Consider the following 57,671-nt stretch of genomic DNA (forward strand, 5'->3'; position numbering starts at 1 on the left):
AAAGTGTATAGTATAAAATTTAATGATAAAACAAATATTTATAATTGATACAATCAATTAAATTAGCCATTATGATATACTTTTGATAATGAGAAAATTCTATGAAGGGATGATTAAATGAGGTATTTTAAAAAATACATAAAAAAATATATAGTGTTATTTTTTACAGCAGTATTTTTTTTGACGCTGGAAGCTTTTTGTGATTTAGCTCAACCAACTATAATGGCAAAAATAATCGATATAGGAGTTTCAAATAAGAATTTAGATTACATATTATCAACAGGAGCTTTAATGATAGGTATAACCTTTTTAGGTGCAATATTTTCAATAATAAGAAGTATAATCTCAGCAAGAGTTTCTCAATGTTTTTCTTATGATTTGAGACAAGATGTGTTTGAAAAGATAAATACATACTCATTAAAACAAATAGATAAATTTGGTAGAGCTTCACTAATAACAAGAATTACTAATGATATTAATCAAATACAACAATTCGTACATGGAATGATGAGAGTTTTTATAAAATCACCAATCATGTGTATAGGAAGTTTAATTATAGCTATAAAATTAAATTTAAAGATGTCAATAATTATCTTAGTTGCAGTTTTAATCATATTTATTATAATATTACTCAATATGAAGATTGGCTATAGATTATTTAAGAATGTACAAGAAAGTACAGATAAGATAAATTCAAAATTAAGGCAGTTTTTAAGTGGCATAAAAGTAGTTAAGCTATTTTGCAGATATGATTATGAGAGCAAACGTTTTGAAGAGTTAAATGAGGAGCTTTTCCAAAACAGTAGAAAAGCTACAACAATGATGTCATTTTTTAGACCTACAATTACAATAATTATTAATGTTTCCATAATAATAATCTTATTAATTGGAAGATATTTAGTTTATTCAGGGGAAATTAAAATTGGAATTATAGTTGCTTATGTAAATTATATGACTAGGATATTAACATCACTTATAATGATTTCACATGTTTTTAATGTTTTTGTTAGAGCAAAAGCTTCATATGAAAGAGTAAGTGAAGTTTTGCTTGATGAGAATGAAGAAATAATTAAGAAAAATGTAAATTTAGATATTGAAGAAAAGAAGTTTAAACTTACAAGTGGTGATATAGTTTTTGAAAATGTGTATTTTTCATATAATAAAAATACAGATGAACAAATATTAAAAAATGTATCTTTTAAAATAGAAGAAGGTCAAAACATTGGTGTAATTGGTCAGACTGGTTCAGGAAAGACTTCTTTAATAAATTTAATTCAAAAATTATATATAGTTGATAAAGGAGATATTAAGATTGGAGGAAATAGTATATACAGTATTTCTGAAGAAAGTTTAAGAGAAGGAATAGGTGTAGTATTTCAAAATAGTAGTGTGTTTGGGAAAAGTATACTAGAAAATATAATTATGGGAAATAAGGATATAAGTAGAGAAGATGTTATAAATTCGTGCGAGATAGCAAATGCAAATCAATTTATAACAAAACTTGAAAATTCTTATGATGAAGTTTTATTTCAAAGGGGTAAAAACCTATCAGGAGGACAAAGACAAAGAATTACGATAGCTAGAGCTATAGCTAAAAAGCCACAAATATTAATCCTTGATGATTGTTTTAGTGCAATGGATATTAATACAGAGACAACTATTAGAAAGAATATAAAAGATTATATAAAAGATTTAAGAGACAAAGAAAATAAGAAATGTACTATCATAACTATTTCACAAAAGATTAGCTCTATAATTGACTGTGATAAAATTTTAGTCTTAGATGAGGGAGAGGTGGTTGGATTTGCTACACATGAAGATTTACTGGTTAGTTCTCCAATTTATAAAAAAATTTTTGAGTTGCAGAACTTAGCAAATGAAGATGTAAATTAAGGAGGAAGTATATTGAATTTAAGTACTGGAAATCAAAAGGTCAGTAGATTAAAGAAAAAAGAGAAGCCTAAAGATTTTAAAAAAACATTTAAAAGAGTTTTTATATACTTTAAAAAAGACAAAAAGATTACTAGATTCATTTTTTTGCTAGTAATAATAGACTCTATTATATCAACTATAATACCATATACTCTTGGAAAAGTAGTTGACATAATAAATATTGATACGTATTCGAAGTCCATTTTCTTAAAAGGCATAATTATATTACTCTCATTTTATATAATTGAATTTTCAGTTAAACTGTCTAAGGGGATATGTACAGCTAGACTATCTCAAAGTATAGTTAAAGAGATGAGAAGTAATTTGTTTTTGAAATTTAAAAATCTACCAATAACCTTCTTTGATAAAAGTTCTACTGGAGATATTATGAGCAGGGTAACAAATGATGTTGATAATATTAGCACAGGAATCTCAAATTCATTAGTACAATTAATTACAGGAATTTTAAATATATTGATGACTTTCATTATGATGTTTATATTAAGTCCAATTTTAACATTTTGTAGTATTATATTAATACCAATAGTAATGTTTCTAAGTAACTTTATAGCAAAGAGGACTAGAGTTCTTTTTAAACAACAACAAGTGGAGTTAGGGAAGTTAAATTCTCATATTGAAGAAATGGTATCTAATATAAATGTAGTAAAATCTTTTAACTATGAAAGAAAGTCTATAAATGATTTTAAGGAAGTTAATGATAGACTATTGAATATTTCACTCAAATCGCAAATCTATACATCTCTTTTAATGCCTATTATGAATGTAATTAGCAATATAGGGTTTGCAACTATATGTATTATAGGTGGAGTCTTGGCGTCTAAAGATATTATAACTATAGGAGTTATAGCTAGTTTTTTAAGCTATGTAAGACAATTTACAAGACCATTGAATGAATTGGCAAATCTATTTAATACATTACTTTCAGCAATAGCAGGATGTGAAAGAGTTTTTGAGATTATAGATGAGAAAGAGGAAAAAGAAGTAAAGGATGTATTTAAAGACAAGTTTAATGATAACAAGAATGATAATCTAAATTCTTCTTTTTCAAATGGAGAGATAGAGTTTAAAGATGTAAGTTTTTCTTATAATTCAAAAAAGAAGGTTTTAGATAATATAAACTTAAGGATAAAGGCAGGCACATCAAATGCCATTATAGGAGAGACTGGTAGTGGGAAAACAACAATTATAAATCTAATTACAAATTTTTATCAAGTAGATAAAGGAAGCATATTTTTAGATGGTGAAGATATATATTCTATTGATAGAAATTATTTAAGAACTTGTTTTGGAGTAGTTCCACAAGAAAGTTATATATTTAATGATACAGTTATGGAAAATATAAGATATGGGAATCTAATGGCTACTGATGAAGATGTTATATATGCTAGTAAAATAGCAAATTCACATAAATTTATAACGAAAATGCATAGAGGATATAATACTGTATTATCAGATAGGGGTGAGGATTTAAGCGAAGGTCAAAAACAGTTAATAAGTATTGCTAGAGCAATATTAAAAAATGCACCTATACTTATTTTGGATGAAGCTACAAGCAATATAGATATAGCAACAGAGGCCAAGATTCAAGATGCAATAAATAATTTAACTTTTGGAAAGACCAGTATAATCATAGCACATAGATTAAGTACTATATCAAATTGTGACAATATAATAGTTTTAGAAAATGGCAGAATTTTAGAATCTGGAAATCATAAAGAATTAATAAAACTAAAAGGACATTATTATAGAAACATACTGTTAACACAAGGAAAGTAAGTGTTTAGAAAAAACTTTAAAAAAATTGTTTAAAGGTATATGCCTCGGGTATATATAAACTAACTTGATAAATAAAAAATTTAATTTGATATATAAAATTTAGGAGGAAAGTAATTATGAAAAAATTTGTTTGTACAGTATGTGGATATATACATGAAGGGGATGCTGCACCAGCACAATGTCCAGTATGTAAAGTTGGAGCTGATAAATTTGAAGAAATGAAAGGCGAAAAAAATTGGGCTGATGAGCATAGAATAGGTGTAGCTCAAGGTGTAGACGAAGAAATAATCGAAGGATTAAGAGCTAACTTTGTTGGTGAATGTACAGAAGTAGGAATGTATTTAGCAATGAGTAGACAGGCTGATAGAGAAGGTTATCCAGAAGTAGGAGAAGCTTATAAGAGAATAGCTTTTGAAGAAGCTGAGCATGCTGCTAAATTTGCAGAACTTCTTGGAGAAGTTGTAGTTGCAGATACAAAAGAAAACTTAAGAGTTAGAGTTGACGCTGAGTATGGAGCAACTGATGGAAAACTAAAATTAGCTAAAAAAGCTAAAGAATTAGGATTAGATGCTATACATGATACAGTACATGAAATGTGTAAAGATGAAGCTAGACATGGTAAAGCATTCTTAGGATTATTAAATAGATATTTTGGAAAATAAATTTAATATAAGTTAAGTAGATTTTTAGGAGTATATCATTTATGATTTTTAAAATTATAAGGATATACTCCTTTTTAATAGTTGTATTTTATTTTATAGTTATAATCTTGTAAATATTTAAATGAGTATAAATATAGTTTTAATGAAATCAATTTTTTAGTCTTATTATCTCTAATTTATATAACTATGAAATTAATTTGATATAAATATATTCGAAAAAACTAACTGGCTGGGGGTCATGCCTACTGCATATCTTGTGTAATATTGTTACAGGAGTGTTGATTTTTACTACTTAGTCACTTTTACTTTGCAGAAAGTTTCTTGTAATAAACGGATTATTTTATAAGTCAGATTTTAGAGATAGTAAATTGACATACTTAAAAGAATACATTAAACTAAATGTAAAAAATATCGACAGGTGGTGGACAATCTGATTAAGTATATACATAAAAGTAATATAGCTATTGTTATACTACATGAAATTTATGGAGCTAATAATTTTATAAAAGATGTTTGTCAAAAGTATTATAAAGATGGATATGATGTGTTTTGTCCAGAGCTTTTGGGAGATAGGAAAGTTTTTTCTTATTCAGAATCTCAAGAGGCGTATGGTTTTTTTATAGACAATGTTGGATTTGATATTTATAAACAAGTAGAAAAACTTATAAATGACTTAAAATCAGAATACAAATATGTACTTGTTATAGGATATAGTGTTGGTGCGACTATTGCATGGAGATGTAGTGAAGACTCTCTTTGCGATGGTATAGTTTGTTGTTATGGTTCTCGAATTAGAGATTATATGGAGGTAACTCCGAAATGTCCTACCTTGTTAGTGTTTGCAAAACATGATTCATTTGATGTTGATTCTATTTTTTGCCAACTTTCTAGAAAACAAAATGTTCAAATCGAGATTTTAGATGCAAATCATGGTTTTATTGATACATACTCAAAAAATTATTCTGATGTTCAAGCACAAGTGTTTAGTACTAAAGAAAAAAGTTTCTTAGATAAATATTTAGTATAGCATATTATAAAATATATAAAAGATTTAATTAATCTTAAAAGTTTTATGGCACTATTGATATTTGAAAATATTAGTAGTGCCATTAGATTTTAGTGTTATTATATTTTTGAGATATAGTTAATTGACATTATAGTGTTAATTATGTCTTTATGATTTTTAATGAGTTTATAATACTATTTATTTAAATAAACAATAAGAAAATTCTTTGTACTTGAATAAGAATATTATATGAGAATATTGCAATTTGATATATTTACCATTACAATAAAAGTAGTTACAACTGAAATTCTAAATAAGTTAAAGTAAGTTGGCAAATTGGAGGTTTTTAAATATGAAAGCATTTAAAAAGCACTTCTTAGTACTTTCTTTGATATTTTTGCTTATTGTATCGTGTCTTAATAGTGTTCAATGTTTTGCCGATGAGTCTGAAAATTCAAAAAAAATACGAGTTGGATATTGTGATAACTATGGAATTATATCTTCATCCGAAGAACATTCTTATACAGGATATGGTTATGATTATTTAAAAGAAATTTCAAAGTATACAGGATGGAAATATGAATTTGTAAAAGGGTCTTGGGAAGAATGTTTAGATAGATTAGAAAACGGTGAGATAGATTTACTTGGACCTTTACAGAGTAATGATGAAAGAGGTAAAATATTTAATTTTCCTAAAATAAGTTCAGGATATGAATATAGTGCATTATATACAAATGAAAGTAACTACAATATGTTTTATGAAGATATAAGTTCATTTAACAATATGAGAGTGGCTGTGCTCAAAGGTAATTTTCATAATATTGCATTTGAGAAGTATAGAAAAGAAAATAAATTTTCAGTAAAATATATATATTGTAATTCTATCGATGAGTTAATTGAGTCTGTTAATAAAAATAAAGCAGATGCTTTTGTTTGTGGAAGTATTGTAAATGCAAAAGGAATGAAGATAGTTAGTAAGTTTTCAATGGAACCTTTTTATTTAGCTACTACAAAAGAGAAAACTGATTTAGTAAAAGAATTAGATTATGCTTTAAAAGAATTAAAAATGAATGATATGTACTATGATATGGAATTATATAAAAAATATTTTAAAAGAGATGTTACTAATTCTATAGCATTTACTCGTCAAGAAATTAATTTTATTAAAGCCAATCCAAAGCTTACTATGGTATACGATTCTGAGTGGTCTCCTGTTGAATATTATGATGTAGAAAGTAATTCATTTAAAGGTATAAGTTCTGACTTAATGTCAATTATATCAAAAAAATGTGGAATAGAATTTGACTATATTGAAACAAAAAATTATAATGAGAGTCTTAATTACATAAAAAATGGAAAGGCAGATATGCTTTGTGGCTCAATTAATGAAGATGATAAAGAAAAACGATTTGGTATGAAACTGACAAATCCATACATAAATATACCTATAGTTATGGTTGGAAAACTAGGAACTAATCTCAATAATGATTTAAATATTGCTTTAACAAGTAGTTATAAGTCTATTGATTCTTACATAGAAAAAAGCTTTGAAAATGCCAAAGCAACATCTTATAAGTCTATAGAAGATTGTTTAGATGCCATAGATGAAGGAAAAGCAAGCCTAATGGTACTTAGTTCTTATCAGTTTGATGAACTCTTAAAGGAAGGAAAATGTAATAATCTATCGATTATATCTGTTTTAGATACTAATTATGGAATGTGTATAGGAGTATCAAATAAAATTAGCCCAATATTGATATCAATTTTAAATAAATCAATAGGCAAAATTACTGATGAACAGTTAAATGACAGTATATATTCTAACACCATTAATAAGCCTTATAAGGTACCATTTGGTATCATTTTTAAAGAGTATTCATTACAAATTATTATGTGTATTTGTATTATGTTTTTAATTGCCATCAAATATATAATTTACAATAAGAAAAAGAAAGAGGATTCTCTAAAGAAAATTGCATATACAGATTCATTAACAGGAGCAGCGAGTATAGAGAAGTTTAAAATAAATGCAGAGAAATTATTTGCTAAAAACAATCCAGAATCATATGTGTTATTTTATATGGATGTTGATAAATTCAAGTACATAAATGATATGTTTGGATATGATGTGGGAAATAATACTTTAATACATATATCAAATACTATTGCAAGTGAATTGCATGAGGATGAAATTTTTGCAAGAGTTTCTGCTGACCATTTTGTTCTTCTTATTAGATATAAGACAGATGAAGATATTAAAGCAAGGCTAAATAGTATTTATAACAAAGTTCAGATATTTAGTAATCATAAGATAAATTACTATAAGTTGATTTTAGATTGTGGTATATACAAAATAAATAAAGATGATAGAGATATAAACACTATTATGGATAGAGCAAATACTGCAAGAAAGACTATAAAAGGTGGTCATAAAAATTCATTTGCTTTTTATAATGATGAAATGCATAAGAAAATACTAAAAGAAAAAGAAATTGAAAATACAATGATAGATGCTCTTAACAATGGAGAATTTATTGTATATTTTCAGCCTAAATATAGTCTTTTAGATTACCAGATTATAGGGGCTGAAGCACTTGTCCGTTGGGATAATCCAAAGAAAGGACTAATCCCACCAATAGAATTTATTCCTGTATTTGAGAGAAATGGCTTTATTGTAAATATTGATTTCTATGTATTTGAGGAAGTATGTAAAAAGATTAGAGAATGGATGGATGAAGGTCAAAAAGTTGTACCTATATCTGTTAACTTGTCTCGAATGCATTTTGTAAATAGTAATTTTGTTGAGAAGTTTAGACTAATTGTAGATAAATACAGAATACCAACAAATTTTATAGAATTAGAGCTAACAGAAACAGCAGTATTAGATAATATAGACGGTTTAATTGACACAATGAATCATCTAAAAGAAAATGGGTTTGTGATTTCTATGGATGATTTTGGAACAGGATATTCTTCGCTTAATCTTCTAAAGGAACTACCTGTTGACATATTAAAATTAGATAGGGCATTTTTTACAGAAAAAGATGAGAGTAACAATGAAAAAATTGTTATATCTAATGTCATTAGAATGGCAAAGGAATTAAAAATGAAGGTAATCTCAGAAGGAGTAGAAACCATTTCACAATTAGATTTTTTAAAGCAAATTGGATGTGATATGGTACAGGGATACTTATTTTCTAAACCAATGCCTGTAAAAGATTTTGAGAAAATAGTTTTTAAAAAAGAAGAAAAAAATGTATAAATAATGTGAAAACATCTACACAATAAAGATGCTTTAAGATAGTTAAATATACTATCTTAAAGCATCTTTATTTTTGTATGAGTTTTTATTGGAATTATTAATAGATTAAATCAATTGAGAAAAAAACTCAAAAGAACACAATAATCACTTGCAAAGTTCATACTATTATGATAGACTTAAATCAAAATTAAGAATTGTAAAAAGAAGGAAAACATAGGTAATTATTTTAACTGACTAAAATTTAAGATAAAATATTGTAATTTATATATGAGATAACGATTGCTCATAAATTTAAATTAGTTTAAGAGGAGGAATATTATATGATGCCATTGATACTATCAAATACAGGAGAAGAAGTAGTTATAAAGAAGATTTCAGGAAGTGACAAGACAAGAACTTTTTTAAATAGTATAGGTTTTGTAGTAGGTACAAATGTTAAAATAATTTCTAAGATAGATGGGAATTTAATAATAGATGTAAAAGATACTAGAGTTGCATTAGACAAAAAGATGGCAAGTAGAATAATAATATAGGGAGGTAATGATATGAACAGATTAAAGGATATTAAGTGTGGAGAGACTGTGAAAGTCAAGAAGTTAGAGGGGGAAGGAGCCACACGAAGACGTATAATGGATATGGGAATTACGAGAGGTGTTGATGTATTCGTAAGAAAAGTAGCTCCTCTTGGTGACCCAATTGAAATAACTGTAAGAGATTATGAACTATCAATTCGTAAGTCAGATGCAGAAAAAATCATTGTGGAATAATAAAATTAATTAATTAGAATGGATTTAGTGCAATTATACAATGAGAATGATTTTCTATATCATGAATAGTTATGTACTTAAATAATAATGGAGGGAATGGAAATGTCAATAAAAATAGGTCTCATAGGAAATCCTAACTGTGGTAAGACAACAATGTTCAATGGGCTTACAGGTTCATCTCAATATGTTGGGAACTGGCCAGGAGTAACAGTTGAAAAAAAAGGTGGAAAGTTAAAAGGAAATAAAGATGTGGAGATAGTAGATTTACCAGGTATTTATTCTTTATCACCATATACATTGGAAGAAGTAGTTACACGTAATTTTATGTTAGATGATAAACCAGATGCAGTAATAAATATAGTGGATGCATCAAATATAGAGAGAAATTTATATCTTACAACTCAAGTTTTAGAATTGGGTATACCTACTGTCATAGCTCTTAATATGATGGATATTGTTAATAAAAATGGTGATAAGATAAATATTAAAAAGTTATCTGAGGTTATAGGTTGCCCAGTGGTAGAAGTGACAGCAGTTAAAGGTCAAGGGATTATGGAAGCCGCTGAAAAGGCAATTCAACTTGCAAGCAGTAATAATAAATTAGATTTCAAACTGCCTTTTGTTGATGAAAGTAAGGAAGCAATAGAAAAAATTGAAAAGATAATAGAAGAAAAAACTCCATATATAGATATGGAAACACGTTGGTTAGCTATAAAGTTATTTGAAAGAGATGAAAATGTTATACAAAAACTTGATATTTCTAAAACAATATTGAATAACATAGAAGAAATAACTAGAGATTGTGAAAATGAATTGGATGATGATAGTGAAAGTATAGTAACAGCAAATCGTTATGAATTTATTAGTTCAATAATTTCAAGTATAATAAAGAAGAATAGAAAAGGTAAGGAAACTGTATCAGACAAGATAGATAAGATTGTAACAAACCGAATATTAGCATTACCTATTTTTGCACTTATAATGTGGGGAGTTTATTATATAGCAGTAAGTTCATTGGGCGCTATAGCAACTGACTGGACTAATGATGTACTGTTTGGAGAAATTATTCAAGGAAATGTAAGTAATTTTATGGCTTCTTTAAATGTAGCTGATTGGTTACAAGGACTTGTAGTTGATGGTCTAATTGGTGGAGTTGGAGCTGTATTAGGATTTGTCCCACAAATTATGCTTCTATTCTTATTATTATCAATATTAGAAGATTGTGGATATATGTCACGTGTAGCTTTTATAATGGATAGAATTTTCCGTAAGTTTGGTCTTTCAGGAAAATCATTTATACCAATGCTTATAAGTTCAGGTTGTGGAGTTCCAGGAGTTATGTCAACTCGTACTATAGAGAATGATAGAGATAGAAAAATGACTATTATGTTAACTACATTCATTCCATGTGGAGCTAAAATACCAATAATAGCATTATTTGCAGGAGCATTATTTGGAGGTGCTTCATGGGTAGCGCCATCAATGTATTTCTTAGGTATAGTAATGATAATCATTTGTGGAATTATATTAAAGAGAACTAGCTTATTTGCAGGAGAGCCATCTCCATTTGTTATGGAATTACCTCAATATCATGTTCCAAGTGCAAAAGGTGTTTTAATACATATGTGGGATAGAGGAAAAGCCTTCATAATCAAAGCAGGTACGATTATATTTGTAGCTTGTGGAGCAATCTGGTTCTTACAATCATTTAACTGGTCATTACAAATGGTAGATGCTGGAGATAGTATATTAGCTAGTTTAGGAAATATAGTTGCACCAATATTTGCACCTCTTGGATTTGGAAACTGGCAATCATCAGTAGCAACAGTTACAGGTCTAGTAGCCAAGGAAAATGTAGTTGGGACATTTGGAGTTTTATTTGGTATATCAGATGCGACAGAGCAAGACCCAGCACTTCTTGGTTCAGTTGCAAGTATGTTTACAGTAGCTAGTGCATTTGCATTTATGGCATTCAACATGCTTTGTGCACCTTGCTTTGCAGCTATTGGAGCTATAAAAAGAGAAATGGGTTCATGGAAATGGACATGGATTACATTAGGATTCCAAACTTTAACAGCATATATAGTTGCTCTTCTTATCAATCAAGTTGGAAGTTTAATTTTAGGAACTGGAGGAAGTATTGCTGGGGCAATAATATCTATAGTTATAGCAGTAGCTGTAGTATTGATAGTTTTAACTTATTCAAATAGAAATATGAAAAAAGAAAAAATTGGTAAATTAAGTTATATGAAAAATTAATTCATATAAATAAGGAGTGGTGAATATGGCTACATTTATTATAGCAGCTATTGTAGTAGTATTGATGGCGTTAGCCATAATGCATATGGTTAAAAATTCAAAAAAGAATGGTAGCAGTTGCGGATGTGGTTGTTCTGGTTGCTCAAGTAGTAAGAGCTGTAATACTAATAAGAGATAGATAAAATAAGAATCTGATAAAAAGTTAAATTACTTTATTATCAGGTTCTTATTTTTTATACAAATAATAAATTTCATGTTTGAAGTAGGTTAGACTATGTTGTAATTTTAATGTATAATTATAGACAAATATATGATTAGGAGGGATTATTGCTAAATAAAGCAATATAAATGTATATTATGTTTAAATTTGATGTGACAAATGAGCTTATGTGTATAGCAAGGGGAAGTGGCAAATTTTTTGCAAAAAAAGGTGCTATGGTAGCCTTTAAAGGAAATTTTAATTTTGAAAAATTATTACTTGGTCCTAATAATGGTGGTGGTTTAGGAAGAGCACTGTTAGGGCATGTTCAAAGGTCATTAACAGGAGAACAAATGCCAATAATGGTTGTTGAAGGTGAAGGTGAAATTTACCTGGCTCAAAATGCTTATCATGTAGATGTAATATCGATTGACCCAGGTGATTCAATTTATGTTGAGAGCGAAAATTTATTGGCATTTTCTGAACAATTGCATTATAGTGTAAAATTAATTGGTTCAGGGGTACTATCTCAAAAAGGGCTTTTTACTACACATTTAGTAAATAAAACAAGCCAAAATCAAGATGTCGCCATAATAACAGATGGAAATCCTCTAATACTTGAAGGGCCTTGTTGTGTAGACCCAGATGCATTAGTAGCCTGGACTGGAAGGGAGCCATATCCAAAAGTAGCAAAATTATCATGGAAGACTTTTATTGGTCAGACTTCTGGGGAATCTTATCATATGGAATTTGTTGAACCTGGACAAATAGTCATTATACAACCATCTGAAAGATTGTCTGGCTTAAAAACAGATTCTACGCCTTCTGATAGAATGAATTCAGGTGGGTTGAGAATTGGTATAGATTAAATTTTATAATGTAGTTTAATCACTCTTTAGGATTTTAAAAAATAAAAAATGTAGCAGGGATAGATATATTAAAAGGAGTCTTATATGATTGAGAAAATTCATAAAAAATTCAAAGGATATTATATTTTTTTAATAATTTTAATTTTATGGAAAATTGTATGTGTTCTGGGAATATGGAGTAGCTATATCTTGCCTCCTCCTGAAAGGGTTCTAGATACTTTCATAAAAATGATATACGATGGTTCTATTTTCTTAAATGCCTATGCTAGTATAAAAAGAATATTGATAGGTTTTTTTATAAGTTCACTGATAGCAATACCACTTGGAGTTATATTTGGAGTAAATAAAAAAATGTATGAATATTTCAAACCACTCTTTGAATTTATGCGAAGTACACCTCCACTAGCTTTAGTTCCAATGCTGATTTTATGGTTTGGGATAGGTGAAGAATCCAAAATTATAATTATTATTTTGGCATCTTTTTTCCCTATATTTTTAAATACACTGAAAGGCATAAAGAATTGCGATAATAAATTAATAGAAGTAGGTAAATCTTTTAACTTATCTAAAAAGAGAATTTTTTATAAAATAATAATTCCTAATTCTATGCTAGATATTGTTGTTGGACTTAGTTTAGGTCTTGGATATAGTTTTAGAGCTATAATTGGAGCAGAACTTATTGCAGCTTCTTCAGGTCTAGGATATTTAATTTCTGATGGAAAAGACATGTCACGAACTGATGTTGTATTGGTAGGAATTTTTGTTATTGGATTTTTAGGTATACTTTCAGATTATCTATTTTCAAAAGCAATAACAAAGTTTAGTAAAGGGAAGCAGGTTGATTTAAATGGTTAGAAATGGATTTTTGTTAGAGAATATACATAAAAAATATTTAGTTGATAATAAGGAACACTTGGTTCTTGATGATGTATCTTTAAATATATCTAGCGAAGAAATCACTGTTATACTAGGGGAGAGTGGATGTGGTAAGACAACATTACTTAGAATTTTAGCAGGTCTTGAAAACGCTACTAGTGGAAATGTATATTTTTACAATAATGATAAACAATGTATTCCAAAAGTAGGTGTAGTATTTCAAGAAAGCAGACTAATGCCATGGTTGAATGTGAGTGAAAATATACTTTTACATACTGAAAAAAAGAATAAAAATAAGGTTGATTTGGATAAGTATTTAAAAATGATGAAACTTGAAAAGTTTAAAAATTCATATCCAAATGAATTATCTGGGGGGATGGCTCACAGAGTAAGTATAGCAAGAGCACTTTCCTTCAATCCAGATATTTTACTGATGGATGAGCCATTTGCGGCACTAGATTACTTTACAAGAAGAAAAATGCAAAAAGAAGTTGTAAATATCCATAAAAATACTAAAAAAGGTGTAGTATTTGTGACTCACAATATAGAAGAAGCTATGGAAATAGCAAAGAAAATAATTGTTTTTAGTAAAAATAAAGGGATTAAACAGTTTAGTGTCGAAGATGAATATAATAGAGATTTAACAAAAAGCTATTATATAAGCTTAAAAAAAGAAATATTAAGGGAATTGGGGGAGTTTTAATTGATTAAGAGAAACAAAAAGATTTTAGCAGTAATGACATCTTTAGTAATGGTGTTGGTTGGTACTGTAGGTTGCTCAACAAAAAATGACGAGAAAGATGCACCTGCAAAAAAAGAGGCTAGTTTACCTAAGGAAATAAATCTGACTTATGTGAAATCACCACTTAATGTTCCTAGTATACTTGAAAAAAAGGATGATTTATTTGGAAAGGAATTTGGAAAAGACAATATAAAAGTTAATTTTCATGAATTGACAACAGGACCAGAGCAAACTCAAGCACTAGCTGCAGGAGAGATAGACTTTTTACATGCATTAGGAGGAACATCTGCAATAATAGCTGCTTCAAATGGTGTTGGTCTTAAAGTTACAAATATTTACAGTAGATCACCAAAAGGATATATGCTTATAACTAATAATGAAAATATTAAATCTATAAAAGATTTAAAAGGCAAAAAGATAGTAGGACCAAAGGGTACTATACTTCATCAATTGTTAATTGCAGCACTTGCTAAGGAAGGTTACACTATAGATGATGTTGAATATGTAAATATGGATATTCCTAGTGCTGCTTCTGCATTAGAAAGCAAAAGTGCTGATGTAGCAATGCTTGCAGGTCCAACAGCATTAAAAACAATAAACTCAGGTGCTAAGATGATTGTAAATGGAGAAGGCTTAGTTAGTGGAATAATAGTTACTGCAGTAAGTGATGATTTTGCTGAAAAATATCCTGAGTTAGTAAAAAGATTTATGAAAGTTCATGAAGAGACTTTAAAATATATGGATGAAAACAAGGATAAAGTAATGGATGTTGTATCTAAAGAAGTGGGACTATCTTTAGATGAAACTAAAGAAATGTATTCTTGGTATGATTTTAGTTCTAAAATAACAGATAAAGATATAAAAGAGTTAGAAGACACACAAGAATTCTTAATGTCTAATGGAATGCAAGAGAAGAAAATAGATATTAAAGACATGTTGTACAATCAAAACTAGAATGTTAAATTAGAAAATACACCCTTTTTATTATGGAAACAGTATAGTAAAAGGGTGTATTTTTTATTACTATATAAAAATACAACTAAAAGCAACTTACTATTTTATCTACACTTATGTAGTCTAGTAACTTTCTCATTTTTTTACGATGAAGTAAAAACTTAGAATATGTGTCTTCTGATTGTTTTGTATCTCCGTAAACCTTCCAATATTTAATCATAGAAACTTCATAATTACTATATCCCATAAATCCAATCACATCTTTGAGAGGATATCCTAAAAAAATTCCTATTTCATCAGGAAAAGTATCACCCTTAAGCTTATCTACTAAATGTTCTAAATAAGCATTAACATTTGTATTTTGTTTGTATCCCAGAAATTTTAAAAAATTTACTGTTTTTTTACATTTTAGCCTTTCTGATAAAGCTTTTTTGTTTACAAATAAGATTTTTAATCCCTTTTTCTTTTTATCAATAACTATAAAATCTATCTTTTTACATTTATATAGATATTTGTAAATATCACTAATTTTTTCCTCTCTATTTACATCAGTAAATGAGATATTTATTATTTCAGCAGGTTTAGAACCTAAAAAGACAGGACCTAAAACTTCTAAAAGCCATTTTATATAAGATGATTCAATTTTATTTTTACAACAAAATTGTGAATTACAACAAGACATAAAAGATAACCTCCTTCAAATGAAAATTAATATCAATTAATTAGATTATACTATGAATGATAATCAATATCAATAATAAAAATATATTTTTTTTATTTAGTTACTTATTTATTATAATTTCCCAAAAAATAAATTATATCTTGTTTAATTTTAGTAAATAAAAAATAAAAATATAGAAATACTAAGTTAAGAAAGAAATATATTTAAATTTTTTGTAATACAAAACATCTAGGAGGGTAATAAAAATGAAATTAAAAAGAACCTTATTTGTAGGACTAGCGTTAGTATTAGCTATAGGAATGACTGCATGTACTAAAAAAACAGAAGAACCAAGTGAGAATGCAGGGAAAAATCCCAATGAATCAGTAAATAATAATGAAGGTTATATGAATTATTATTCAACAAGCTATAATGATTATATAGCAGGTTTAAATAGATATTCTATTTATGATACTCCAGAGAGTATAAATAATCAGTTTAAGGATAAAGAATATCCAGGAAATGAAAAATATTTAGCTGATGTGAAGGCTGCATATAAAGATAGTAGAGATAAAATACAATCATTTGTAACATCTCTTAAAAAAGATGGTAAAACAGAAGATACAGAATTAAAGAAAATGAATGATGAATTAATAACTGAAGGTGAAAGATTAATAAAAGATATAGATGAGAGAATAAAAAAATTAGATAATGTATCTGATGAAGATATGAAAAAAGGTCAAAATGACTTTATGAAGATAGTTCATGGAACAGAAGATGTTGGAAATGATATAGGTAGTGGTTTTAGAAAAATGATAAAAGATATGAATGATAGACTAGGAATAACAGGAAATAATAAAAAATAATAGAGTAAATATCTAGTTAGAAAATAAAAAAGTTTTACAATATATAGAAGCCCTAAAAGTATTATCTTTTTTGGGCTTCATATTTTTTATATTAATGATAAATTAATAATTGTATAATATCATATAACTATTGAAAATACAAAGATTTAGACACTATAAAGTCAATAAAAGATATCTATTTATTTTTAACTAAGAAAAACAAAAAATAAAAAATTTAAATAAATTTATTGACAAATATTATTAATGAATATATCATATATAACATAGCAACAAATGATAATCGAATTAAATTTTAAATTAAATAACGTCTTATCAAGAGTGGTGGAGGGACTGGCCCTTTGAAACCCGGCAACCAGTATATTTTATATACATTGGTGCTAAATCCTGCAACTAATATAGTTGATAGATGAGTATAAATAGCTTTCTAAGCCTGAGTTTATACTCAGGCTTTTATTTTGTTATATATAAATTAAAATACATAAGCGAGGATAAACATAAAAACTTAGCATAATAATAGGGAGGAAATTTTATGATTAGCATAAAAAATGTTAATAAGTATTATGGAAAGATTCAAGTACTTAAAGATGTAAGTATTGAAATAGAATCTGGAGAAATTTTTGGAATAATAGGTCATAGTGGAGCAGGAAAATCAACACTACTTAGATGTATAAATGGCTTAGAAGAATATCAAGAAGGTAATGTGCTTGTTTCTGATAAGGAAGTAAAGTCACTGAATGAAAAGCAAATGAGAGATTTAAGAAAAGAACTAGGCATGATTTTCCAACACTTTTCATTACTTGAGAGAAGAACTGTATTTGATAACGTAGCATTACCATTAGAATGTTTTGGATATACAAAATCAGAAATACAGAAAAGAGTTTTAGAGCTATTAGAAGTGGTTGGTATATCTGAAAAGAAAAATGATAAACCTAGGAACTTAAGTGGTGGTCAGAAACAAAGAGTTGCAATTGCCAGAGCTTTAGCACTAAATCCACAAGTACTTCTTTGTGATGAAGCAACTTCAGCATTAGACCCAAATACTACAAAATCAATTCTTTCATTACTTGAAGATATAAATAAAAAATTAGGAATAACAATAATTGTTGTAACTCATCAAATGGAAGTTATAAAACAGATTTGTGGAAGAGTAGCAATAATGGAAAATGGAGAAGTACTAGAGGTAGGAGATACAGAAGAGATTTTCTTAAGAAATACTAAGGGACTTAGAAAATTAATAGGTGAAGAAAGTATAATTTTACCAAAAGGAACAAATATAAAGATACTATTCCCTAAAGATATTTCTAATGACGCTATTATAACGACTATGGCAAGAGAACTAAATATAGATGTATCTATAATATTTGGCAAATTAGAACAATTTAAAGAAGATATTTTAGGTTCACTTATCATAAATGTTTCAGATAAAAGTGGGGAACAAGTAAAACAATATCTAACTAGTAAAGGCATAAGATGGGAGGAAATGATAAATGAATAGTTTAATCGACTTTTTAACAACACTATTTCCAAATGCATTGTTACAAACTTTGTATATGGTTATAGTACCAACTATAGTAGCAACAATATTAGGATTTATACTAGCAATCATATTAGTAGTTACAAAACCAGATGGATTAAAACCAAATAGCACAATAAATAGTGTTTTAGGGTTTATAGTAAATATATTTAGAAGTTTCCCATTTATGATACTTATAGTTGCAATGATTCCAATAACTAGATTAATCGTTGGAACAAGTATAGGGGAAACTGCTGCAATAGTACCAATAACTATTGGTGCAGCACCATTTATCGCTAGAATTATAGAAAGTTCGTTAAATGAAGTTGACAAAGGATTGATAGAAGCTGCAAGATCTTTTGGGGCTACAAAGAGACAAATAGTATTTAAAGTTATGATAAAAGAAGCTATGCCTTCAATAGTATCTGGAATTACATTATCAATAATATCTATACTTGGTTATACAGCTATGGCGGGTGCAGTAGGAGCTGGAGGATTAGGTAATGTAGCACTTATTTATGGATATCAAAGATTCGATACAGCAGTAATGGTGTATACAGTAATAGCACTTGTAATATTAGTTCAGATAATACAAGGTATAGGAAATCTAGCTTACAAGAAACTAAAATAATTTAATCATAAAAACTTTAAAGAGGGGGAGTAAAAAATGAAATTAAAAAAATTATTATCAGTAGCATTGGTGTCAGCAATAGCAATATCAGCAGTTGGTTGTTCAAACAAAGAGGATAAGAAAATACTAGTAGGGGCTTCATCAAATCCACACGCAAAGATACTGGAAGTAGCAAAACCTTTATTAAAAGAAAAAGGGTATGATTTAGAAGTAAAAATATTTGATGACTATGTACTTCCAAACACAGCTTTAGATGAAGGTTCTTTAGATGCAAATTTCTTTCAACATATTCCATTTTTAGAGGAAACAGTTAAGGAGAAAGAATATAAACTTACGTATACAGCTAAAGTTCATATAGAGCCAATGGGATTCTATTCAGAAAAAGTTAAGTCATTAGATGAAATAAAAGATGGAGCAGTTATAGCTGTACCAAATGATGCAACTAATGGAGCTAGAGCGCTTAAATTATTAGCAAAAAATAAAATAATAGAAGTAAAAGACGGAGAACTTATAACTAAAAAAGATATAACTAAGAATCCTAAAAATATACAAATAAAAGAAATGAATGCAGAGCAATTACCAACAGTATTAAAGGATGTTGATGGAGCAGTTATAAATTCTAATTATGCTTTAACAGCTAACTTAAATCCTACTAAGGATGCTATAGTAATAGAGTCAAGTGATTCTCCATATGTGAATATAATAGCTTGTAGAGAAGATAATAAAGACAGTGATAAGATGAAAGCTTTATCAGAAGCTATGAACAGTAAAGAAGTTAAAAAATTTATACAAGATGAATATAAAGGAAGTATAGTTCCAGCTTTTTAAATTGAATATACAAAATCTATAAAATGAGTAAAATTAAAAATATTTACTCATTTTTTTTTATAACTAGAAAGTGACAAATTTTTTGGAAGAATTGTGGTAACATATTTATAGGTAAAACTATATAAAAATGAAGAAGTGGTGGGGAATATGGAATCTAAGGGAACTTTAAGCAAGAATAAGGTCTATATACTAGCTAATGGGGTATTTTTGATTATTGCACTTTTAAATATAAATTTGTATACAGTTTCTATAAATATGTATAGGATAATTTTACTTTGGATATTTGGATACTCTATAGTTTATATAACTAGTTTTAAAAAAGACGAATTTATAAATATATTAAAGTCAGGGTGTCTCGTATTAGTTTTTGTAAGTATTTTAGGCGTAGCAGATTTAAAACTTCAAACATTCCAAATTGTATTACTAAATTTAAGTATAATTAATATGTCTACTTTTATATATTTAACCATTTCTAAAGTAAAAAATTTGAGAATAAGCCCTGTATTAATCTTTTATAGTGCTTTTGTCATAGTAGACTATTTTATAAGAAATATTTTTAGTGATTTTAACTGGAATATGATTATTATATTAGTTAATATTGTCGTGTCGTTGTTTAATTTGATATATTTATTGAATAAACTTGATAGCACAGTTGAACACTATAAGTTAATAAAAGATTTATCATATTTTGCTTTTTTTACAACTATTATAGGATTTATAGCAATTTATTTTAGTGTAGTAGATACAGAGAGATTAATAGGAGTAGTGTATTTATTATTATGTAACCACACTTATTATGTATATGTATACAGTCTCAATAATAGAATAGTATATCCATATTACGAGCTTGATTATATAAATAAAAAATTAAGTAGAAAGTCAGAGCAATTAAGTAAGATAAATTTAGCTATAGAAAAAGATATGACTATACAAAGAACACTAAAGAATTATATAGACCAAAGGAAAGAGTTATTGAGACAAGCTCTTGATACAATACCAAACGTATGGATAGTAACGGATTATGATTTTAATATAAGTTATACAAATAATAAGTTTAAAGATGAATTTTCAAAAGATATGAGTAATTTTTATAAAATATTAACTTTTGTCAAAGAAGATAAAAATGTAGCTGAGAAATTAAAAAAATTTGACAATGATATAAGTATAATCGACAAGCAGGTAGAATTAAATGATAAAATCTATTTGTTGAGTTTAAGTAATAATAAAGATGAAAGTAATTACTTAATAAGCTTAAATGATATTACAAATGAAATCAAAATGGATGAGGAAATAAGACATATAAATAAAGATTACAAAAACATTATATTAAATATTCCATCCCCTATACTTGTGAGGAGTGCTGAAGGTGGTATAAAGAAGAATAAGATAATTAGTATAAATAAGAAATATGAAAAGAGTTTTAGATGTAATTCCAGTGATTTAGTTGGTATGACATTAGAACAGTATTTTGAAACTTTCAATATAGATTTCTTTGATAATAGAGAATTTAAAAGATTAAATCTTACACAAGAAAAGAAAGCTGAAATAGTAAGTTACAATGATACAGCAAACTGTATAGTTAATTTTGTAATGTCTGATATAGATGGTGAAGACCGTGTTGAAGAAGTTAGAGTTGGAGACTACTGGTCAGATAATAAGCTATTTAAATTGCTTACATTTAGAGATATAACTAAAGAGATAAATATACTTAGAATAGCAAATGAACAAAAGATAATATACGAAAAATTACTTGATGCTATACCAGAGGCTATTTTTCTTGAAGATTTAAGTACATCAAGAGTTCTATATACAAATAGAGCTTTTAGAGAATTATTTGGAATTTCTAGTGATGTATTAGGAGCCACAACGCAAAAATATAGAAATATATTAGTAAAAAAATACATAAATAATTTAAATATAGGAGAGAGAGAAAAGAGCATTCACATAGTAAACGAAAATAATCATATTAGAGAAGTAAAGATGATATCAAGAACATTGTATTTTGGACAAAAGAGAAGTAGAGTTAGAATTATTAAAGATTTGAGTGTACAAAGAGAGTCTGAAAGACTTAAGAAAGCACTAATAAAACAGAGACAATATGACCAAATGAAGATGGAGTTTTATGCTAATATATCTCATGAACTTAAGACTCCTTTAAATAATATATACAGCTCAGTTCAACTTGTCGAAAATCTTTATAAAAAAGGAAAAATAATAGATTTTCAGAATATACTAAAAGAACATATACAAATAACTAAACAAAATATGTTTAGATTATTGAGATTAATAGATAACATAATAAATATTTCTCAAGTTAAGTCAGAGATATATAAGATTAAAGCAGTTAATTTTGATATTATCGATATAACAGAAAGAATAGTTACATCTATTAGCAGTTATGCTAGGTCTAAGGGAATAGATTTGATTTTTGATACAAATGAGGAAACTATGAGGGTAGGGCTTGACCCAGAATCTATAGAAAGGATAATATTGAATATATTATCAAATTCTATAAAGTTTACTTTAGAAGGTGGAGAAATTCTTGTAGGTATCTATAAAAAAGGTGAGACAGTAGAAATACTTATAAAAGATACTGGAATAGGTATAGAAAAAGATAAATTGAGTGACATATTCAATCGATTTAAACAAATTGAAAATAGTGGTATATCAAATGAATTTGGAAGTGGGATAGGATTGTGTCTTACAAAATCATTGATTGAAATTCAAAATGGGGAAATTTACATAGACAGCAAAGTAGGAGAAGGGACTGAAGTGAAGATTATATTCCCAATTAAAGAAGTGGTTGAAGAAGTCTATGATAATTCAAATTATAATGACAATATTGAAAAATTCGAAATAGAATTTTTTGATATATACAAATAATAAATATTGAAATCTATTATTTGTATACAATCATAAAATAAGTTGATTTTATTTATGTTTTTAGCTAGACTTAGTTTATTGCAAATAAATTTTATGAGGTGAAGTTTTGGAAAAGGATTTTTTTAGAAAAAATGGTATTGATTTAGCCAAATCAATATTGGGCAAATATCTTATAAGAAAGTATGAAGATAAAACAATCGTTACTAAAATCATAGAGACAGAAGCCTATATGGGTATAAATGACAAAGGAGCACATGTATATGGTGATAAAAAAACCGACAGAACGAAGCCATTATATTTAGATGGTGGGCATATATATGTTTATTTAATTTATGGGATGTACAACTGTTTAAATTTATCAGCAAATGTAGAAAACACACCAGAGTGTGTATTAATAAGAGGTGTAGAACCTATAACTTCTTTAGATGAGATATCTATAAATAGATACAATAAATCTTATAATAATTTGAGTAAATATCAAATAAAGAATATTACTAATGGGCCAGGAAAGCTTTGTAAGGCTCTAAAAATAGATAGAAGTCTAAACAGCAAGAGTATAATGGGTGAAGAATTATATATAAGTGATTTTTATTATGATGATGAAGGAGTAAAGGTATTTAGTAAGGATGATATAGATATAAAAACTAGTAAGCGTATAAATATAGATTATGCAGAAGAGGCGAAAGATTTTTTATGGCGTTTTTATATAGAATAAGTCTTTATGTAAGTGAGATATATATTTATTAAGTGAGATATATATTTATAGGAAAAATTTTCTATAGATATATATCTCACTTTTTTTACATAATTTTTAATTTAATAAAAATAAATTTATGAATTACAAACATATTTTAATAAATTTATAATTATTTTACTAATATAAATAAAGATATATTTTGGCGAAATTAGCGATTAAAATTAATTTTTTCTCTGTATTTTATCAAAAATGATAAAATTTGTATAGATAATTAACTTATTTTATAAGTAATTAATTAATTATTAAAGAATGAAGAAATTTTGACAAAAAAAGAAATTCTATTTAGAATAGAGATATATTTAAAAGAATCCTATAAAGATGATGTTATATTTCTTATAGTAAGCAATTCTTATTAAATAAAAAATTAGATAATGTATTTTAAGAGGACATAAAGCACTTCAATAACACTTGACAATCTAAAAATTGACAAGTCTGTATCTAAAAAATATGTATAATATTAAATTGTAAAATAGAAGATGTTGCAGAGTAAAAAAAGACATTGAATAGATGTCATTAAATTGTAAGATTATGTTATAATTATAAAAAAGGATGTAATAATGTGTAGAAATAATAATATAATAATTTGAATTTTTAATAATTAAATTTAAATAAGACATGCAACATATAAAATATAATTTAGATATATTGATTAGATAGGATATATTAATAAGATTAATACATTAGTATGAATTATTTTGATAATATATTGAATCATATTAATAACTTAAGTTTTATTATATAAAAAATAAATACTTATAAAGAATAGATATTTAGTTGGCAAAGTTATATAAAAATATGTGAAAAATAAATCTTAAAAATATAGACAAAACAAAAATAATAAATTATAGTAATACTAATAAAATTTTTAAAGAGTGAAATAAAATAGGTATAATAGCCTATATTTATATTTTTGTATTTATATTATGAAAAAATTAAAATTATTTAGGGGTGATGGTTTTGAATAAGGACATAGGAGCAAAAATAAAACAACTTAGAACTCAAAAACAAATGACACTGAAAGATATGAGTGAAAAAACAAACTTATCAATTGGTTTCTTGTCACAGCTTGAAAGAGGATTGACAAGCGTAGCAACAGATTCCTTAGGAAAAATAGCAAGTGTATTAGATGTAGAATTAACATACTTTTTTATGAAGCCAAAAGAGCATAAAAGAGCTGTATTGAGAAGTTATGAGAAAGAAGTGTTTGATGTAGAAAATTCAACATTTATACATTATCATTTATCATCTAATTTAAAAGAAAAAACAATGTTGCCAAGACTAATTGAAATTCTTCCAAGTAAGAGTAATGAAGATATTTGTTGTTATGTACACAAAGGTGAGGAGTTTGTGTACGTGCTAGAGGGTACTCTTACAGTATTTTTGGGTGATGAACAAATAGAAATGTATCCAGGAGACACAATACACTATAATAGTGAAAAGAACAATCATAATTGGGTTAATTACACTAATAAATTAGTAAAGATTTTGGTTGTAAGTATCCCAAATCCATTTGAGAAATCTGATACAATTAAAGAAGTTTAAATTTTAACTATTAATATTAGCTAATAAGGAGGTACTATAGTGAAAAAAATTGGATTCATAGGTGCAGGAAATATGGCAAGCGCTATGATAGGAGGGATAGTAAATTCAAAATTAGTTGAACCTGATATGGTTATAGCATCAGCATATAGTCAAGAAACTCTTGATAGAATATATAAAAGTTTTGGAATAAAAACTACAAAAGATTCAAAGGAAGTAACTAGAAACTCTGATATAGTGATTGTAGCTGTTAAACCAGATATATATGATGATATTTTAGAAGAGATAAAAGATTTTATAGATGATAGTAAAATTATAGTTACAATAGCAGCAGGAAAATCTATAGAAGATATAGAGTCAATAATAGGAAATGATAAGAAAATAGTTAGAACAATGCCAAATACTCCAGCTCTTGTAAATGAAGCTATGTCTTCTCTTTCTATAAATAGAAATATAAACAATGAAGACTTAGAAGCAGTTACAGAAGTATTTAATTCTTTTGGAAATACTGAAGTAGTGCCAGAATATCTTATAGAAGCAGTAATTGGAGCGAGTGGTTCAGCACCAGCATATGTATTTTTATTTATAGAAGCTATGGCAGATGCAGCAGTAATTGCAGGTATGCCAAGACAACAAGCATATAAATTTGCATCACAAGCAGTTATGGGTTCTGCGAAAATGGTACTTGAAACAGGAAAACATCCTGGTAAGTTAAAAGATATGGTATGTTCACCTGGAGGAACTACTATAGAGGCAGTTAAGGTACTTGAAGAAGAAGGTTTTAGAGCCTCTGTTATAAAAGCTATATGTGCATGCATAGATAAATCTAAAAAGATGAGTGAGTAATAAAAATTTATTGCAAGAAAAAGAATTGCCTTTCATAGAAAATTTCTATTTTAGGCAATTCTTTTTCTTTATTTATTTAATTTTTAAAATAAGCCTGAAAGCCAATTTTTTATTTTTTCAAAAAAACCAACTGAATCATCGTTATTTGATTGATTTTCTGAATTATTTGTGTCCTCGTTATTTGATTGAGAGTTATCTTTATTTTCATTGTTAGTTGTATTATCATTTTCTGAGTTATTTGAATTACTATCATTATTTGAATTAGTATTATCTTGTGGATTTATTTGAACACCTTCTGTAGAGTTTATTACAGCATTAGAGCCAAGAGACTCATCATTAGTGTTATTTAAGATTCCTAAATCTTTTTTATCTCCACCTGAGAATAAACCAGAGAACCAGTCTCCTATTCCACTAAACCATCCACCAATGGTGTCTAATATACCAGAGCCTTTAACACTTTCACCTAATTTCTTTAATTGCTCATTTACATTATCTGATACATTGTCCAATGTATTTTTCATGTTATTGTAATCATAATCTTGGTCAGCTATTTTTTTCATTACACCCTTAATTTGTTCTTTTTGCTCTGGTGTAATAGTAATATTGTAATTATTTACAACATTGTTTATTGTATTTGCTATTTGATTAGTATCTTTTGTTCCATTTTTTACAATTTCTGTTTTTATATCATTCATTACACCAGTTGCTTTTTCCTGGCCTATATCATCTCCTAAATCACCTGTAACTACCAATTCTTCAGAAGCAATCTCTTTCTTTGTCTCATCAAGTTTCTTTCCTGAAGCATCTTCAAATGCCTTCATAATTCCTGTTAATGCACCAGTACCACTTACAGGATATGGAGCAGCAGCGATAACATTTGCATCTTCAAGTCCAGCTGTTGTAAGTGTTGAAGCAATCATTGAGCTAGTTACCCAAGTTAAATTTGCTGTTTTAACATTAATTCCATTTCCTTTTTTAGTAGGTTCAACATATGAACAAGATATAGTAACTTTTCCAAGCTGACCTTCTGTTGCAACACCTTGTAAATATTGTCTTTCTTCTGCATTTGTTACATCTAAAACTAAGACTTGGTCTTTTTTTACTCCAAAGTAATTAAGCATTTGTTGCTTTTGAGATTCTGATAAGTTAGCTCCAAGTGTAACTACATTTGTGCCATCTGCATAAGAAAGGTTCATACTTCCAAGTACAAGCATTGTAGATACAATAATAGAGCTAATTTGTTTTTTAAACTTCATAATATTCCTCCTAGATTTAACATACATTACATTTTCAAATATACTTTTTATTAATATATTGAATAAAAATATGTGCTACATTTCTATTATACTAAATATAAACTATTTTTTAAATCAATGCGATTACAAGATTGTAATAAAAAAGGGAATATAAGGAAGATAATAAAAAAATAATTTTTGTAAGAGATTGAAAAAACAATTAATGTAGTATACTATAATATAGAAATGATTATGATAATGTTATAGAATCGGAAGGAGAAAAATAAATGTCAAAAGAATTAGTAAAAGACAGAGTAATAAAATATTTAATAGAAGACTTATTAGTACCTCAGGATATGATTGATACAAATGTTGAATTAGCGGAATTTGAAGAAGGCGCAGAAGGAGTTTTAGATATTATTGTAAATGTTAAAGATGAGGAAGACTATTATGCACCTGTAATGATAGTACAATGTTTGGATGAAGATGTAGAGCTAGAAGGCGAAGTTTTACAAAAACAAATAGAATTTTTAGAAGAAGTGGATAATATAACTATGTCAGGTAGATTAGTTTTAACTAATGGGGATGCTATGATGTATGCTGATTGGAGAGGCGAAGAATACGATACTGAGGCAGCTCTTCCAACTTATGATATAATGGTAAAAGAGTTTAATGAAATGGAACAACAGGTCAAAGAATTAGAAGAACATCACCATCACGATGAAAATTGTGGATGCGGATGCAATCATCATGAAAATTAAACATTAAGCATATATATTAAAAGGGGCTGTCGCATGAGCAAATTAAATTTGTTCTGTGATAGCTCTTTTACCTATCTTAATAAGTACATTTTTAATTATTTTATATAAAAATAATACATTCTGATAGAATATTTTCTTTACCTCTGCTTAAAAATCTTCTGAAATTCATATTTTGTTTTACTTGAGTGAAAGCTATACTTCTATTCATCCTAAATTTATACCCCTGCGGGCTTATAATTCTTTTTAAGTTTTCTTTTCTCATGGAATAACTTAGATACTTGTAAGTTTTTAGTTCTATTCTCAAGAGGAATCTTACTATTACTGCCATTTACACTGGCAATTACTACACTCTTCACAAGTGTAGCAAGTTATTTTACTTTTATAGCCTGTTTTTGATTTCCTTTAGTAAATTCTAAATCATCTATGTTTTTGTCTTCTAAAATTTCTTGTATTTTATATAAAATCATAGCATTATTCCATGCATATTTACTAGAAGTATCTTTATTGTTAAATTCATCATTCATTTTACAAATCTCCTAAGTTTAATTATATTATATCAAAAAGACAGCATTTTATTATTATAAGTAATATATAATAAAGTTGTTATGGCTGAGATTATATGTTAATATTAGAAATAATTATATAAAAAATAATTATTATCAAGTGTATATACTTATAAGTATATGAACTTTTAAATTACGGAGGAAGAATGAATAATACGCAAAAGATAGAGACAGGATTAAAATACAATAAAGCAAAAAAAATGGACAAAAACTTTATGTATCAAGACTTAAAAAGAAGTAACTGTTATAACACTGATTTTTCAAATTCAAACTTTAATTTTACAAGTTTAAGAGGAGCTCACTTTAAGTCTTGTAACTTTTATGGGTGTACGTTCAAATCAGCAGAAATAATAGGAGCAAACCTAAAAAGAAGTAAATTTAAAAATGCGAAATTTGAAAATACTATATTTGAAGGAGTTAATTTAGAAGAAGTAGATTTTTCTGGTACTAAATTTAAAAACGTAATATTTTTAAATACAGATATAACTAAAGCTAAAAACTTTGATATAAATTCACCTCAAATAAAAGTATTTAAAGCAATGCCTATTATAGAGATGAGTGAAAGATTAGAAAATGCAATAAAATTTGCAATGGAAAATAAGTATGTTAAAAAATCAAGAACTTTAGATACTAAAGATGGTGGCATTAATTATATAAGTATAATGGTACTTTTAGAAAACTTTAAAGAAAAACAATTAATAGATGGATTGACATTAATTGGAGAAAGAATAGATAAGGAATTTTGTACACTAAGTTATATAATGAAAAATTTAGAAGTTTATAAATCTGAAGGTATATTATAATTTATGTCAAAATATACTGTAAAATGTTATCCTCTACAAAGAAGGTAGCATTTTTTTATACAAGGGTCTATCCAAAAAAGATAGACTCTTTTTTGTTAGATAAATAAAAAAATACCACATGAAATAATTATTATATAATACCCAACATTTAGTATATATACTAAAGTAATAACTTGAAAAAATATTAAGCAAGGGAGTTAATGTGAAAAATATATAGATGATACAAGACTTTTTGGTTATTTAGTATTAATAGTTTTAATATTATATAATATATTAATAGGTAGAGAATACCACATTATAAATTTTTCATTGTATTGAAGAATACACTAAAAGGGAGAAAAAAGAATATGGATTATAGTATAGGTGAAATGACATACAATATATCTTGCTTTGGAGAATTACATCCACTAAAATATTTTAAACAATTTACTACGTATCAAAATATACAATTATCTAATAAAAAGTCTAAAGATTATAGAATAGAATATACAACTCCATCTATAGAAATATACTCATTAAAATTATGTGATACAAAAATAGTGGATACAATAAAAGGAACTTCATTAGAAGGGCAACATTTAAGTGGGAAAAATCTTATTATATTGGGTAATATTAATATGAGTTTAATATTAAAATATGAAAATACCAACAAAAAATGTAAGCGTAATAAACATAAAAAAAATAAAGTATTAAATATTATGTTGCCATTTAGTACTTTCATAGTTATCCCAAATTATGATAGTAATGAGGAAAGAATTAATCTTAGATACTTTGTAGAAGACGTAAGTGTAAAGCTCAATCAGAGTAAAATATTTGTAAGTGTAACTATGTTAATGCAATATTTAGAGTAATAATAATCTAATATCTAACAGACATAAATAGAAAAGAGTGATGTAATGAAGGTAATAAATGAATGTAGGATAGACTTTCAATATAGATTATCACCTAAAAGTCCTGTAATAGTAAAGACTATCTGTAGTAATGTAGTTTCTACTGATATAGTAAAGGATATATTAAAGATAGAAAAATATGTAGATAAGAAACATTCCTATTCTTTTGATATAGTAACATATACAGTTTGCATTTCAAATGTTAGTAAGTATATTGTAACTAATGCATTTTTTCAAGATAAAATTCCAACAGGGACAAAATTTATAAATAACTCAGTAACTATAAATAGTATAAAGAAATATTTCATAAATCCAGAAAAAGGGTTTAGTTTGCATGATATTAATTCAGGAAAATGCATAATAATAACATTTAAAGTTATAGTATTACCTCATTATCTCTGTAATACAATAAAAAATTGCTCCACTATAGAACATGACTATATTTACAATATTGAGATGTCTCCCACTAGAGTAGTAATGAAAAGTAATAAAGTGAACACACATGTTGAAAATAAAGTATTTAAATCATTACAAGTGGATAACAATATAAAAATATCTCAAAGAATAGATAAAATAATCGATATAAAAGTAAAAGTAAATATACTAGAAACAAAGGTTGTTAATACTCCTGCTAATGATGTATATAGAAAACAAAATTCTGATGTATGCACCTTTATTATTTTAGGTAACATAGAATACGAAATAAATTATAAACTAAAATGTAAAAAAACTAATAGAAAAAACAAAAACCAAAAAATGAAAACTAAAATAAGTGTTTTTGGATTTTCTTGTAACATGCTTGTACCTATTGGTATTACCTATTTAAATAAAGATAATATAAAAATAAATATTGAAAATACATCAACAAGCCAAATTTATAAAGGTAAATTGTTTGTTAGCTCAAATATATTACTATATTATTAAAACCATCGAATATTATCAAGTATAATCGATGGTTTTTTATAATAAAGAAATAAACTGTATAGTATTTATAAATACTCATGATAGAAGATATTTTTAACTAGGATCTATATTTAAAACTGTCTTACTTGGATATGGATTAGTTTGTGATGTAACAGTAATAAAAAAATCATACCTAACACCTAATGGTTGATTAGAAGGAATGACCGCATCTAGTTCTATTAATTTGCTGCTATTAGGAGGTAAATTTGTTAATTGAGGTAAAGTTGCTTGATAAAGTGTATTAGTAGGTACATCAGTTATTTTTGTACCATTAATGTACAGTGTATAAGAAATAGCTACTTTTTGTATAGTTATTGAATAACTGTCATAGCCTCCACCAGTATTTTTAAAATAATTTAATATAACTGCAGTATTGCCTGCAGGTGTAACAATATATGATGTTGAATCATCTATTTTATTAGCTGGATTTGGCAATAATGAAACTCCAGGGACTAAAGAGCAAGTTATAGTGTTACTTTGTTCACCACCATATATTTTAGTAGGCCATATATCATTATAATAAGAAATAGCAGTTGCCTGAGTAGTCATTGAAGAACCAGAGACCAACATTAATTGAGGTATTACTGTAAAAGTTACATATCCAGACATAGATGGACCTAACTGTGGTATTGAAATAACAACATTTTTTGTAGAACTATTATAGGTTGCATTACAGAATGAAGTTGTGTTTATAGAAGTAAATAAGAAATTATTATTTATAGGAATTTGTATAGTACCATTTACTAAATTTACTAAACTATTATTTTGGAATATAAGTAAAAATTGCATAACAGAATTAGTACTTATACTAGCAGTTTGGTTATATATAGTAGAAGTAGTTTTATCTGTTGCACTTAATGTCATTACTAAGTTTGGATGATTCACTGTTATAACTAATGTATTAGAAACTGTGGTATAACTACCACCTTGAATTTGTTGATATAGGCATTGTGCAATATTATTTTGTGTAGAAGTTAATGCACCAATACTCTTAGTTGCACTAATTATTCTACAGGTCATGTTGTAAGCTATTGTTTGTGATGATACTCTGGCATCTATTGTTCCTTCAGTAGGTAATGTAACTGTATAAGATGATACTGTTGGTATTATAGATACACCGTTTTTAAATGCAGAACCTACATAAGATTGGCCTCCATTTGGAAGAACATCCTTTACATATAGTCCATATGCAATGGTACCTTGAGGAATAGTCACTGTAATTGTGTAGGTTATTAAAGAGCCAACCTTAAATGTAGATGCGATATTACTTTTTGATACTATTATGTTAGCTGAAGAGATTTTAACTGATGCACTTTTATTAAGATTAGAATATTGGTAGTTATCTGAATAATCATCATATTCTTGAGAATATGGATTAGTATTAGTTGCTGTAGTGGTAATACTTACTCCTGGAGCCATGACTGAGCTTATAGTTACACTGTATGTTAAAGTGATAGATTGACCTGGAGCAAGTTTATCAATACTAACAATAATACTATTATCTTCAATTTTAATTTCATCATAACTACCTGTTCCATTAACTATTAAGCTATTTTTCTTAAGAGTAAACCAGTTAGATAAAGTATCATTAAGAGTAAAATTAAATGCATCTGTTTCTGTTCCTAGTGTATTAGTATTTTTTATAGTAACTGCATATGTGTAGATTTCATTAGATTTTATAACTGTTGTGTTAGGACCATTAACAGTCTTAGTTAATTGAATATTAGGAGTGCCTATATTAAAGTTTACTTGCGCACGATTGCTATAGGCATATCCATAGGTATTTATTCCTTTTAGTTTCATTAGATTAGCATTTTGGCCAGAAGAACCAAGTTGTTCTATTTGTACTTTAAAACTAATAGTAGCAGTAGTTAAGCCAGGTATATTTCCATAGAAGAAATCCACTCCATGGGGACTTATTAGTTTAGGTTGAGATACAGGATTATAACCAGTGTAGTTGTAAGTTAAGTTGGTTATAGGATTAGATGATAATGGGAAAAAGTCATCTATATAAACTTGTTTTTGAGTAGCTTGTAATGTAGATGCATTGTAAGTTAATAAATACTCAGCAAAATCTCCAGGAGCTAAAGAATTTATTGTTTTAGAGGTTCCATTTTTATAGTATCCTTTAACAAACTGTTTGGTAATTGTTCCTACACTTATACTTGAAGATACACTAGAATTATCAGTGGCTTGAGTTAATGAACCTACAAGAGTACCTGTAATATCAGTAGTTGAAGTAAAAGGATCAGAAGCTACGACAGGTAGATTTATGTTATTTGTATCAAATTTATAGGTATAAAAACTATTAATTTTTGCACTTATTGTTACAGTCTGTGTAGAGTTTTGTGGCATAAAAGCAAAGTTGTAAGTTAGATAATATCCTTTCATTGTAGAACTATTTGCCACTGATGTTGGATTAATAGAGCTAGATAGATAAAGGATTCCATCAGGTAACAAATAATGAACTAATACATTTTGTATATTGTAATATTGCCCAACCTTATATACATAGGTGTAAGTTACTGTATTTTGTATATCAACTATAGATTTACTTGTAGAAGTAGCTATTATCAAATCCATTGCTGAAAAACTAGTAGTACTGCTAGAACTGGCTGTTACTTGAGGGTTTGCTGATACCATACTAATGTACATATTCAATATAGTACCATGAACAATATAATTTCCTTGATTACTGTTATATTGATTCCATATTGCAAAATTAAAATTTAAAGTAGTATTGCTACTTACTGAAAGATTTACATTACTATAATAAAGTTGAGTATACATTTTATTATTAATACTAACCAAGTTAATAGTAGGAGTTGTAAATTGTGATGCATCAGTACCTAAAGTAGTAACATTTCCTATATATCTAATTCCATCATCTAATAGTATTGTTATATTAACTAAGGATGAAGAATTTGAATTATTATAAAACTTGCAAGTAGCAGTGCTAACTTGAGTATAATCATTTAAAGTGAGTAGGTTACCTGCACCTTTTAATACTTTTCCAGGTGTAGTAATAGTACTATTAAACATTATTGTTTGAAAAGACATAGCTATACTATTAGTAATTACTACATCACCTATATCATAGCTCCCTCTAGGCATAGTATCTGCTTGACAAGATACACTTATTCCAGAAAATATATATCCAAATGGTATTACAGTTCCATTTTTAAATTTAGTATTACACTTAACAGTTATACTAAAAGTGAAATTTACCTCCATAGGTGCAAGGTCTTTCATATTAATCCAAGAGTATGTGATGCTATTATCAGCATTTGTTATACTAGATGTTTGTGAAAAAGTAGATGTCGAAAGGACCAGACCATCAGGTATTGTAATAGTAAGACCTAGATTATAAAATCTTTGCACAGTGCTGAGATTTTGTATAGTAATACTAAAAGTAGAAGTATTTCCTATTATTATAGGAATCTTTTGAGTATTACTTACAATAATATTTAACATGTTTGAGTCCATTAAATCACTCCTTTAAGTTTATTAATAAATTATATTCAAAATAAATATACATATTTCGATAAAAAAATATTTGTTTTAATTAAAAATTTAATTTTTAGGAACTAAAAAATTACTACTTTAATATAATATACAGTAATTATTAAAAATGATAATGTAAAATTAAAAATATTCTTTGCAAGGAGGTAAACATGTCACTAACACCACGTTTTAAGGCAATAGATAAAGCTATTTTAGTGGGTACAGGAAACAGTTTAGTTGTATGTGGTAGTAGTACAGCTTTAACAGTAAATACATCTGATTTAATTATGCCTAATGGAACAACAACAAGAGATTGGACTAAAGCAGGAAGTTCTGCAAATTTAAATATATTATCAAACAGTAAAGTATTATATGCAGAGCTTGTTTGGTATTCTACAGTGACTAGTAGTGTATCAGGGGCGCAAAGTGTTAGCAGTATTCAAGATAGCGCAATAACTTTTACAACTCCACAAGGAATATATTCCATAATACCTAAGTATATGGATACTTATAATGGGCCAACAGGAAATGTTGATAGATACAGAGCTGCAGATGTAACAACATATGTTCAGGCAGCACTATCAGGAAGTTATACAGTATCAAATGTACCAATAAGTGTACCCTCTACAGGTCTAAGTAATACAAGAGCAGGATGGACATTAACAGTAATATATAGAAATGATTTATTTAAACCTCAAATGATTCTTTATAACTCTGGTATATCAGTAGCAACTACTAATACACCATTACAAATGACGATGTCTGGATATACAACTAGTACAGATCCATCAATGTTAAAAGGCAATATGTTTATTGCTTGTGCAAATGGTTCTCCACTTGATGGAAATGAATATGTAGAAGTGGGACCATCTTTTGCTCAATTAAGTAATGTTGGTAACTCAGTTTTTTCACCAAATACTAATCCTGGGACATCACCAAACAATCCAGAAAATAATTTCTTTAGTGGAGTAATAAATGTAGCAGACCCTACAAGCTCTAGTAATGGTTTACTAAATATTTCAGGAACTAATGCAACTAATAACAATGATGGGTTTGTACCTACACAACTTGTAGGAGCAAGAAATAAATGGGATATTGTAGATGTAGATATTTCAAATACATTAATTACAAATCAATCATTATTAGCTACTCAAATAACTGAAAGTGTATCTGGAGATGGAGTACAAATAGTAGCTTTTGCTACTCAAGTATTTGCTCAAGCACCTGATATTACAGCCTATTTGGAGCTATATGATATAGATGGTGATGGAGAATATAACACTGAGGTTGGAGAACAATTAGTATTTTCAGTTCAAATAAAAAATAATGGAAGTATTATTGCTAACAATGTTATATTATCTACAACTTTAGACCCATCAGTTAGCTTTGTTCAAAACTCAGTTATAGTAAACAATCAAACTATTCAAGGTGGAGATATTACAAAAGGTGTAAATATAGGAAGTATTCCAGCTTATGGGACTGCTAATGTTAATTTTACAGTTAAATCAAATTCATTGCCTACAACACCAGGCAATTTGATATATGATACTGTAAATTATAGTTACCAATTTACATCAGGTCAAAATACTATTACAAACAATGCAAATACAAATACTGTTCAAATAATGGTTCAAGAAGCTCTTTTAAATATATCAAAATCAGCTTCAGCAAGCACTGCAAATATTGGAGATACTGTAACATATACAATAAATATAACTAATACAGGTAACATAGTTGCAACAAATATATTATTCCAAGATAAAATTAATCGATATTCTTCCTTTGTTACTGGAAGTGTAACAATAGATGGTACAACAGATATAACAGATGACCCAACAGTAGGTATATCTTTACAAGATTTAGCGCCAGGAAGTAGCACACAAATATTATTTCAATCAAAAATAAATTCATTACCACCATCAACAAATATAGATAATTCTTCATGTGTAAGTTTTGGGTATAGGTATAATCAATATGGTTATATAAGAGAAAAGACTATATTTAGTAATCATACTAGTATACAAGTGGGATATGTAAATGTAATAGGCGAAAGGTGTAATAATAATAATTACCCTAATATTGGCGATACAGTAACTTATACTTTAAGCTTAAGTAATGTAGGAAATCAACCAGCTTCTAAATTTCAAATATCTGAGCCAACAATACCTGGAACTACATTTGTAAGTGACAGCGTTCAAATAAATGGAGTAGCTCAATCAGGGTTAAATCCTTTTACTGGATTTGTATTACCAAATCCTATAAATTCTCAAGCAACTACAAATATTAGTTATCAAGTTACAGTAACACAACTTAATCCAGCAAATACAATACAAAATATAGCTCAAGTTCCATTTAAGTATCAAATAACACCTACATCTAGTGTGGTAACTACAGAGCAAGATTCTAATATAGTTGATACTATAGCTAATTATGTATGTATGAATATTGTTGAAAGTGTGGATAAAGATTATGCAATAATAGGTGATACATTATATTACACTGTAAATATTACTAATAATGGTAATATTAATGCAACTAATACTATGTTTTTATCAAATATTCAATCAGGCACAACTCTTATACCTGGAACGGTTACAATTAATGGTGTGTCATATTCATCATATAATCCAAATCAAGGATTTCTTCTTGGAACAATATGTGCAAGTGATACTATAGAAGTAACATACCAAGTTAAGGTTAATTCAGTTCCTACTCCAAACATTGTATATAATCAAAGTGATTTAGTATATAGCTATCAACCAGACCCTAACAATAGTGAACTAAAGGGATCTATATATAGTAATACTGTACAAACAACAGTAAATCAAGTGGCTTATACAATTACAAAAACTGTAAATAAACACTACGCTCAGCTAGGGGATTCATTGGTTTATACAACGACTATTCAAAATACAGGAACAGTATCTTTAACAAATGTTGTATTCGCAGACTATATAGGTGTTTACATGAACTTATATCCAGAGACTGTATATATTAATGGAGTAAATTATCCATCATATAATCCTACTCAATCATTCCCTGTAGGAGATATTCATCCTGGTGATACTGTAATAGTTGTATTTGCGACTACAATAGTTGTAAATCCACCTGTTGGATATATACCAAACTATTCAGAAGCGGTAATAAACTATCAGGTAAATCCAACTTCGCCAGAAGTTACTAAGACTATATACTCTAATACAGTTGTAACCTATGATCCTGTAGGTTCACTAAGCTTAACAAAGAGTGTAGATAAAGCATATGCAACAGTAGGAGATACCTTAACTTACTCATTTACAGCTACAAATAATGGTACTGCTATTATATCTAATGCAACCTTTACAGATACTCTTCAACAAGAGGCAACTTTAGTAGCAGGTAGTGTAGTAGTGAATGGAGTATCAAAATCAAATTATGATCCAACACAAGGTTTCTCATTAGGGGTTATGAATGTTGGGCAAACAATAACTATTAGTTTCAAAGTGACTGTAAATAATACACCTTCACCAAATGTTATAAAAAACAGTGCAACAGCATCTTATAGTTATTATATAGATCCATCACAACAACCAGTAACTAACAATATAACAAGTAATACTGTTACTACAACAATCAATTCTTATTCAGCAACAATAACAAAAATAGTAGATAAATCTTATGCAATGCTAGAAAATACATTAACTTATACTGTTACAGCAAATAATACAGGAACAGTACCTTTAACAAATGTTAATTTGGTAGATATTATTGAAAATGGAGCTACATTTGTACCTGGTTCAGTTGCAGTAAATGGTGTAAGTACAGGATATTCAAATGTTAATCCTAACAATGGATTTACTATACCTAATATAAGCCCAGGTGGTAGAACTATTGTAACTTTCCAAGTTACAATAACTAGTATTCCAACACCACCACAAATAAACAATACTGCTAGTATGAACTTCCAATACCAATTAAGTCCTACAGGTCAATATATTAGTGGAAGTTTAACAAGTAATACAGTTACTACAAATATTGTAACTATGTCTGTTACTAATACAAAGACTGCAGATAAAAGTTATGCAACCTTAAATGATACAATAACTTATACTTCAGTAATAACTAATAATGGCAATGAAAGTATTGTAAATACAACGTTCTTAGATATAATACCAAGTAATACAACTTTTGTAATAGGCTCAGTTATGATAGGCTCAACAGCACAATCATCTTATGACCCAAGTAAAGGTTTTTCATTAGGAACTATTGCAGCTGGAGCATCTGTAACTATAAGTTTCCAAGTAAAAGTAGCTAGTGTACCAAGTAGTGGATACATTACCAATACTTCAAATCTAAGCTATCAATACACTGTTGGAACAGAGAGTATATCTTCTAATACGACAAGTAATGCTACTATAACTTATATTAACTATGGAAATATAGCTGTTACTAAATCAGCAGATAGAACTATTATAAAATTAAATAACATAATAACTTATACTGTAGTAATAGCTAATGTTGGAAACGCAGTATTAAAGAATATTAACTTTACAGATATCATTCAAGTAGAATCATCTTTTGTTTCAGGCTCTGTATATATAAATGGAACTAACATGTCAAGCTATAATCCAAATATAGGATTTAGCTTAAATGATATACAGGTAGGACAACAAACTACAGTAAGGTTTGAGGTAACTGCCAATTCAATACCAACAAATAATGAATTGTTAAATACAGCTACAATAGATTATTCTTACTATGTTAATCCTACTGGCAGTGCAATAAATACAAGTGCAAGTTCTAATACGACTACTATTTATGTTTATGATACTATAATATCAGCAGATAAATCTGTAGATAAATCAATAGCTAAAATAGGAGATACTTTAAACTTTAGTATAACTATTACTAATGATGGTAATGTCAATGCAACAAATGTACAGTTCTTGGATATCTTGGACTCTAATATTAAGTTAGTAGCAAACTCAGTTTATATAGATACTACTCAACAAACTGGCGCTGACCCAAGTCAAGGGTTCTCTCTACCAAACATTGTTCCAGGAACACCTGTAACAGTTAGTTTCCAAGCAACTGTACAGACTAGACCGTCAGGCAATATTATCTACAACCATGCTACAATAACTTACGATTACACAAGTGGAGAAACTTATACTGGTATTCAAATTAAAACTAATACTACACAAACTTATGTTGCAGTAGGTGAATTAACTCTTACAAAATCAGTTAATAAAACTTATGCTACTGAACCAGATAGCTTAACTTATGCAGTAATAGTTAAAAATACAGGCTCTGTAAACGCTACAAGTTTAAACTTTAAGGACTTAGCACCAGCATCAACAGTATTTAATATAAATTCTGTAGTAGTAGATGGGACACCACAATTAAGTTATGACCCAACAGTAGGATTTAGCTTAACTGATTTAGCGCCTAATCAATACCATACAGTAACATTTAGTGTTAATATAACTTCTATACCTACAAGTGGAGAAGTAGATAATACAGCTTCTACAACTTTTAATTATCAGTTAACACCATCAGATAATCAACAAACAATGACTGCTACTTCTAATACGGTTAAAACATATATACAATTAGGAGTATTAACACTTACTAAATCAGTAGATAAGACATATGCAACTATAGGAGATACATTAAACTATTCAATAACAATCAATAACACAGGTAATGCAAACTGTACTAATATACTATTTAAAGATATTATACAATCAAATGCTCAGCTTATAAGTGGCTCAGTAGTAGTAAATGGAATCTCTCAACCTAATGCTGATACAAATGCAGGATTTAATATACCAGATATTGCTGGATACTCAAGTGCAACAGTAACGTTTTCAGTAAAAGTTAGTACAATGCCATCTACTGATAATATCTACAACACAGCTACAGCAAATTATGGATACTATATAAATCCATCTAATCCACTAGTTACAGTTCAAAGTACAAGTAATACTGTGTCTACAGCAATAAATGTAGGTTCATTATCAGTTACTAAGAATGTAAATAAAGCATATGCTACTATAGGAGATACAGTGGCTTATACAGTTACTATTGTAAATACAGGTAATGTAGTAGCTAACAATGTTAACTTTAGAGATGTGATACCAAATGGATTGACTTTTATTACTAACTCAGTAAGTATAAATGGAATATCATACTCTGGTTATGACCCATATGCTAGTTTTACATTAGGAAATATTGCTCCTGGTGCTACAGTGGTAGTAAGCTTTAATACTACAGTGACATTATTACCAAATCCATCATTGATTAGCAATATAGCAAATGTTACTTTTTCATATTTAATAAATCCATCAGAATCATATATATACTCTCAAGTTAGCTCTAATACTGTACCCACTCAAATAAATGTAGGATTAATAACTCTAACAAAGAGCGTAGATAAGTCATATGCAACTATGGGTAATGTCTTAACATATACAGTAGTTGTAGCTAATACTGGAAATGTTGATGCTAAAAATGTAAATTTCCTTGATAACTTACAATCAGATGTAACTTTTAATAGTGGAACAGTAACTATAGGAGGAACACCTTATACAAACTATGACCCAACTCAAGGGTTTACTTTGGGTACGATACCAACACTACAATCAGTTACAGTACAATTTACAGTAACTGTAATAAATAATCCGACTCACGATTCTGTAATAAACTATGCTATAGGAACATTTAACTATTATGTAAATCCAAATGGATCTCTTTATAGTAGTTCTTATCAGTCTAATACTACAAGTACAATAATAGTTCAGCCTAGTTTAACTTTAACTAAGAGTGTAGATAAGTTATATGTAACTTTAAACAATACATTAAATTATAGTGTATTAGTTAAAAATACAGGAAATACACCTATATCTAATATATTATTTACAGATTTCTTATCAAATGGAGCAACATTTGCAAATGGAACTGTAATAATAGATGGTATAAGTTATGCAAACTATAATCCAATAGGAGGATTTACTTTACCAAATAATTTAGTAGCTGGGAATACCTCTTTGGTTCAATTCCAAGTTACAGTAAATAGCACATTACCAACACCACCAATAGTTACCAACTATGCAACATCAAGTGGAAGTTATAATATAGGCTCAACTCCATATCAAATATCAGCAACATCAAATACTGTAACTACTAATATTAACTTGGGGCAATTAACAAATACTAAGACAGTTGATAAGATGTATGCTAAGGTGGGAGATACAATAACGTATACCTCAACTATAGTAAATAGTGGTAATGTTATTTCAAATAATCTACAATTCTTAGATATATTACAATCATCATTAACTTTTGTTACACAAACTGTAACAATAAATGGAGTAACTTATCCATCACTAGACCCAACCGTTGGATTTTCTTTACCAAATCTGGCTCCAAGTCAAACCGTAATTGTAGGATTTAGTGCTAAGATAAACACTTTACCAACACCATCATATATAACTAACACTTCACAAGTTCAATTTAGTTACTATATATATCCTAATGGGACACCATTGACTTACACTCAACATAGTAATACAGTAACAACCAATGTAGTATTAGGTAAGATAAATGCAGTGAAAATGGTAGATAAATCAATTGCAACAATTGGAGATATACTAACTTATACCATAACTTTGACAAATGTAGGTAATGTTATAGATAGTAATGTAATGTTCCAAGATACTCCTTCAACTGGTGTAACATTTAATGAAGGAAGTGTAGTTATAAATGGAGTAACAAATTCATCAGCAGACCCAACAAAAGGATTTAGCCTTGGAAGTATTGGAATAGGTAATGTTGTTACAGTGGTATTTACAGTAATAGTAACTTCAGTTCCTTCTACTAACCAAGTAATAAATCAAGCTGTAATACCATTCCAGTATGTTATTGATCCAAAACAATCATCATACAGTGATACAGCTTATTCTAATGCTGTAGCTACTAATATTGCATATGGCAGTTTAAGTGTAAATAAGTCAGTAGATAAGAAATATGCAACAATAGGAGATATAATAACTTATACTGTTAAAATAGTTAATAATGGTAATATTAATGCTACTAATGTAGTATTTCTAGATCCAACGCCAGCTAACTCAGTATTTGTTTTAGGATCAGTAACTATAAATGGAGTAGGAGATAAAACTCTTAACCCATCAGCTGGATTTAACTTAAATATTATGGTTCCTGGCCAAATAATAACAGTTATTTACCAAGTTCAAGTTGTAAATTTATGTTAGTGAAATAAAATAGATTATTTTAGCCCCTTAAAGATAAATCTTTGAGGGGCTATTGAGTATATTAAATGGTTATGAGGTAGCAACCTTTTCTAGTGCGATAGCCCCTTTTTTAGACATATATCATTCTAAAAACTAAGGATATAGCAAGATATAATAAAATAAATTATATATATGGGGAGGATATTGGTGTTAAAAATAGAATAGTATTATAGGTATAGTTTTTATAACTTTGTATACATAATATACAAAACAACTTGTTTGAGGAAGGGGATATTATGTAATTGTAGATTATGTAGATTTAAATTATTTATTTTTGTTTTAGCAAATTCTATGAATAGAAGGGGTTTGATTATGGATACTAAAAAAGAAAATAATTATGAAAATTATATTTGTGTGGGTTCATCAAATGTATCAAATGCGATGAAAATGTATTTAAAGGAAATTGAGGAATACAAAATGTTGTCAGCAGGAGAAGAGGTAGAGCTGGCTAAGGAAATAATCAACTCATCTTCAGTAGCAAAGGAAAAGTTTATAAATTCAAATTATAGGTTGGTAGTGAGTATAGCAAAAAGATATAAAAGAGACAGTATTGATATGTTAGACTTAATTCAAGCAGGAAATATAGGACTTATAAAAGCAGTAGAGAAGTACGATTATAAAAAAGGATACAAATTTAGCACTTATGCAACTTGGTGGATAAAACAAAGTATAACAAGATATATTGACGATTGCGAAAATACTATTAGAATACCTATACATCTTCATCAAAGAATAAATTTTGTAAAGAAAAAGAAACAAGAACTTTTAAATGTATTATTAAGAGAACCAACTGTAGAGGAGATTGCAGATGCATGTGGTCTTGAAGTTGATAAAGTATTGGAATTATTAAGAAGAGATAAAAATGTTGTATCTTTGGATACTCCATTAAAAGAGGATGAAGATAGTAGTTTAGTTGAATTTATACCATCAGATGCTGATTTTAAGGATGTTGTGATACGAGAAGTTGAACAACATAATTTAAAAGAAAAAATAGAAGAATTGCTTACAGGTCTTGGAGAACAAGAACAACAAGTTTTAAGAATGAGGTTTGGGATTGATGATGATGACCCTAAGACATTAGAACAGATTGGTAAGGTATTTGGAGTTACTAGAGAGCGAATAAGACAAATAGAAGCTAAAGCAATAAGAAAGTTAAGACATCCAAGTAAGTTAAAACAATTAAAGCATTTTTATTAATATTTTTAAAGAGAATATAAAAAAGTAGGAGAAAGACTCTCCTGCTTTTATTTTTTTATAGAAGATAGTAGTTATAAATAGTAACTATTTTCATTTTTTATTTTTGTAAATGAATAGTTATTTAGTAAAAGTGATTAAAATTTTTCAAAATAGATAAAATATGTTAAAATATAACTTAAAAAAGATGATAAAAATGATTATATCTTTTCCTTATGTGGAGATTATTAAGTTATAAGAAATTAATAAGATGAAATTTAGAGATATAACCAATATAAGTGTTTTTGTTTTACCAGGATTAGAAAATGATAACTCCATTTCTGTGGATTCAATTAAATTTATACTATTAGACTTAAATTACAAATGTAGAAAATGTTGTAGAAATAAAAACATAAAGACAGTGTTATTTACGATATATTAAAAAATAAACACTGTTATTATCTTTGTAAAATATGGGAATAATAGATTAAATTGTATGTAATAGGCTATCTTTACTGAATTAAAAGAAGTGGGTTAGAAGTGGAGTGATAAAATGAGCAAGGTGGCGAAAGCGACTTTTTATTTGATGATAGTTACTGTAATCTCTAAGATTCTTGGAATGGGTAGAGAATTAGTGCTATCATCAATTTATGGTACAGGCTTATATACAGAAAGTTATTTAACAGCTATGAATATACCAAATATTATATTTGCAGCAATTGGCACTGCTATAGTTACTACTTTTATTCCTATGTATCAAGAAATAAGTAGTAAACAAGGTGAAAAGCAAGCACTAAAGTTTTTAAATAATGTTTTAAATATAATAGTTGGTATATGCATAATTGTTGCTATATTAGGTATTATTTTCTCAAAGCAACTTGTAAGCATATTTGCTATAGGATTTGAAGGAGAGAGATTTTTACTTACTGTAAAATTTACTAAAATATTGATAACAGGAATAATATTTATAGGTATTACTAGTGTTATGTCAGCATTTTTACAAATTAAAGAAAACTTTATCGTAGTTGGATTTGGGAGTATACCTTATAATATAGTAATAATTATTTCAATAATGTTAAGTACAGTATTGGGACCATACATACTTCCAATTGGTGCTGTTATTGCTATGGTAGTTCAGCTACTTTTTTACATGTTTTTTGTTAAAAAAACAAACTACAAATATTTATACTATCTAAATTTTAAAGATGATAGCCTTATTAAATTATTGTCATTACTTTCACCAGTATTTATAGGTGTTGCTGTTAATCAAGTGAATTCATTGGTGGATACAACGTTAGCCTCTACACTAGTTAAAGGTAGTATTCCTGCACTTACTTATGCAGATAGATTAAATGGTTTTGTTACAGGGACATTTACAGCTTCAATAGTATCTGTTATGTATCCGATGTTATCAAAGTTAAGTGCAGAAAATAATCAAAAGAAATTTACAAGCTCGGTTAAATCTAGTATAAATATGATAATAATCTCTATGATTCCCATTTCAGTTGCATCCATTTTCTTTGCAACTCCTGTTGTTAGAATCATTTTTGAGAGAGGGGCTTTTGATGCTAGAGCAACTCAAATGACAGCTACTGCTCTAACCTTTTATGCAGTTGGTATGACTGCATTTGGTTTAAGAGATATTTTAGGGAAGGTATTTTATTCATTACAGGACACAAAAACACCTATGGTAAATGGGATTATATCTGTATGTGTAAATATAGTGCTAGATTTGATTTTAATAAGACCAATGGCTCATGGTGGTCTTGCACTTGCAACTAGTTCATCATCAATCGCATGTATATTATTACTTTTCTGGAATTTAAAAAGAAAGGTTGGGTATTTTGGTCAAGATAAAATAATAAAAGCAACTTTGAAATCTTTAGTTGCATCTTTTATTATGGCTATTTTATCATACTTTACTTATAAATTTGTATTTGGGATTTTGGGATTAGGTACATTTAATGAATTTATATCATTAACTATTTCAGTTTTAGTTGGAGGAGGAGTTTATACATTATTAATGACTATTTTTAAAGTTGAAGAAGTCGACATGATACTAAATATCGCAAAAAGAAAACTGCATTTAAAAAGGTAGTTTAATTATATTAATCACACATTTAGGAGGATTTTATGAAACATATACTAAAAACGGTAGACCATACCATTTTAAAAGCGACCACTACATGGGAAGATATTAAAATTTTATGTGATGAAGCTGTAAATATGAATGTAGCATCAGTTTGTATACCACCTTCATATGTAAAAAGAGCTACAGAATATCTAAATGGGAAAATGAAAGTATGTACAGTAATAGGATTTCCTCTGGGATATCAAACTACTGCTACAAAAGTATTTGAAGCAAAAGATGCTATTGAAAATGGAGCAGATGAAGTTGACATGGTTGTAAACATTTCAGATATAAAAAATAAAGATTATAATAATATAGAAAATGAGATAAAAGAAATAAAAAAAGTTATTGGAGAGAACATCTTAAAAGTTATTATAGAGACATGTTATTTAGATAAAAATGAAAAAATAAAGATGTGTGAGATAGTGACAATATCAGGTGCAGATTTCATAAAAACATCTACTGGAATGGGAACAGATGGAGCTACCTTAGAGGATATAAAACTTATGAAAGAACATGTTGGAAAAAATGTAAAGATAAAAGCTGCTGGAGGAGTGAAATCAATTTCTGATGCAGAAAAATTTATAGAAGCAGGAGCTGAAAGGTTAGGAACTAGCTCGATATGTAAGATATTAAAGAATGAGAATATAACAGAGTATTAAAGCTTTGAATTTATTGATAACTAGTAAGGATTAAAATTTAATTATGAATATACTAAATAAAAAACAGAGGAAATTTTTCCTCTGTTTTTTATTTAGTATTGACAGATAATCTTTTTCAAGATAATATAAGTTATATAGTTAGTTGCTTGAGTAATTAACTAATAAAGAAAGGAGGAACCTATGAAATTAGTATTAAACAATGAAGAACCTATATTTATTCAGATAGCACAAGCAATTGAAGATGAGATATTATCAAATGGGATAAAAGAAGAAGAACAGGTTCCATCAACAACAGAGCTTTCAAAGCTTTATAAAATTAATCCAGCTACAGTGTTAAAGGGAATAAATATACTGGTTGACAAGAATATTCTATATAAAAAGAGAGGTATAGGGATGTTTGTATCAGAGGGTGCAAAAACTATTATAAAAGAAGCTAGAAAGGAAAATTTTAAACATAACTTCATAAAAAATCTACTTCAAGAAGCTGACAAATTAGAAATAAATAGAGAAGAATTGGTTGATATTATAATCAATTTCAAGGAGGATATAAGATATGAATAGTTCTATTAAAATAAAAAATTTATCTCATAGTTTTAAAAAACAAAAAGTTTTTAGTAATATGTCTATAAATTTTGAAACAAATAAGATATATGGTTTATTAGGTAAAAATGGAGCTGGAAAAACAACACTGTTAAACATAATAGTAAATCAGTTAGTTCAAAATGAAGGTGAGATAGAAATATTAGGAAAGAACTTAAAAGAAGATATAGAAGTATTGGAAGAAGTTTGTATTGTCAGAGAAAAAGAATTTTATAGTCCAGATTTTAAAGTAAGTCAGATATTTGAGTATTCTTCTAATTTTTATAAAAATTACAATAAAGGATTAGAAGAAGAATTATGTAAATATTTTGATTTAAATACTAAAAAAAAGTATAAACAATTGTCACGAGGAATGAAAACTATACTTTCAAATATAATAGGGGTTTGCTCTAATTCACCTATAACTATATTTGACGAGCCAACAATAGGTCTAGATGCAGTAAACAGACAGGAATTTTATAACATAATTTTAGATAATTATATAAAAAATCCAAGAACGATAATAATATCAACTCATTTGATTGATGAAATAGATGACTTATTGGAACATGTAATAATATTAAATGAGGGTAAAATTATTATAGATGAAGAAATTGATGCTATAAAACAAAAAGCTCATTATATTACTGGAAACAAAGAGGAATTAGAAAAATTAGAAGCTATAAGAAATATAAAACCTAAAAAGACATTTGGGAATACAGTTGCTTATTTTTACTATGGCGATTTCAATGAAAATGATGAAAAGGTGATTAGAAATTCAAATATCGATGTAGGATACATAGGATTACAAGACATGTTTGTTAACATGACTAAAAAGGAGGGCTTATAAGTGAATGAATTAAAACCATATATAAAATTTTTTAATAAAAATACTAAGTTATATATAATTACATTTGTAATTATGGGAATTGTTATGAGTATTTTGCCAGTAGTTACTCTTAAGGTTTTTGGTGAGGTATCTAAAGATAATCTATATACAGCTGTGAATCCTATTTCAACATATCTGACTATACTGATATTTGTGTATAGTATAAATATGGTAAATAGAGATTTTTCAGGCGCTTTAAGTATAAGAGCAAATAGAAAAAGTTGTATAAAAGCTATTGTGCTGAATTTAATTATTTTAAGCTTTATAATTTCTATTGTAGGTATGGTTTTGATTTTTTTATCAAAGTTATTTATAGAGATTATAACAGGTTATAGTGTAGACCTGTCAGTTATACTAAGAAAAGATATGATTTGGACATCTATATCTGCACTAATAGAGCCAACAATATCAAGTGTGCCACTAACTTATTTAAACTATTTTGTACAAATATGTATAAATGAAATATGTATAGGTTTTATAGGAGCATTATTAGGTGCTTTTACGTATAGAGTTAGAAAAGCTAGCAGTGTTGCTATATTGATAGGATTACCTGTACTAATCATAATTTATATAGTTAATTTTGCAACTAAAAATATTAACAAGATACTTATGTATTTAGAAAAGATTATTTATTCATTTCAGAATCCTTTTATTTTATTAGGAACAAAAGTAGGAATTATAGTTATTTGTATAATATTTATAATTTTATTGCTTAGAAAGGCACCAATTAAAGATTATGCAAATGACTTATTATAAATAAATTAAAACCTGCCCTAAAATCAAATTTATAAATTTGTATTTTAAGGTAGGTTCATTTATTTTAATAAGTATATATTATTAATAGTTATATCTACTTTTATATTTTTTTATAAGTGGAATAGATATAAATATGGTTAGAATTTCAGCAAATGGGACAGTAAGCCATAATCCAGTTAAGTTCAACATAGGAGGAAGAATTACGATTCCTATGATTATAAAAACAAAGGCACGACTAAAAGATATAATAGCTGAAATTTTTCCATTGTGAAATGCTGTAAAAAAACCTGACGCAAATATATTTATACCAACAAATAAAAAAGCAAAGGCAAATATTTTTAATCCGTGTAAAGCTAAGTCAAATACTTCGTTACTTGGACTTACAAAAACTTTAACAATAAGTGGTGCGAAAACTAAAGCAATAATAAACACTAAAATAGATGAAACAAATATGAATTTTAAAGAATGTTTAAATGTTTCTTTTAATTTATCACTATTTTCAGCACCAAAATTATAACTTATCAATGGAGATACTCCAGCAGCAAATCCTAGATAAACTGATGTCATTAAAAAATGAGCATACAAGACTATAGTAAGAGCTGCAAGTCCATTTTCTCCTGCTATTCTTAAGGCAACTATGTTAAATAAGAAGGTTGTAATTCCTGTAGATAACTCTGTAACCATTTCAGAAGAACCATTTATCATAGTATCTCTTATAAGTCTAAAATCAGTTTTTGGCTTTCTCAGTTTTAGTGTAGACTTACTTGATAAGAAGTAAATAATACCTAAAATGCAAGTAAAAATAATACCTATAGCAGTTGCAACTGCAGCGCCTAAAAGGCCCATTCCAAAACATTTGATAAATACATAGTCTAATATTATATTTGTTACACCACCAATGACTGATAGAAATAAACTAAATTTGGAGTTTCCATCAGTTCTTATAAAGTATTCAAATATAAACTTTAAAATATAAAATGGTGTACATAAAATCATAACTTTACCATAAGTTATGCAATAGGGTAGTAATTTATCTGTTGCTCCAAGTAAAATAGATATTTCTTTTACAAAAAAATAAGAGATTACTGTGAATAAAACCCCAACAATCAATGAAAACAAAACTATAAAAGAAAATGTAGAGTTGGCCTCATCTTGTCTATTTTCGCCCATACGTATAGAAACTATAGCTCCTCCTCCAGTTGCCATCATTATTCCAAATCCACAAACAAGGTTGATTATAGGTAGTACAATATTTATACTAGCAAGAGCATCTGAACCAACTAATGTTGATACGAAGATACCATCTATTATTGTGTATAAAGATATAAATATCATGGATATAATTGCAGGAGAAACAAATTTTAGAAATTCAAAAGTAGTGAATTTTCTTGTAAATAAATTTTCCATAAATTTTACCTCCTTTTATTACTCTCTATATATAATAAGCTATATAGTAACTATATAGTCAAGAAAAACTTTGTTTATACGATAAGTGGCTCTAAATCAACGGAGAGCTATATAGAAATGAATTTGTATTTGACAATTGATGAACTTGTATTAATAAGAATAACTATACTATATTAATAAAACTCAATTATGAAAGATATTGATTTTGCAAATAAAAAAGAACTTAATATTATATTAGAGATTGTAAAATTTAGAGATAATTATAAAAACCAAATTCTTTGCTAGCTTCTTGTGGTAGAATGAAAGTTTTATAAAAGAATTTTATTCTACCACTTATATGAGTAAGTTATTTAATTTAGTTCTTTATAGAGTTGATTAAATATATGTATATTTTATAGACCTAGATTTTCTCCTACCAATATTACCTTTATTTTGTTTGCTGGACGACTTATTCTTGTAGTTACCATATATGCGCAACAACTTTCAGAGCTTGTACAATCCATACAACTTCCATTGATATAACAAGGAGTGTTTACATCTTGAAAACGTTGTACAACTGCTGGAGCAGCAATTGTTCTAGCTCTTTGAACTGCATCATCAATATTTTTAACAATTTTATTCATACCAGCTACAACTATAACACTTTTTGGACCATATATCATTGCGGCTACACGATTTCCGTTTCCATCAATATTGAAGAGTTGTCCATCTTCACTAATTGCATTACTACTCATCAAAAAAGTATCACATAGAAGTGCTTGACGCATAATTTCTATTCTTTCCTCTGGAGTCTTTGCTAAATCTCTATCGATGACTTTGAATCCTTTGTCTCTAACAGCAGTTTGTACTCCCATTTCTTTAAGCGTTTCAGAGCCTCCCCATGATACTACATGATTTTGAGGAATCAAATCTAAAATTTGTTGTAAAGCATCATTCTTAGTTTTACAGTAATAAGCATCAAAATAACGTTTTTTAAGAGATTTAATGATATTTGGTCCTAACTTATCATATCGTTTTTCCAATGGTGTTTGTCTTATCATACTAAAATCACTCCCATATTTAAATTTTAAGATTATAACCACAAATTATTAATGTAGTTATAATATAGTTATAACATAAATATTTATTTAGGATAATATTTACTATCAAAATTTTAATAAATCATTACATATATATACTTATAAAAATATATTTATCAAAAATAGAGTTATTAATTATAGATGGTTAGTTTTTCATAAATAAATGATTTGAATTATATAGAATATAAAAAAATAAAGGTACGATTTATGTGTACCTTTATTTTGATTAAATAGATAGAGATTAAAAGAAATTATAATTACATATTTTTATAACTTTCCAATATTCTAATATAGTGGTTGGCTTCTCTTAATACATGGTCTGCTAAAAGTGGTAATATTATAGACCTTATCTTACATTCTTCTATTCCTGATGTACCAGCTTCTTTAAAATCCTTAAATTCAACAGTTTCATTTAATGTTTCATCTGTAATACTTGCTACATCAGTATCAGTCATTTCATTTGTTTTTTCAATTAATTCATTAAATTTTATAGCAAATTCATTTGCAGTATTTATTAGTTCGCTTTCAGATGGGTCGAGTAATCCTCTCATAAATAGTGCGTGTTCCATCATAATATGGTCCCAGAATAATTCTATTTCTTTGAAATTTTTTAAATCAATATCTACTTTATTTTCAAGGTCAATTACATAGGAACGATACAAGTTTGCTTCATGTATTATATGTTCAATAAGTAATGGATAGTTTGAAGTGAACAAGGTGCACGATAGTACTCCATCTAAAACCCTTTCTTTTAAATTAATAAGTCCATCAAGTAATCTTATTGCATCAGAGTTAAGCTGAGCTACATAGTCTACTAAATCTTGACCAACCTGTGGGTTTACACCACTTTGTAGGTTTAATTCTCTTGTAGTTAAGTTTTGATTTATTTCTATTCCTGTAAGTTCTTCAGTTTTTTGTTCTGCATTCAATGTAAGAGTAGTTACAATCTCTTCTGAATATAATATATCAGGTCTAATTATACCATTACTAGCACTAACAGTATATGATAATAAATCTTCAAATTGTTTTTTATAGTGGTCAGCTTCCATAGCAAGATTATAATCTTTATGTGTAAATCCTGCCTCTAGAAAAAGAGAATGTTCTTTCATAATTCTTGCAAAAAATAAATGTAATTCTAGTGATAAAATAGCATACTTTTGATTATCTATCATAATTTCCTCCCTTTAGAAAGTATCTTATTTATAATACTTTATTCCTAATATTTAAATTTATGTATATTAGGGATAAATTAACTAAATTTTAGAACTGCTTTTCACTAAGCTATAGTATTTAAAGGACTGTTATTTAGGCAAAAATAATCAAAAGAAGTATTTTATAAATAAACATAAAGACAACTATATAATAATTTTTGTTATCTGTTTTTTTAAAAAAAGATTTAAAGATTTATTGGGCATACAATTTAGTTGTTTAGTAAGTGTCAGTATATTACTTATAATAATGAGGCAAGTAAATATTAAAGTATACCAATGATTCAATTTTAAGTTGTAAAAAAAGAGGATTTAGGTTACTTGTTTTTCTTTTTAATAAATTTATACTTAGATTTTAAGTGAATTATATATTTTTTGTTTAAAACTCTCATTAATTAAGGCATGAGAAATTATTATTATTTAAAAAATATTTTATACTAATTACACTATAAAAAACAATAAAAGCGTGAGTTTACTAAATTATGGGTAAAACTTCAAAAAGAATAATATATTAGATATAATTATATTACTATGTTATAAAAAAATCATTGGATTAATTAATTTATGACATTTTACATATAATTTGCTATAATATATTTAACTTTGAAACAACAATAAATTCATTGTATAAATTACTAAAAACAAGTTGAGATAAAATTTGAAAAATAAAATAGATTTTAAGATATAAAAAATATTTTTATTATATAATATGGTTTTAGGTTGAGTGTAATTTGGGTTTATAAGCTATTTTATTGTTAGTAGTATGTAAATTATTAAAAATAAATACAATAGTATTTTAACATGAGTTAATCTAAATAATAATGAATAAGTTGACAAAATTATTGAAAACTTTTTGGAGGAAAACTGGAATACTAGAATTGGTAGCTGAAAAAGATTTTTGGATATATTCAGAAATTTCAGTATAATTAGTGATGATGACAGTTGTAACTGTAAAATTTTAGTATACATCAAGGCCACAATAGAGGGGATAAGTAAGTTTTATAATAGGTATCACTACCCTAAAATAAATAGGAATAGAAACAATAACTATCATCCTTTAGCTAAATAAACATGGCTTAGTACAAAATAATAAAGAACCCAAGTTTAATGCCCCTCTTTTTTATACTTGAAAAGTTGAGGGTATATCTATTTGGGTGTGAAAATAATTCCTGTAATTTATAGAATAGTAATATTCCATACAAGGATTATAAAATAAAGATTAGAGAAGAACAACATTTTCATACATGTTTGTGCTTGACCAAAGTGAAAGGAATGATAAAATATATGAAACTAAAAAATGCACTCAGATTAGCTTTTATTGTATTAACATTAATACCTATTATGATTGTTTCAGTTTTATTATATAAAAGTGGTTTTGAACTATCAAAAAAAACTTATGCAAATAATTTAAATGAAAGTATAAATGTACAAGGAGATTATATATCTCAAACAATTGAGTCAGATATAATTTATAATAGTAGTTTTGCTAAAAAAACGTTGAATAAATATAATGAAAATAAAAACAAAGAGTATTTAATAGAAGCTTTTACCTCCTATCTAGATATTACTGAAGATAAAATTATGGCTAGTATCATGATAGATAAGGATAATAAATTGATTTACAGTACAGGTGAAAAAATAATAGTTGATAAGATTTATAATCAGGTACCAAATAAAATAGAAGATGAAAAACAAAAAGTATTAGAATTTAATCTATCACAAAATTCATATAGTTTGGGAATTTTGACTCCAGTCTGGATTAATGGTGAATATATAGGAAGCATGATTTCAGTTTACAATGAATCTTTTATATTTAAGATTATTAGCAGTTATTACGATATAAGTGATACTGCAACTTATATTTGTAGAAAGAATGGTGAAACTATTAATTATAAAGGTTATTATCATAGTGAAGATAATCAAATCATTAAGATTGAAGATGACTTTTCGAAGAATTCTTTTGGACAAATTGAATCAAAAATAGGAGAAGAAAATACCTTTGGATATTATAAATCAATTCATAATACTCCTTGGTATTTAGTAATTCTAGTGGAGGATAGTTTAATTTATAATTTTACAAATCAATTTATTTATATTTATATTATAATCATTACATTTATATTTATTGCAGATATTTTGTTGGCATTTTATTTTACAAATAGAGTAGTTAAACCAATAATAAGTTTAATCAAAGTTATGGATGAATATCAGAATAATTTAGATAGAGAAATTTTGGATAATGAAAAGAATGCAGGATATTATGAAACAAAGTATCTAAGAAAGAAATTTTTTGAGTTGATGAATACGGTATCATTAGCTCAGCACAACTTTAAGGGGATTTATCAGTTATATCAATCAAATGATATGAGAGACATTAATATTGATATCGATGTAAAGGAACAAAAGATTTATAGTAATAAAGAAAATTTTACTGAATTGTTGAATAGAATTGAATTAGATGAAAATGATTGTGTTATAGAAAATTTTGTAAAATGCTTTTGTAAAGAAGACGAAAACAAATTACGTAGTATTTTTGAAAATATGAGGGATAAACACCTTGCAACATCAGTTGAGGTAGAAGTCTATACTTCACATTTGAATCAAAGATGGTTTCATGTAGTTATTGTACCTTTATATGAGGATAGTAGACTTTCTCGTTTATTTATACAGTTACGTGATATTAGTGGATTTAAAAAGCAAGAAATTGAATCTAATAAACAAGCTAGGAGAGATTCTTTAACAGGGTTATATAATAGACTTGGACTTATGGATTATGTTCATGATGGTTTAGAAAATAACAGAAGTAAAATGTATGGAATTTTATTTGCAGATATGAATTATTTCAAGTTGGTAAATGATCGCTTTGGACATAGTGAAGGAGACAGGCTTCTTATTCAGATAGGAAATGATTTATTATCAATTGTTAAGGATTACGGAATTGTTTCAAGATTAGGTGGGGATGAGTTTATAGTTTTGCTTCCTATTACTTCAGAAAATGATTTAACTGACATAAAGTCAAAGATTGAAGAAAAACTAATTTATAAATATGAATATGAAGAAGAACAATTTATTATTTCTGCTAGTGTAGGAAAAGCAACATGGGATAGTGATTCAACATCAACATTTGAAGAATTATTAAAACAGGCAGATGAATCTATGTATCGAGTAAAGCGACAATTAAAGGCAAGCATCAAATAAATTATATTTAGAAAAATCAAAAATTAAAATGTATGCTACATATACTGCCCAGACTAGATTAAATCAGTCTGGGCTAAAGTTCCAATCGATATATAATGAACTATGTGTTGAAGAATGGTATGAGAAATTTGATACTATAGAAACATATCCTATAATTACTTTGACTCACGATAAATTGAATTGTATTGAATTAATCCTTGAGGATTTATATGGATTCCTTTTATATCATTTAAGGCAGCACTTAATACCATTGGATTTTGTAATATGATAATAGGGGAATCTTGAGTGACTATAGAGTTTACTTTTTCATATATATCTTGTTTCTTTTTTTTATCATCTTCTTTTCGAGCATCTGCTAGCAATTTATCTACTACAGGATTACTGTAATTACTTGAATTTTGAGTCTTACCACTATTAGTTCCCAATAAAACTGGAAGCACACCATTTGGATCATTATTAAATGCCCAACCAACTAGAATAGATTCATGTTTACCCTCATTCATCATATTTGCAGCTTCCTGCATAGTAACTAAATTATAATTTAATTTAATACCTACTTTAGCTAAATCTAATTTAATAAGTTCTAATGTATTTTTTCTGATTGTATTTATGGTTATTACATTTAATTCTAACGTATTTTCATAGCCAGATTCTTTTAATAATCGTTTTGCTTCTTCTGGATTATATGTAATTTCAGGTTCTTTATATCCCATAATACCTTTAGGTATTAAACTTACAGAAGGTATACTGTAGCCATGATATATACTATCAGTAATTTTTTGTCTATCGATTGCATAACTCATAGCTAAACGTATTTTTTGATTATCAAAAGGTGGAAACTTTGTGTTAAGTGATAAATACTCAATTTTGGATGAAGGAGATTGTAATAATGTAACATTGTCAGATAATTTCAATTTGTCACAATCATATGCAGAAACACTAAATAATATATCAACATCTCCATCTAACAGAGCTGTAGTTCTATCTTGCTCTGTAACAATAACTAAAAAATTGAGATACTTAGATTTTGCCTTTTCCAAATAATAATCATCAAATCGCTCTAATGAGATTTTTTTATTTTCTATTCTTTCAATAAGTTTAAATGGGCCACAACCAATTGGTTTGGAAAAATCATATCCTTTAGATTCAACTACATTTTTTGAAACTATAGAGGTTTCTGCTTTGGCAAATAATGAAGGTAATTCAGAGTAAGGTTCATTTGTAACAATTTCAAATGTAGTATCATTTATCTTTTTTACACTTTCTAAAATTTCAAGAGCCTTTTTTGTTCTTCCTCCAAGCATAGCACGTTGAATACTAAATACAACATCTTCTGCTGTCAAAGAAGAACCATCATGAAATTTAACATTATCTTGAATTTCAAATTTCCAAGTATAATCATCTATCCTTTTTTCACTTTTAACAAGTAATTTTCTTAATTGTAGATTATCATCAAAATCGTACAATGTTGTGTATATATTTCTGAGAATAGCTTCTGAGAAAATGTCAGAAGTCATCATTGGATCAAATGATAACATATCTTGTGTTAAAGCAATTTGAATTGGTTTTTCTTCTGATGTTTCATTTTTACCAGAGCTACAACCAGTAAATAATGCCAATGTAAGTAAAGCAATAATTAATAATTTCAAATTTTTGTACATATTTTTATCTCCCTCGTCTTAGTTATAACTACTTAATCTTAAAACTCATTATATCAAAATTTATTAGAA

General features: G+C 27.4%; 43 protein-coding genes and 1 riboswitch. Of the genes, 34 read left to right on the forward strand and 9 right to left on the reverse strand.

From position 1 onward, the window contains the following. The first annotated feature begins 117 nt into the window (after positions 1–117). From KGF38_RS15055 to KGF38_RS15115, 13 genes are all read left to right on the forward strand, one after another. Complete coding sequence (locus KGF38_RS15055) at positions 118–1,893, forward strand: ABC transporter ATP-binding protein (RefSeq protein WP_054269954.1); 1,776 nt, start codon at positions 118–120, stop codon at positions 1,891–1,893. A 12-nt stretch (positions 1,894–1,905) separates the two neighbouring features. Next, on the forward strand, positions 1,906–3,729 hold the full coding sequence (locus KGF38_RS15060) for an ABC transporter ATP-binding protein (protein WP_074178980.1): 1,824 nt from the start codon (positions 1,906–1,908) through the stop codon (positions 3,727–3,729). 116 nt (positions 3,730–3,845) lie between these two features. Then, complete coding sequence (locus KGF38_RS15065; protein ID WP_074178981.1) at positions 3,846–4,391, forward strand: NADH peroxidase; 546 nt, start codon at positions 3,846–3,848, stop codon at positions 4,389–4,391. Between the two features lie 418 nt (positions 4,392–4,809). Continuing rightward, positions 4,810–5,418 carry a dienelactone hydrolase family protein gene (locus tag KGF38_RS15070; RefSeq protein WP_176702482.1) on the forward strand — a complete coding sequence of 203 codons (609 nt, stop codon included), beginning with the start codon at positions 4,810–4,812 and terminating at the stop codon, positions 5,416–5,418. Between the two features lie 331 nt (positions 5,419–5,749). After that, entirely contained in the window at positions 5,750–8,659 is a 2,910-nt protein-coding gene (locus KGF38_RS15075; protein WP_074178983.1) for an EAL domain-containing protein, read from the forward strand. A 320-nt stretch (positions 8,660–8,979) separates the two neighbouring features. Beyond that, a complete protein-coding gene (locus tag KGF38_RS15080) occupies positions 8,980–9,192 on the forward strand; it encodes a FeoA family protein (protein ID WP_021384253.1) in 213 nt (70 codons plus the stop codon). A 12-nt stretch (positions 9,193–9,204) separates the two neighbouring features. Further along, on the forward strand, positions 9,205–9,426 hold the full coding sequence (locus KGF38_RS15085) for a FeoA family protein (RefSeq protein WP_021384243.1): 222 nt from the start codon (positions 9,205–9,207) through the stop codon (positions 9,424–9,426). Between the two features lie 102 nt (positions 9,427–9,528). Then, on the forward strand, positions 9,529–11,685 hold the full coding sequence (feoB, locus tag KGF38_RS15090; RefSeq protein WP_054269973.1) for a ferrous iron transport protein B: 2,157 nt from the start codon (positions 9,529–9,531) through the stop codon (positions 11,683–11,685). Between the two features lie 25 nt (positions 11,686–11,710). Next, positions 11,711–11,863: a FeoB-associated Cys-rich membrane protein gene (locus KGF38_RS15095; RefSeq protein ID WP_054269974.1), complete on the forward strand. Its 153-nt coding sequence runs from the start codon at positions 11,711–11,713 to the stop codon at positions 11,861–11,863. Between the two features lie 179 nt (positions 11,864–12,042). Continuing rightward, positions 12,043–12,753 carry an AIM24 family protein gene (locus KGF38_RS15100; RefSeq protein ID WP_054270007.1) on the forward strand — a complete coding sequence of 237 codons (711 nt, stop codon included), beginning with the start codon at positions 12,043–12,045 and terminating at the stop codon, positions 12,751–12,753. Positions 12,754–12,837: 84 nt separating this feature from the next. Continuing rightward, the gene (locus KGF38_RS15105) at positions 12,838–13,608 is read left to right on the forward strand and encodes an ABC transporter permease (protein WP_054269975.1); all 771 of its coding nucleotides are present in this window, start codon (positions 12,838–12,840) and stop codon (positions 13,606–13,608) included. Next, positions 13,601–14,332, forward strand: a complete 732-nt coding sequence (locus KGF38_RS15110; RefSeq protein WP_054269976.1) for an ABC transporter ATP-binding protein — start codon at positions 13,601–13,603, stop codon at positions 14,330–14,332. Before KGF38_RS15105 ends, KGF38_RS15110 begins: the two co-directional genes overlap by 8 nt. Then, a complete protein-coding gene (locus tag KGF38_RS15115; RefSeq protein ID WP_074178985.1) occupies positions 14,333–15,325 on the forward strand; it encodes an NrtA/SsuA/CpmA family ABC transporter substrate-binding protein in 993 nt (330 codons plus the stop codon). It begins immediately after the preceding gene. Positions 15,326–15,410: 85 nt separating this feature from the next. On the opposite strand, the gene KGF38_RS15120 is transcribed toward KGF38_RS15115, so the two are convergent. Further along, on the reverse strand, positions 15,411–16,007 hold the full coding sequence (locus KGF38_RS15120) for a DUF3793 family protein (RefSeq protein ID WP_054269977.1): 597 nt from the start codon (positions 16,005–16,007) through the stop codon (positions 15,411–15,413). Positions 16,008–16,252: 245 nt separating this feature from the next. Here KGF38_RS15120 and KGF38_RS15125 point away from each other — a divergent pair, with 245 nt between their 5' ends. From KGF38_RS15125 to proC, 8 genes are all read left to right on the forward strand, one after another. Continuing rightward, complete coding sequence (locus tag KGF38_RS15125) at positions 16,253–16,852, forward strand: hypothetical protein (RefSeq protein WP_054269978.1); 600 nt, start codon at positions 16,253–16,255, stop codon at positions 16,850–16,852. Positions 16,853–17,158: 306 nt separating this feature from the next. Then, positions 17,159–17,265, forward strand: a riboswitch (SAM riboswitch). 116 nt (positions 17,266–17,381) lie between these two features. Further along, complete coding sequence (locus KGF38_RS15130; protein ID WP_054269979.1) at positions 17,382–18,347, forward strand: methionine ABC transporter ATP-binding protein; 966 nt, start codon at positions 17,382–17,384, stop codon at positions 18,345–18,347. Then, complete coding sequence (locus KGF38_RS15135; RefSeq protein ID WP_054269980.1) at positions 18,340–18,996, forward strand: methionine ABC transporter permease; 657 nt, start codon at positions 18,340–18,342, stop codon at positions 18,994–18,996. The genes KGF38_RS15130 and KGF38_RS15135 overlap by 8 nt, the downstream gene beginning before the upstream one ends. A gap of 36 nt (positions 18,997–19,032) precedes the next feature. Continuing rightward, the gene (locus KGF38_RS15140; protein ID WP_054269981.1) at positions 19,033–19,824 is read left to right on the forward strand and encodes a MetQ/NlpA family ABC transporter substrate-binding protein; all 792 of its coding nucleotides are present in this window, start codon (positions 19,033–19,035) and stop codon (positions 19,822–19,824) included. Between the two features lie 147 nt (positions 19,825–19,971). After that, positions 19,972–22,707: a PAS domain-containing sensor histidine kinase gene (locus tag KGF38_RS15145; protein ID WP_054269982.1), complete on the forward strand. Its 2,736-nt coding sequence runs from the start codon at positions 19,972–19,974 to the stop codon at positions 22,705–22,707. A 106-nt stretch (positions 22,708–22,813) separates the two neighbouring features. Next, entirely contained in the window at positions 22,814–23,422 is a 609-nt protein-coding gene (locus KGF38_RS15150) for a DNA-3-methyladenine glycosylase (protein WP_054269983.1), read from the forward strand. 993 nt (positions 23,423–24,415) lie between these two features. Further along, positions 24,416–25,006, forward strand: a complete 591-nt coding sequence (locus KGF38_RS15155; RefSeq protein WP_407812164.1) for a helix-turn-helix domain-containing protein — start codon at positions 24,416–24,418, stop codon at positions 25,004–25,006. 39 nt (positions 25,007–25,045) lie between these two features. After that, positions 25,046–25,849 carry a pyrroline-5-carboxylate reductase gene (proC, locus tag KGF38_RS15160; RefSeq protein WP_074178987.1) on the forward strand — a complete coding sequence of 268 codons (804 nt, stop codon included), beginning with the start codon at positions 25,046–25,048 and terminating at the stop codon, positions 25,847–25,849. 83 nt (positions 25,850–25,932) lie between these two features. Here proC and KGF38_RS15165 read toward each other — a convergent pair whose 3' ends face one another. Beyond that, positions 25,933–27,105 carry a DUF1002 domain-containing protein gene (locus KGF38_RS15165; protein WP_054269986.1) on the reverse strand — a complete coding sequence of 391 codons (1,173 nt, stop codon included), beginning with the start codon at positions 27,103–27,105 and terminating at the stop codon, positions 25,933–25,935. Positions 27,106–27,371: 266 nt separating this feature from the next. On the opposite strand from KGF38_RS15165, the gene KGF38_RS15170 reads away from it, so the two are divergent. Beyond that, positions 27,372–27,845, forward strand: coding sequence for a type I restriction enzyme HsdR N-terminal domain-containing protein (locus KGF38_RS15170; RefSeq protein ID WP_021384283.1), 474 nt, complete (start codon positions 27,372–27,374; stop codon positions 27,843–27,845). 215 nt (positions 27,846–28,060) lie between these two features. On the opposite strand, the gene KGF38_RS15175 is transcribed toward KGF38_RS15170, so the two are convergent. Together KGF38_RS15175 and KGF38_RS15180 are read right to left on the reverse strand one after the other, a co-directional pair. Further along, positions 28,061–28,201: a hypothetical protein gene (locus KGF38_RS15175; RefSeq protein ID WP_153885237.1), complete on the reverse strand. Its 141-nt coding sequence runs from the start codon at positions 28,199–28,201 to the stop codon at positions 28,061–28,063. Positions 28,202–28,213: 12 nt separating this feature from the next. Continuing rightward, positions 28,214–28,369, reverse strand: a complete 156-nt coding sequence (locus KGF38_RS15180) for a hypothetical protein (RefSeq protein ID WP_176702483.1) — start codon at positions 28,367–28,369, stop codon at positions 28,214–28,216. A 185-nt stretch (positions 28,370–28,554) separates the two neighbouring features. Between KGF38_RS15180 and KGF38_RS15185 the strand changes: the two genes are divergently transcribed. From KGF38_RS15185 to KGF38_RS15195, 3 genes are all read left to right on the forward strand, one after another. Continuing rightward, complete coding sequence (locus tag KGF38_RS15185) at positions 28,555–29,211, forward strand: pentapeptide repeat-containing protein (protein ID WP_054269987.1); 657 nt, start codon at positions 28,555–28,557, stop codon at positions 29,209–29,211. A gap of 347 nt (positions 29,212–29,558) precedes the next feature. After that, on the forward strand, positions 29,559–30,062 hold the full coding sequence (locus tag KGF38_RS15190) for a hypothetical protein (protein WP_054269988.1): 504 nt from the start codon (positions 29,559–29,561) through the stop codon (positions 30,060–30,062). Between the two features lie 45 nt (positions 30,063–30,107). Further along, entirely contained in the window at positions 30,108–31,025 is a 918-nt protein-coding gene (locus KGF38_RS15195; protein ID WP_054269989.1) for a DUF11 domain-containing protein, read from the forward strand. Positions 31,026–31,118: 93 nt separating this feature from the next. Here the strand turns inward: KGF38_RS15195 and KGF38_RS15200 are convergent, their stop codons facing one another. Continuing rightward, positions 31,119–34,550 (reverse strand): isopeptide-forming domain-containing fimbrial protein, encoded by a 3,432-nt coding sequence (locus tag KGF38_RS15200; protein WP_074178988.1) that lies wholly within the window; start codon positions 34,548–34,550, stop codon positions 31,119–31,121. 188 nt (positions 34,551–34,738) lie between these two features. On the opposite strand from KGF38_RS15200, the gene KGF38_RS15205 reads away from it, so the two are divergent. The 8 genes from KGF38_RS15205 (at position 34,739) to KGF38_RS15240 (ending at position 49,049) form a co-directional block, all read left to right on the forward strand. After that, entirely contained in the window at positions 34,739–42,820 is an 8,082-nt protein-coding gene (locus tag KGF38_RS15205; RefSeq protein WP_054269991.1) for a DUF11 domain-containing protein, read from the forward strand. Positions 42,821–43,171: 351 nt separating this feature from the next. Beyond that, positions 43,172–44,056, forward strand: a complete 885-nt coding sequence (locus KGF38_RS15210) for an RNA polymerase sigma factor RpoD/SigA (protein ID WP_021384276.1) — start codon at positions 43,172–43,174, stop codon at positions 44,054–44,056. 247 nt (positions 44,057–44,303) lie between these two features. Further along, positions 44,304–44,474 carry a hypothetical protein gene (locus KGF38_RS15215; RefSeq protein ID WP_219673514.1) on the forward strand — a complete coding sequence of 57 codons (171 nt, stop codon included), beginning with the start codon at positions 44,304–44,306 and terminating at the stop codon, positions 44,472–44,474. Between the two features lie 111 nt (positions 44,475–44,585). Next, positions 44,586–46,130 (forward strand): murein biosynthesis integral membrane protein MurJ, encoded by a 1,545-nt coding sequence (gene murJ, locus KGF38_RS15220; RefSeq protein ID WP_054269992.1) that lies wholly within the window; start codon positions 44,586–44,588, stop codon positions 46,128–46,130. Positions 46,131–46,165: 35 nt separating this feature from the next. Continuing rightward, positions 46,166–46,825: a deoxyribose-phosphate aldolase gene (gene deoC / locus KGF38_RS15225; protein ID WP_054269993.1), complete on the forward strand. Its 660-nt coding sequence runs from the start codon at positions 46,166–46,168 to the stop codon at positions 46,823–46,825. A gap of 180 nt (positions 46,826–47,005) precedes the next feature. Continuing rightward, on the forward strand, positions 47,006–47,386 hold the full coding sequence (locus KGF38_RS15230) for a GntR family transcriptional regulator (RefSeq protein ID WP_054269994.1): 381 nt from the start codon (positions 47,006–47,008) through the stop codon (positions 47,384–47,386). Further along, positions 47,379–48,254 carry an ATP-binding cassette domain-containing protein gene (locus KGF38_RS15235; protein WP_074178991.1) on the forward strand — a complete coding sequence of 292 codons (876 nt, stop codon included), beginning with the start codon at positions 47,379–47,381 and terminating at the stop codon, positions 48,252–48,254. Before KGF38_RS15230 ends, KGF38_RS15235 begins: the two co-directional genes overlap by 8 nt. After that, entirely contained in the window at positions 48,255–49,049 is a 795-nt protein-coding gene (locus KGF38_RS15240; RefSeq protein WP_227832486.1) for an ABC transporter permease, read from the forward strand. It abuts the gene before it with no gap. A gap of 81 nt (positions 49,050–49,130) precedes the next feature. On the opposite strand, the gene KGF38_RS15245 is transcribed toward KGF38_RS15240, so the two are convergent. The 3 genes from KGF38_RS15245 to KGF38_RS15255 all read right to left on the reverse strand — a co-directional run bounded on the left by KGF38_RS15245 (position 49,131) and on the right by KGF38_RS15255 (position 52,707). After that, positions 49,131–50,456, reverse strand: coding sequence for an MATE family efflux transporter (locus tag KGF38_RS15245; RefSeq protein WP_227832487.1), 1,326 nt, complete (start codon positions 50,454–50,456; stop codon positions 49,131–49,133). A gap of 392 nt (positions 50,457–50,848) precedes the next feature. After that, complete coding sequence (locus tag KGF38_RS15250; RefSeq protein WP_054269998.1) at positions 50,849–51,496, reverse strand: lactate utilization protein; 648 nt, start codon at positions 51,494–51,496, stop codon at positions 50,849–50,851. 296 nt (positions 51,497–51,792) lie between these two features. After that, positions 51,793–52,707, reverse strand: coding sequence for a DUF2935 domain-containing protein (locus KGF38_RS15255; protein WP_054269999.1), 915 nt, complete (start codon positions 52,705–52,707; stop codon positions 51,793–51,795). 1,320 nt (positions 52,708–54,027) lie between these two features. On the opposite strand from KGF38_RS15255, the gene KGF38_RS15260 reads away from it, so the two are divergent. Next, positions 54,028–55,941, forward strand: coding sequence for a diguanylate cyclase domain-containing protein (locus tag KGF38_RS15260; protein WP_054276456.1), 1,914 nt, complete (start codon positions 54,028–54,030; stop codon positions 55,939–55,941). Between the two features lie 155 nt (positions 55,942–56,096). On the opposite strand, the gene KGF38_RS15265 is transcribed toward KGF38_RS15260, so the two are convergent. Beyond that, positions 56,097–57,602 (reverse strand): ABC transporter substrate-binding protein, encoded by a 1,506-nt coding sequence (locus tag KGF38_RS15265; protein ID WP_054270001.1) that lies wholly within the window; start codon positions 57,600–57,602, stop codon positions 56,097–56,099. Positions 57,603–57,671: the final 69 nt, after the last annotated feature.

The organism is Clostridioides sp. ZZV14-6387 (genome assembly GCF_020657835.1).
GTDB classification, from domain to species: Bacteria; Bacillota; Clostridia; order Peptostreptococcales; family Peptostreptococcaceae; genus Clostridioides; species Clostridioides difficile_A.

Excerpts from the sequence above, each read along its gene's own strand:
- KGF38_RS15055 (WP_054269954.1), top strand. The coding sequence starts at position 118 with ATGAGGTATTTTAAAAAATACATAAAAAAATATATAGTGTTATTTTTT.
- KGF38_RS15065 (WP_074178981.1), top strand. The coding sequence starts at position 3,846 with ATGAAAAAATTTGTTTGTACAGTATGTGGATATATACATGAAGGGGAT.
- KGF38_RS15075 (WP_074178983.1), top strand. The coding sequence starts at position 5,750 with ATGAAAGCATTTAAAAAGCACTTCTTAGTACTTTCTTTGATATTTTTG.
- KGF38_RS15080 (WP_021384253.1), top strand. The coding sequence starts at position 8,980 with ATGATGCCATTGATACTATCAAATACAGGAGAAGAAGTAGTTATAAAG.
- KGF38_RS15085 (WP_021384243.1), top strand. The coding sequence starts at position 9,205 with ATGAACAGATTAAAGGATATTAAGTGTGGAGAGACTGTGAAAGTCAAG.
- feoB (WP_054269973.1), top strand. The coding sequence starts at position 9,529 with ATGTCAATAAAAATAGGTCTCATAGGAAATCCTAACTGTGGTAAGACA.
- KGF38_RS15095 (WP_054269974.1), top strand. The coding sequence starts at position 11,711 with ATGGCTACATTTATTATAGCAGCTATTGTAGTAGTATTGATGGCGTTA.
- KGF38_RS15100 (WP_054270007.1), top strand. The coding sequence starts at position 12,043 with ATGTTTAAATTTGATGTGACAAATGAGCTTATGTGTATAGCAAGGGGA.
- KGF38_RS15105 (WP_054269975.1), top strand. The coding sequence starts at position 12,838 with ATGATTGAGAAAATTCATAAAAAATTCAAAGGATATTATATTTTTTTA.
- KGF38_RS15110 (WP_054269976.1), top strand. The coding sequence starts at position 13,601 with ATGGTTAGAAATGGATTTTTGTTAGAGAATATACATAAAAAATATTTA.
- KGF38_RS15120 (WP_054269977.1), bottom strand. The coding sequence starts at position 16,007 with ATGTCTTGTTGTAATTCACAATTTTGTTGTAAAAATAAAATTGAATCA.
- KGF38_RS15125 (WP_054269978.1), top strand. The coding sequence starts at position 16,253 with ATGAAATTAAAAAGAACCTTATTTGTAGGACTAGCGTTAGTATTAGCT.
- KGF38_RS15130 (WP_054269979.1), top strand. The coding sequence starts at position 17,382 with ATGATTAGCATAAAAAATGTTAATAAGTATTATGGAAAGATTCAAGTA.
- KGF38_RS15135 (WP_054269980.1), top strand. The coding sequence starts at position 18,340 with ATGAATAGTTTAATCGACTTTTTAACAACACTATTTCCAAATGCATTG.
- KGF38_RS15140 (WP_054269981.1), top strand. The coding sequence starts at position 19,033 with ATGAAATTAAAAAAATTATTATCAGTAGCATTGGTGTCAGCAATAGCA.
- KGF38_RS15145 (WP_054269982.1), top strand. The coding sequence starts at position 19,972 with ATGGAATCTAAGGGAACTTTAAGCAAGAATAAGGTCTATATACTAGCT.
- KGF38_RS15155 (WP_407812164.1), top strand. The coding sequence starts at position 24,416 with ATGGTTTTGAATAAGGACATAGGAGCAAAAATAAAACAACTTAGAACT.
- KGF38_RS15165 (WP_054269986.1), bottom strand. The coding sequence starts at position 27,105 with ATGAAGTTTAAAAAACAAATTAGCTCTATTATTGTATCTACAATGCTT.
- KGF38_RS15170 (WP_021384283.1), top strand. The coding sequence starts at position 27,372 with ATGTCAAAAGAATTAGTAAAAGACAGAGTAATAAAATATTTAATAGAA.
- KGF38_RS15180 (WP_176702483.1), bottom strand. The coding sequence starts at position 28,369 with ATGAATGATGAATTTAACAATAAAGATACTTCTAGTAAATATGCATGG.
- KGF38_RS15185 (WP_054269987.1), top strand. The coding sequence starts at position 28,555 with ATGAATAATACGCAAAAGATAGAGACAGGATTAAAATACAATAAAGCA.
- KGF38_RS15190 (WP_054269988.1), top strand. The coding sequence starts at position 29,559 with ATGGATTATAGTATAGGTGAAATGACATACAATATATCTTGCTTTGGA.
- KGF38_RS15195 (WP_054269989.1), top strand. The coding sequence starts at position 30,108 with ATGAAGGTAATAAATGAATGTAGGATAGACTTTCAATATAGATTATCA.
- KGF38_RS15200 (WP_074178988.1), bottom strand. The coding sequence starts at position 34,550 with ATGGACTCAAACATGTTAAATATTATTGTAAGTAATACTCAAAAGATT.
- KGF38_RS15205 (WP_054269991.1), top strand. The coding sequence starts at position 34,739 with ATGTCACTAACACCACGTTTTAAGGCAATAGATAAAGCTATTTTAGTG.
- KGF38_RS15210 (WP_021384276.1), top strand. The coding sequence starts at position 43,172 with ATGGATACTAAAAAAGAAAATAATTATGAAAATTATATTTGTGTGGGT.
- KGF38_RS15215 (WP_219673514.1), top strand. The coding sequence starts at position 44,304 with ATGAAATTTAGAGATATAACCAATATAAGTGTTTTTGTTTTACCAGGA.
- murJ (WP_054269992.1), top strand. The coding sequence starts at position 44,586 with ATGAGCAAGGTGGCGAAAGCGACTTTTTATTTGATGATAGTTACTGTA.
- deoC (WP_054269993.1), top strand. The coding sequence starts at position 46,166 with ATGAAACATATACTAAAAACGGTAGACCATACCATTTTAAAAGCGACC.
- KGF38_RS15230 (WP_054269994.1), top strand. The coding sequence starts at position 47,006 with ATGAAATTAGTATTAAACAATGAAGAACCTATATTTATTCAGATAGCA.
- KGF38_RS15235 (WP_074178991.1), top strand. The coding sequence starts at position 47,379 with ATGAATAGTTCTATTAAAATAAAAAATTTATCTCATAGTTTTAAAAAA.
- KGF38_RS15245 (WP_227832487.1), bottom strand. The coding sequence starts at position 50,456 with ATGGAAAATTTATTTACAAGAAAATTCACTACTTTTGAATTTCTAAAA.
- KGF38_RS15250 (WP_054269998.1), bottom strand. The coding sequence starts at position 51,496 with ATGATAAGACAAACACCATTGGAAAAACGATATGATAAGTTAGGACCA.
- KGF38_RS15255 (WP_054269999.1), bottom strand. The coding sequence starts at position 52,707 with ATGATAGATAATCAAAAGTATGCTATTTTATCACTAGAATTACATTTA.
- KGF38_RS15260 (WP_054276456.1), top strand. The coding sequence starts at position 54,028 with ATGAAACTAAAAAATGCACTCAGATTAGCTTTTATTGTATTAACATTA.
- KGF38_RS15265 (WP_054270001.1), bottom strand. The coding sequence starts at position 57,602 with ATGTACAAAAATTTGAAATTATTAATTATTGCTTTACTTACATTGGCA.